The 57,028-nt window shown below is 71.9% G+C and carries 51 protein-coding genes and 1 pseudogene (1 of these 52 only partly in view); 29 read left to right on the top strand and 23 right to left on the bottom strand.

The features are described from left to right. On the bottom strand, positions 1-82 hold the 5' end (the start) of the coding sequence (locus ACFTZC_RS10035; protein ID WP_382888292.1) for an AAA family ATPase. 1,391 nt of this gene lie to the left of the window's left edge; 82 of the gene's 1,473 nt are visible here — the first part of the coding sequence; the start codon lies at positions 80-82; the stop codon falls past the left edge of the window. A 297-nt stretch (positions 83-379) separates the two neighbouring features. On the opposite strand from ACFTZC_RS10035, the gene ACFTZC_RS10030 reads away from it, so the two are divergent. Further along, entirely contained in the window at positions 380-1,078 is a 699-nt protein-coding gene (locus ACFTZC_RS10030) for a helix-turn-helix domain-containing protein (protein ID WP_382888291.1), read from the top strand. Positions 1,079-1,300: 222 nt separating this feature from the next. Here ACFTZC_RS10030 and ACFTZC_RS10025 read toward each other — a convergent pair whose 3' ends face one another. Beyond that, positions 1,301-1,882: a TetR/AcrR family transcriptional regulator gene (locus tag ACFTZC_RS10025; protein ID WP_382888290.1), complete on the bottom strand. Its 582-nt coding sequence runs from the start codon at positions 1,880-1,882 to the stop codon at positions 1,301-1,303. A 50-nt stretch (positions 1,883-1,932) separates the two neighbouring features. Between ACFTZC_RS10025 and ACFTZC_RS10020 the strand changes: the two genes are divergently transcribed. Beyond that, entirely contained in the window at positions 1,933-2,889 is a 957-nt protein-coding gene (locus ACFTZC_RS10020) for a quinone oxidoreductase family protein (protein ID WP_382888289.1), read from the top strand. A gap of 40 nt (positions 2,890-2,929) precedes the next feature. Here ACFTZC_RS10020 and ACFTZC_RS10015 read toward each other — a convergent pair whose 3' ends face one another. Further along, a complete protein-coding gene (locus tag ACFTZC_RS10015; protein WP_382888288.1) occupies positions 2,930-3,517 on the bottom strand; it encodes an HD domain-containing protein in 588 nt (195 codons plus the stop codon). Positions 3,518-3,764: 247 nt separating this feature from the next. Between ACFTZC_RS10015 and ACFTZC_RS10010 the strand changes: the two genes are divergently transcribed. Next, positions 3,765-4,394: an NAD(P)-dependent oxidoreductase gene (locus tag ACFTZC_RS10010; protein WP_382888287.1), complete on the top strand. Its 630-nt coding sequence runs from the start codon at positions 3,765-3,767 to the stop codon at positions 4,392-4,394. A 7-nt stretch (positions 4,395-4,401) separates the two neighbouring features. Here the strand turns inward: ACFTZC_RS10010 and ACFTZC_RS10005 are convergent, their stop codons facing one another. Further along, positions 4,402-5,982 (bottom strand): FAD-dependent oxidoreductase, encoded by a 1,581-nt coding sequence (locus ACFTZC_RS10005; RefSeq protein ID WP_382888286.1) that lies wholly within the window; start codon positions 5,980-5,982, stop codon positions 4,402-4,404. A 655-nt stretch (positions 5,983-6,637) separates the two neighbouring features. Here ACFTZC_RS10005 and ACFTZC_RS10000 point away from each other — a divergent pair. Continuing rightward, positions 6,638-7,615 (top strand): GlxA family transcriptional regulator, encoded by a 978-nt coding sequence (locus ACFTZC_RS10000; RefSeq protein ID WP_382888285.1) that lies wholly within the window; start codon positions 6,638-6,640, stop codon positions 7,613-7,615. A gap of 31 nt (positions 7,616-7,646) precedes the next feature. Here ACFTZC_RS10000 and ACFTZC_RS09995 read toward each other — a convergent pair whose 3' ends face one another. Continuing rightward, on the bottom strand, positions 7,647-8,492 hold the full coding sequence (locus ACFTZC_RS09995) for an alpha/beta hydrolase (RefSeq protein ID WP_382888284.1): 846 nt from the start codon (positions 8,490-8,492) through the stop codon (positions 7,647-7,649). A gap of 183 nt (positions 8,493-8,675) precedes the next feature. Continuing rightward, complete coding sequence (locus ACFTZC_RS09990) at positions 8,676-9,821, bottom strand: DUF5937 family protein (protein WP_382888283.1); 1,146 nt, start codon at positions 9,819-9,821, stop codon at positions 8,676-8,678. Between the two features lie 296 nt (positions 9,822-10,117). Between ACFTZC_RS09990 and ACFTZC_RS09985 the strand changes: the two genes are divergently transcribed. Genes ACFTZC_RS09985 through ACFTZC_RS09975 form a run of 3 tightly spaced genes read left to right on the top strand, consistent with a single transcriptional unit; the run spans position 10,118 to position 13,210 of the window. Next, positions 10,118-11,131: a Bug family tripartite tricarboxylate transporter substrate binding protein gene (locus ACFTZC_RS09985; RefSeq protein WP_382888282.1), complete on the top strand. Its 1,014-nt coding sequence runs from the start codon at positions 10,118-10,120 to the stop codon at positions 11,129-11,131. Beyond that, the gene (locus ACFTZC_RS09980; RefSeq protein ID WP_382888281.1) at positions 11,128-11,667 is read left to right on the top strand and encodes a tripartite tricarboxylate transporter TctB family protein; all 540 of its coding nucleotides are present in this window, start codon (positions 11,128-11,130) and stop codon (positions 11,665-11,667) included. Before ACFTZC_RS09985 ends, ACFTZC_RS09980 begins: the two co-directional genes overlap by 4 nt. A gap of 1 nt (position 11,668) precedes the next feature. After that, entirely contained in the window at positions 11,669-13,210 is a 1,542-nt protein-coding gene (locus ACFTZC_RS09975) for a tripartite tricarboxylate transporter permease (RefSeq protein ID WP_382888280.1), read from the top strand. Here ACFTZC_RS09975 and ACFTZC_RS09970 read toward each other — a convergent pair. Further along, the gene (locus tag ACFTZC_RS09970) at positions 13,203-14,606 is read right to left on the bottom strand and encodes a 2-oxoadipate dioxygenase/decarboxylase family protein (RefSeq protein WP_382888376.1); all 1,404 of its coding nucleotides are present in this window, start codon (positions 14,604-14,606) and stop codon (positions 13,203-13,205) included. The genes ACFTZC_RS09975 and ACFTZC_RS09970 overlap by 8 nt on opposite strands. 178 nt (positions 14,607-14,784) lie before the next feature. Between ACFTZC_RS09970 and ACFTZC_RS09965 the strand changes: the two genes are divergently transcribed. Next, on the top strand, positions 14,785-16,260 hold the full coding sequence (locus ACFTZC_RS09965) for a glycoside hydrolase family 76 protein (protein ID WP_382888279.1): 1,476 nt from the start codon (positions 14,785-14,787) through the stop codon (positions 16,258-16,260). Between the two features lie 37 nt (positions 16,261-16,297). On the opposite strand, the gene ACFTZC_RS09960 is transcribed toward ACFTZC_RS09965, so the two are convergent. Further along, complete coding sequence (locus tag ACFTZC_RS09960; protein WP_382888278.1) at positions 16,298-16,996, bottom strand: TetR/AcrR family transcriptional regulator; 699 nt, start codon at positions 16,994-16,996, stop codon at positions 16,298-16,300. A gap of 144 nt (positions 16,997-17,140) precedes the next feature. On the opposite strand from ACFTZC_RS09960, the gene ACFTZC_RS09955 reads away from it, so the two are divergent. The 8 genes from ACFTZC_RS09955 to ACFTZC_RS09920 all read left to right on the top strand — a co-directional run bounded on the left by ACFTZC_RS09955 (position 17,141) and on the right by ACFTZC_RS09920 (position 25,976). Next, positions 17,141-17,818 carry an SDR family NAD(P)-dependent oxidoreductase gene (locus tag ACFTZC_RS09955; RefSeq protein WP_382888277.1) on the top strand — a complete coding sequence of 226 codons (678 nt, stop codon included), beginning with the start codon at positions 17,141-17,143 and terminating at the stop codon, positions 17,816-17,818. A gap of 133 nt (positions 17,819-17,951) precedes the next feature. Next, on the top strand, positions 17,952-18,212 hold the full coding sequence (locus ACFTZC_RS09950; RefSeq protein WP_382888276.1) for a hypothetical protein: 261 nt from the start codon (positions 17,952-17,954) through the stop codon (positions 18,210-18,212). Positions 18,213-18,462: 250 nt separating this feature from the next. Next, complete coding sequence (locus tag ACFTZC_RS09945; RefSeq protein ID WP_382888275.1) at positions 18,463-19,104, top strand: hypothetical protein; 642 nt, start codon at positions 18,463-18,465, stop codon at positions 19,102-19,104. A 441-nt stretch (positions 19,105-19,545) separates the two neighbouring features. Continuing rightward, positions 19,546-20,568, top strand: coding sequence for a zinc-dependent alcohol dehydrogenase family protein (locus tag ACFTZC_RS09940; RefSeq protein WP_382888274.1), 1,023 nt, complete (start codon positions 19,546-19,548; stop codon positions 20,566-20,568). A gap of 316 nt (positions 20,569-20,884) precedes the next feature. Then, a complete protein-coding gene (locus ACFTZC_RS09935; protein ID WP_382888273.1) occupies positions 20,885-21,535 on the top strand; it encodes a (2Fe-2S)-binding protein in 651 nt (216 codons plus the stop codon). A gap of 10 nt (positions 21,536-21,545) precedes the next feature. After that, entirely contained in the window at positions 21,546-22,526 is a 981-nt protein-coding gene (locus tag ACFTZC_RS09930) for an FAD binding domain-containing protein (protein ID WP_382888272.1), read from the top strand. Then, positions 22,523-24,718 carry a xanthine dehydrogenase family protein molybdopterin-binding subunit gene (locus tag ACFTZC_RS09925; protein ID WP_382888271.1) on the top strand — a complete coding sequence of 732 codons (2,196 nt, stop codon included), beginning with the start codon at positions 22,523-22,525 and terminating at the stop codon, positions 24,716-24,718. The genes ACFTZC_RS09930 and ACFTZC_RS09925 overlap by 4 nt, the downstream gene beginning before the upstream one ends. Before the next feature lie 43 nt (positions 24,719-24,761). Further along, positions 24,762-25,976, top strand: a complete 1,215-nt coding sequence (locus ACFTZC_RS09920) for an XdhC family protein (RefSeq protein WP_382888270.1) — start codon at positions 24,762-24,764, stop codon at positions 25,974-25,976. Here the strand turns inward: ACFTZC_RS09920 and ACFTZC_RS09915 are convergent. Then, a complete protein-coding gene (locus tag ACFTZC_RS09915) occupies positions 25,887-26,777 on the bottom strand; it encodes a helix-turn-helix transcriptional regulator (RefSeq protein WP_382888269.1) in 891 nt (296 codons plus the stop codon). The genes ACFTZC_RS09920 and ACFTZC_RS09915 overlap by 90 nt on opposite strands. Positions 26,778-27,087: 310 nt before the next feature. Here ACFTZC_RS09915 and ACFTZC_RS09910 point away from each other — a divergent pair. Continuing rightward, positions 27,088-28,164 (top strand): annotated as a pseudogene (locus ACFTZC_RS09910) (MFS transporter); the annotation flags it as partial. A 181-nt stretch (positions 28,165-28,345) separates the two neighbouring features. Here ACFTZC_RS09910 and dgoD read toward each other — a convergent pair. The 6 genes from dgoD to ACFTZC_RS09880 form a co-directional block, all read right to left on the bottom strand. Next, entirely contained in the window at positions 28,346-29,497 is a 1,152-nt protein-coding gene (dgoD, locus tag ACFTZC_RS09905) for a galactonate dehydratase (protein ID WP_382888268.1), read from the bottom strand. Further along, a complete protein-coding gene (locus ACFTZC_RS09900) occupies positions 29,494-30,072 on the bottom strand; it encodes a bifunctional 4-hydroxy-2-oxoglutarate aldolase/2-dehydro-3-deoxy-phosphogluconate aldolase (protein WP_382888267.1) in 579 nt (192 codons plus the stop codon). The genes dgoD and ACFTZC_RS09900 overlap by 4 nt, the downstream gene beginning before the upstream one ends. A gap of 77 nt (positions 30,073-30,149) precedes the next feature. Next, a complete protein-coding gene (locus tag ACFTZC_RS09895; protein ID WP_382888266.1) occupies positions 30,150-30,893 on the bottom strand; it encodes an IclR family transcriptional regulator in 744 nt (247 codons plus the stop codon). Further along, complete coding sequence (locus tag ACFTZC_RS09890) at positions 30,890-31,834, bottom strand: sugar kinase (protein WP_382888265.1); 945 nt, start codon at positions 31,832-31,834, stop codon at positions 30,890-30,892. The genes ACFTZC_RS09895 and ACFTZC_RS09890 overlap by 4 nt, the downstream gene beginning before the upstream one ends. Positions 31,835-31,839: 5 nt before the next feature. Beyond that, positions 31,840-33,222 (bottom strand): MFS transporter, encoded by a 1,383-nt coding sequence (locus ACFTZC_RS09885; protein ID WP_382888264.1) that lies wholly within the window; start codon positions 33,220-33,222, stop codon positions 31,840-31,842. Positions 33,223-33,486: 264 nt separating this feature from the next. Further along, on the bottom strand, positions 33,487-34,197 hold the full coding sequence (locus ACFTZC_RS09880) for a FadR/GntR family transcriptional regulator (RefSeq protein ID WP_382888375.1): 711 nt from the start codon (positions 34,195-34,197) through the stop codon (positions 33,487-33,489). A gap of 119 nt (positions 34,198-34,316) precedes the next feature. On the opposite strand from ACFTZC_RS09880, the gene ACFTZC_RS09875 reads away from it, so the two are divergent. The 5 genes from ACFTZC_RS09875 (at position 34,317) to ACFTZC_RS09855 (ending at position 40,498) form a co-directional block, all read left to right on the top strand. Further along, positions 34,317-36,356: a beta-galactosidase gene (locus tag ACFTZC_RS09875; protein ID WP_382888374.1), complete on the top strand. Its 2,040-nt coding sequence runs from the start codon at positions 34,317-34,319 to the stop codon at positions 36,354-36,356. A 250-nt stretch (positions 36,357-36,606) separates the two neighbouring features. Continuing rightward, positions 36,607-37,599 (top strand): dihydroxyacetone kinase subunit DhaK, encoded by a 993-nt coding sequence (gene dhaK / locus ACFTZC_RS09870; protein ID WP_382888263.1) that lies wholly within the window; start codon positions 36,607-36,609, stop codon positions 37,597-37,599. A gap of 97 nt (positions 37,600-37,696) precedes the next feature. Next, positions 37,697-38,347 carry a dihydroxyacetone kinase subunit DhaL gene (dhaL, locus tag ACFTZC_RS09865; protein ID WP_382888262.1) on the top strand — a complete coding sequence of 217 codons (651 nt, stop codon included), beginning with the start codon at positions 37,697-37,699 and terminating at the stop codon, positions 38,345-38,347. Positions 38,348-38,373: 26 nt separating this feature from the next. Then, positions 38,374-38,784 carry a PTS-dependent dihydroxyacetone kinase phosphotransferase subunit DhaM gene (locus ACFTZC_RS09860; RefSeq protein WP_382888373.1) on the top strand — a complete coding sequence of 137 codons (411 nt, stop codon included), beginning with the start codon at positions 38,374-38,376 and terminating at the stop codon, positions 38,782-38,784. 169 nt (positions 38,785-38,953) lie between these two features. Continuing rightward, a complete protein-coding gene (locus ACFTZC_RS09855) occupies positions 38,954-40,498 on the top strand; it encodes an FAD-dependent oxidoreductase (protein WP_382888261.1) in 1,545 nt (514 codons plus the stop codon). Positions 40,499-40,539: 41 nt separating this feature from the next. Here ACFTZC_RS09855 and ACFTZC_RS09850 read toward each other — a convergent pair whose 3' ends face one another. After that, the gene (locus ACFTZC_RS09850; protein WP_382888260.1) at positions 40,540-41,535 is read right to left on the bottom strand and encodes a M56 family metallopeptidase; all 996 of its coding nucleotides are present in this window, start codon (positions 41,533-41,535) and stop codon (positions 40,540-40,542) included. A gap of 5 nt (positions 41,536-41,540) precedes the next feature. Beyond that, positions 41,541-42,029 (bottom strand): BlaI/MecI/CopY family transcriptional regulator, encoded by a 489-nt coding sequence (locus tag ACFTZC_RS09845; protein ID WP_382888259.1) that lies wholly within the window; start codon positions 42,027-42,029, stop codon positions 41,541-41,543. Between the two features lie 206 nt (positions 42,030-42,235). Here ACFTZC_RS09845 and ACFTZC_RS09840 point away from each other — a divergent pair, with 206 nt between their 5' ends. Further along, the gene (locus tag ACFTZC_RS09840) at positions 42,236-42,811 is read left to right on the top strand and encodes a TerD family protein (RefSeq protein ID WP_382888258.1); all 576 of its coding nucleotides are present in this window, start codon (positions 42,236-42,238) and stop codon (positions 42,809-42,811) included. Between the two features lie 197 nt (positions 42,812-43,008). Here ACFTZC_RS09840 and ACFTZC_RS09835 read toward each other — a convergent pair whose 3' ends face one another. The 3 genes from ACFTZC_RS09835 to ACFTZC_RS09825 form a co-directional block, all read right to left on the bottom strand. Next, positions 43,009-44,310: a cation:proton antiporter gene (locus tag ACFTZC_RS09835; RefSeq protein ID WP_382888257.1), complete on the bottom strand. Its 1,302-nt coding sequence runs from the start codon at positions 44,308-44,310 to the stop codon at positions 43,009-43,011. A gap of 7 nt (positions 44,311-44,317) precedes the next feature. Next, positions 44,318-44,803 (bottom strand): cation:proton antiporter regulatory subunit, encoded by a 486-nt coding sequence (locus tag ACFTZC_RS09830; protein WP_382888256.1) that lies wholly within the window; start codon positions 44,801-44,803, stop codon positions 44,318-44,320. Between the two features lie 458 nt (positions 44,804-45,261). After that, a complete protein-coding gene (locus tag ACFTZC_RS09825; protein WP_382888255.1) occupies positions 45,262-45,555 on the bottom strand; it encodes a DUF3040 domain-containing protein in 294 nt (97 codons plus the stop codon). Positions 45,556-45,889: 334 nt separating this feature from the next. Between ACFTZC_RS09825 and ACFTZC_RS09820 the strand changes: the two genes are divergently transcribed. The 4 genes from ACFTZC_RS09820 to ACFTZC_RS09805 all read left to right on the top strand — a co-directional run bounded on the left by ACFTZC_RS09820 (position 45,890) and on the right by ACFTZC_RS09805 (position 49,716). Further along, the gene (locus ACFTZC_RS09820) at positions 45,890-46,939 is read left to right on the top strand and encodes a histidine kinase (RefSeq protein WP_382888254.1); all 1,050 of its coding nucleotides are present in this window, start codon (positions 45,890-45,892) and stop codon (positions 46,937-46,939) included. Positions 46,940-46,941: 2 nt separating this feature from the next. After that, a complete protein-coding gene (locus ACFTZC_RS09815) occupies positions 46,942-47,601 on the top strand; it encodes a response regulator transcription factor (protein WP_365820445.1) in 660 nt (219 codons plus the stop codon). 194 nt (positions 47,602-47,795) lie between these two features. Further along, positions 47,796-48,689: an ABC transporter substrate-binding protein gene (locus ACFTZC_RS09810; protein WP_382888253.1), complete on the top strand. Its 894-nt coding sequence runs from the start codon at positions 47,796-47,798 to the stop codon at positions 48,687-48,689. Positions 48,690-48,813: 124 nt separating this feature from the next. Continuing rightward, positions 48,814-49,716 carry a siderophore-interacting protein gene (locus tag ACFTZC_RS09805; protein WP_382888372.1) on the top strand — a complete coding sequence of 301 codons (903 nt, stop codon included), beginning with the start codon at positions 48,814-48,816 and terminating at the stop codon, positions 49,714-49,716. 88 nt (positions 49,717-49,804) lie between these two features. On the opposite strand, the gene ACFTZC_RS09800 is transcribed toward ACFTZC_RS09805, so the two are convergent. The 3 genes from ACFTZC_RS09800 to ACFTZC_RS09790 form a co-directional block, all read right to left on the bottom strand. Beyond that, on the bottom strand, positions 49,805-53,146 hold the full coding sequence (locus ACFTZC_RS09800) for a BTAD domain-containing putative transcriptional regulator (protein WP_382888252.1): 3,342 nt from the start codon (positions 53,144-53,146) through the stop codon (positions 49,805-49,807). Positions 53,147-53,257: 111 nt separating this feature from the next. Continuing rightward, the gene (locus tag ACFTZC_RS09795; RefSeq protein ID WP_382888251.1) at positions 53,258-54,112 is read right to left on the bottom strand and encodes a hypothetical protein; all 855 of its coding nucleotides are present in this window, start codon (positions 54,110-54,112) and stop codon (positions 53,258-53,260) included. Positions 54,113-54,165: 53 nt separating this feature from the next. Then, complete coding sequence (locus ACFTZC_RS09790; RefSeq protein ID WP_382888250.1) at positions 54,166-54,816, bottom strand: GntR family transcriptional regulator; 651 nt, start codon at positions 54,814-54,816, stop codon at positions 54,166-54,168. A 461-nt stretch (positions 54,817-55,277) separates the two neighbouring features. On the opposite strand from ACFTZC_RS09790, the gene ACFTZC_RS09785 reads away from it, so the two are divergent. Both ACFTZC_RS09785 and ACFTZC_RS09780 read left to right on the top strand, forming a co-directional pair. Then, a complete protein-coding gene (locus ACFTZC_RS09785) occupies positions 55,278-55,772 on the top strand; it encodes an NUDIX domain-containing protein (RefSeq protein WP_382888249.1) in 495 nt (164 codons plus the stop codon). 176 nt (positions 55,773-55,948) lie between these two features. Continuing rightward, positions 55,949-56,893: a glycoside hydrolase family 75 protein gene (locus tag ACFTZC_RS09780; protein WP_382888248.1), complete on the top strand. Its 945-nt coding sequence runs from the start codon at positions 55,949-55,951 to the stop codon at positions 56,891-56,893. The last annotated feature ends 135 nt before the right edge of the window (positions 56,894-57,028 follow it).

Below are 57,028 nucleotides of genomic sequence, written 5' to 3'. Positions count from 1 at the left end.
GGAAGCCGAGGTCGACGGGTTTCTTCACCTTGTAGGCGTGGTGTCCGACGAACACCACGACCGCGGTGTGCGTCTCGGCCACCGCGGCGGCCCTCGAGATGTCCGCGCCGCTCGGCCTTTCTCCGGAATTCGATGACATCACCGGCTCCTCCGTGCAGCGACCGGCCCCACGCCGAGGCCGGGGTCCCAGCATCTTCATGGTGCGCGGCCACCGCCCCGGTCGCGTAGGGCCGAGTAGTCCTTCCACGGACCCGTGGGGCCGGTCAGCCCTTTCGGGGAACCGTCCGGCCCACGCGCCGGACCCGGCCCGGCGCACAGTGTGGCAGGGAGGAGTGACCGGAGGGGGCTCGTTCCCGAACCCGAAGGATGTGCGTTCACCATGCCGGATCACGGGCGAGGGGAATCGCGCGGGCGCACCGTCCACGCACCCCGCAGCGACCTGGGCAGGCGTGTCACGGCCCGCCGGGAACAGCTGGGACTGAGCCGGGAGGAGGTGGCCGCGCGAGCGGGATCCGTTCCCGGCTACATCGAGTTCGTCGAGGAACGGCAGTCGACCCCGGGCATCGGATTCCTGCTGCGGCTCGCCGACGCCCTGGAGACAACGGTCGACACACTGACCGGATGCACGACGGAACTGCCTCCGGGCACAGGGTCGGCCGCCTACCATCCGTCGCTGACGACTCTCAGCACCGAGGAATGCCGTGAGCTGCTGTCCACCCACGGGGTCGGCAGAGTGGCGGTCTCCACGTGGGACGGCCCGGCCGTCGTTCCCGTCAACTACGTCGTCGTCGGCGACGATGTCGCGTACCGCACCGCTCCTGGAACAGCGGCGGCCGAGGCCGTCGGCCAGGAGGTGGCCTTCGAAGCCGATCACATCGACGACGCGATGAGCAGGGGCTGGAGCGTCAACGTCGTCGGGACCGCGCGGGCCGTCACCGGCGACAACGACGTGCGGCGTCTGGACCGGCACGCACGCACCACGCCGTGGGCGGGCGGCGAGCGCCGGCTGTGGGTGTCGATCGCCCCCACCCGCACGACGGGGCGCCGTATCGACATCCTGCCCCCGGCGGGCGGTTGACCCCGACGGGACGTGCCCGGGCGCTCCGGACTCCACCGGTACCAGTCGGGCCGAAGCGCCCGAGAACGGCCCTTCCGGGGCGAGGGCCTGTCCGGCCACCGTCTCCCATGGCCCGGAAGAAACGAGGAGAGGGCTCTGGGGCAGCACGGGAGGACTCATGTCCTGTCGGCTCACTTCCTGGTCCGGCCGTCAGGGGGATGTGAGTGCGAGCGCGGCGGGCGTTCACAGCAGCAGGTGGTCGAGACAGAGGTTCAGCCCGGCCTCCAGGTGTTCCGCGGAGCCGGTGGAGAGCAGGACGGTGACACCGCCCTGGACCGTGGCGATCACCGCCGCGGCCGTACGCTCGGCGTCGAGGGCCGGGTCGGCCTCGCCGCTCGCCTGCGTGGCCTCGATACCGGCCCGGACACACTCCTGCCACCGTCGCACCAGGTGTGCCGACACGGCCTGCGCGGCCGGGCTGTACCGGCCCACGTCGGCGATCAGCACGCCGAGCGGGCAGTGCAGCCCCTGGTCGCGGTAGCGCTCGACGATGAGGTCGCGCCATGCCTCCCAGGCCGCGCGCGAGGTGAGTTCGCTCAGGTACGGCTGCTGGTCGTCGAAGACCCGCTCGGCTTCGAGTTCGGCGACCGCGAGCAGGAGCTGTTCCCGGCCTTCCGGGAAGTAGTGGAACATCTGCCCCTTGCCGGTGCCGCTGCGTCGGCCCACGTCGTCGAGCGTGGTGGCGTTCGTGCCGCGTTCCCGGATCTCGGCCGCGGCGGCTTCGACGATGCGCAGGCGGGTCGCGGTGCCTTTCCTCGTGGTCACCGCCCGAAGTGTACTTGCAGGTACATTTTTTGGAACCTACCTTCGGCCGCATGAAAGCGATAGTCGTCAACGAAGCAGGGGGACCGGAAGTGCTGCGGCTGCGCGAGCGGCCGGCACCTCGTCCGGGCCCGGGAGAAGTCCTGGTGGACGTCCGCGTGGCGGGGGTGAACTTCTTCGACACCGCCGTCCGCAGAGGTGCCATGGCCGAGGTGCCGGGCGCGGAAGGCGTCGGCGTGGTGGCGGGGACGGGCGAGGGCGTACACGGGTTCACCCCGGGTGACCGTGTCGCGTGGCTGACCGTCAACAGCCACGGAAGTTACGCCGAGCAGCTCGTGCTCCCGGCGGGCGTTGTCGTCCCGGTGCCCGACGCCGTCGACGACGAGACGGCCGCCGCCCTGCTCCTGCAAGGCCTGACCGCCCACCACTTCGCCACCGTGTCCCACCCGGTACAACCGGGGGACGTCGCGCTCGTGCACGCCGCCGCCGGCGGGGTGGGGATGCTGCTCACCCAGATCGTCAAGGCCCGTGGCGGCACCGTGATCGGCCTGGTGTCACGACCGGAGAAGGCGAGGTACGCCACCGACGCGGGCGCCGACCACGTCCTGGTCTCCTCCGGTGGGGCGTTCGTCGAGCCGGTGCGCGAACTGACCGGCGGCGAGGGGGTGCACGTGGTCTTCGACGGTGCGGGCGCGACCACGTTCGCCGCTTCGCTCCAGGTGCTGCGCACGCACGGCACGATGGTGTTCTACGGGCCGTTGATCGGTGACGTACCGACCATCGCCGTGAACGACATCCCCCGCAGCACCCGCCTCACCTACCCCGTGACCGGGGACCATGTCCGTACCCCCGAGGAACTCGCGGCGCGCGCGGCCGAGTTGTTCGCGCTCGTCGAAAGGGGCGAGCTGGTCGTCCGGATCGGCGGCCGCTACCCGCTGGCCGAGGCGGCAAGGGCCCACGCGGACATCGAGTCGCGTACGACCACCGGGAAACTGCTGCTCATCCCGTGACGGCCGTGCGGGTGATCGCGAGGCGCCCGAGCACCGGAGGTCACTCGCCGGCCCGGCTCCGGCGCAGCAGATCGGCCGCGATCGAGTACGGCGGTGCCGCGGCCCGGGAGCGGGCGGCATGCGCGACGATCGCGTCCTGGACGAAGTGGTCGTCGGCGGGCCGGGGGTAGGTGGCGTAGACCGGCCGGAGCACCGCGGCGTCGAGGTCGGTGAAGTGGCCGGCGTCGATGAAGACACCCTTGTGGGTCAGGTAGGTGAGCAGTCCGCGCCGGTCGGCGATGCCCAGGGACGAGTGCAGGGCGATCGCTTCCCACACCCGGTCTACGTCCGCCGCCGCCACGCCGTGCTCGGTCAGCACGGTTGCCGCCAGATCGGCGCCTTCCACTTCGAACCGGGCCCGGCCGGCCGCGAGGGTGCCCAGCCCCAGATCGTGCATGACGCAGGCGGCGAAGAGCAGGTCCTCGTTGTAGGCCGCGTCGCGCAGACAGCCTTCCCGCTCGGCCAGCAGACGGGCGAACAGGAAGCTGCGGATGCTGTGGTCGGCGATCGGTGTGCTCTCCGACTTCTGTACGAGGGCGAGGCTCGCGTCGGCCAGCGGCCCCGTGGGCAGGGCGAATATGTCGTTCATGCCCCGACCGTACGAGGGCGGTGCATGCGCGAGAAGAGGCCCGGGTGCCGTGCATCGCCAGGATCGGGCCAGGCCGTCGACGCACTCCGCCGGTGTGAGGGAGGGTGCGCCGGCGGCTTGGGCCGGCGGCTTCAGTGGGCGGGCCGGGCCGGGCGGTACCGGCCGCGGAAGGCGGCCGGTGTGGTGCCGGTGCGCTGGGAGAAGTGCTTGTCACCACGCCGAGACCTCACCGTACCTGGGCGGAACCTTGCGCGGCGGCACCATCGGCTCCGCCGTCGTCCGCGAGGCCCTCGACCGTGGCCACACCGTCACCGCCGTCGTCCGCGACCGCGCCAAGGTCACCGAGCGCCACGCGAACCTGACCGTCACCACCGGCGACGTCCTCGACGGCCGGTCGGTCGCCGCTGCCGCCGAGGGCCAGGACGTCGTCGTCAGCGCGGTCGGCGGCAGTGACGGCCCCGGCCACCTCGCCACCATCAAGCCTGCCGCCGTCGCCCTCACCGAAGGACTGCGGCCCCTCGGCGCGCAGGCACCCCGCCTGATCACCGTCGGCGGCGCCGGCTCTCTGCGCACCCCCGACGGCAAGCAGGTGTGGGACGCCCCGGACCTGCCCGACTTCCTGCTGCAGATCATGCACGCCCACGGCGACGCCCTCGACCACTACCGGACCGTCACCGACGTCGACTGGACCAGCATCAGCCCCGCGGCCATGATCGAGCCCGGCACGCGCACCGGCGTCTACCGCACCGCCCTGGACGACCTCGTCACCGACGACGACGGCAACAGCACCATCTCCGTGGAGGACTACGCGGTCGCCCTCCTCGACGAGATCGAGCAGCCGCGCCACCGCCGGCAGCGCTTCGCCGTCGGCTACTGACCGGACGCTACAACCGCGCACCGACCACCTGATGGACCGAGGATATGGCGCTCGCCCCTTCCCCGACCGCGGCGGCGACGCGCTTGGTGGACCCGTACCGCACGTCCCCGACCGCGAAGACGCCCGGCATGCTCGTCTCGAACGGGAGGGGATCGCGCCCGAGAATCTTCCACTGCGGCCCCAGATCCTCGTCAGGGATGTGGATTCCGGTGTATATGAACCCTTTCCCGTCGGTTGAACAACAGCCGTTCAGCCAGCCGGAAGCCGGGTACGCACCGATAAAACAGAACAGTCCGCAGCACGGCACAACGGCTTCCTCGTGATGCGAGGAGTTCGCCAGCCGTACCGCTTCGAGGGAAGTCCCACCCCGAAGCTCGGTGACTTCTGTCGACGTATGCACGGAGATCCGAGGGTGGACGGAAATTCTGTTCACCAGATAGGAGGACATCCGAGCGGAAAGATCTTCCGCACGGACCACCAGATGCACCATGCACCCTCGGCCGGCCAGGAAAACAGCCGCCTGGCCGGCCGAGTTGGCGCCGCCCACGACGGCCACTTCCTTGCGGGCGCACGAGCGCGCCTCCATCTCTGTCGCCGCGTAGTAGATGCCAGCGTGCTCGAACTCCTTCCACCGGTCGATGGGGAGCGACCTGTACCGCGCCCCCGTGGCGACAATGGCGGCCCTGGTGGGAATCTCCGTACCGTCGGAGAGGAGAACGGCCAGCCGATCGGCACCCGTGCCGAGAGCTACGACCGTGCTGGGACTGTAGATGTTGGCGCCGAATTTGAGCACCTGCACCGATGCGAGCCGGGTCAGCTCCGCCCCGCTGAGTCCGTGGGGAAATCCGAGGTAGTTCTCGATGCGTGAGCTGGCCGCCGCCTGTCCGCCGGGGCCGACCGCGTCCAGCATGACGGTCGCGAGCCCCTCGGAGGAACCGTTGACGGTGGCCGCCAGCCCCGCGGGACCACCTCCGACGACCACGAGATCCACATCCGCGCTCCGCCCCTTGCGATAGGAGAGGCCAAGGCTTCTGGCCAGTTGGGCCGGAGTGGCCTTCAGCAATTTCTCGCCGGGCAGCAGCACGGCCGGCAGGTCGTCGACGGAGAGCGCCGACACATCCATCAGAAATTTCGCTTCGGGAGTGTCGATGTCCAGCCAGGAGTGAGGGAGTTCGAGGCGTGCGGCATACGTGCGCAGCGACATCGACTCCGCGGAGAAGGAGCTTCCGATAATTTCGATGGTCTGGGCTGCCGCGTATTTCAGGATGTGACGCCGAGCCCTGAAGGCTGCCAATATGATGTCCGCGATGTCCGCCTCGGTCGCCATGAGGCGGCGAAAATTCTCTGTGGAGAGCCGGTAGATCCGACTGTTCCGAACGGCCCGCGCGGACAGATAAACGGTCTGCCCCGTCAGCAGACCGAGTTCACCCAGGAACGCACCCGGGCCGAAGGTCGCGATCACCTCTTCGGGCGCGTCGGCGGTCGCCTCGCGCACCACCTCCACCTCGCCGTCGGCGATGACGACAAGATCGTACGTCTCGTCGCCGATGCGGTGTATCACTTGACCGACGGTGACGTCTTCGACCACTCCGAGATCGAACAAATAATCCAGCTGTCGCCGACTGAGGGTCGGGTATGCCAGGTCCTCGGAGATTCCGGGACCTGTTTCCGCACTGCTCATCGTGTCCCCCGGTAACCATCCGGTTCGGGAACCCGGTCGCGTACCCCACGTACCAGACTATGTCCCGAGGCCCTGGCTCGCCCCTCCGAGCAGCCCGCGATCACCTTCGCCTGGTCGCTCTCCTCGATGGGGGCGTGGCGTCCGGCGGAGAACGGCAGGCGCAGTTCGCCGGTGCCGTCGGCCCAGGTGTCGATCAGCCAATATGTGCTTCGGGGTGCCCGGGCTGTTGCTGATCAGGCTCACGTCGTAGGTGAGCGACTTTTCGAAGTCGGCGATGGAGATGCCGTCCCATGCTTGACTCCGATTCTCGCGGAACAGTCCGGGCTTTTCGTGCGGAAACCGGAAGCCCGGGGCGTTCGGCAGTGTCCCGGGCCGGAAGTCCGGGACCGGTCAGTACCGCGGCGGCGAGATCGGCGCCTTCCATCTCGAACCGGAGCCGGCCGGGTGCGTCCGGGCCTGTTCCCAGGTCGTGCATCAGGGTTTGGCCATGGCTCGACGCCATGAGTGCGGCTCTCCCACCAAAAGTGGCACGGATGCCATCCAGCGCTACGATCGTGCCACTATGACCAACAGGACGAACAAACACCCCGTCGCGGTGCTCGTACTGCCCGGTGCGCTCCCGCTCGAATTCGGTACCGCGACGCAGATCTTCGCGATGGACCCCCACTACGACCTGACCGTGTGCGGTACCACCGACACCGGCCTGGTACCCGGGTACGGCTTCGCGATCACCGTCGCGGCCGGTCTCGAAGCACTGGACGACGCCCGTACCGTGATCATTCCGGGGTACGACGACATCGACGCGCCCCTGTCGACCGAGCTTCTGGCGGCGCTGCGAGCGGCTCACGCCCGAGGCGCCCGGCTCGTCTCCATCTGCACCGCGGCCTTCGCCCTCGCCGCGGCCGGGCTGCTCGACGGGCGCCCCGCGACCACCCACTGGCGGCACGCCGAGCAGTTGCGTCAGCGCTATCCACACGTCGATGTGCTGCCGAATCAGCTGTACGTCGACGACGGCGACATCCTCACGTCCGCCGGCGTGACCGCGGGAATCGACCTGTGCCTGCACCTGATCCGCACCGACCGCGGCGCCGCGGCGGCGAATACACACGCACGCGATCTCGTCGCGCCGCCACGGCGGCGGGGAGGCCAGGCACAGTTCATCGACCGGTTCCGCCCCGAAGCGAGCGGAGAGGAACTCGCGCCTCTGCGGGAGTGGATGCTCGACAGCCTCGCGGAGCCCCTGACCATCGGCCGCCTGGCGGAACGCGCCAACATGTCACGGCGGACACTGATCCGCCGCTTCCGCGAGGAGACCGGCACCCCGCCCATGACCTGGCTGACCGACGCGCGCATCGACCGGGCACGCGAACTGCTGGAGGCGACCACCGTGCCCATCGAGCAGATCGGCCGCCTGACCGGTCTCGGCGCTCCCGCTTCCCTGCGGGCCACATTCCATCGGCGCCTCGGCGCCTCCCCTCAGGAATACCGGACCCTGTTCCGTCACAAGGACGGGACGAAGGACGAGACGGCGGACGCGTAACCGTCGGAACTGCGGCGCGAGAGGCCCGGCTTCAGGACCCCGACGCCGGTGTACGGGCGGACAGCACACCGGCGGCGAACGCGCGGACCGCGTCCAGTACGCCCATGCCGTGGTGCGCGACGCCCGGCACGATGTCGAGGGTGACGCCGATCCCCAGCGCGGTGTAGTTGTCACGCAGGGCCGTGATCCGCTCGACGCGGGTCCGGCCCACGGCGTCGGCGCCGTCCATCCAGTTGGAGTCGCCCGGGTTGTTGATCTCCCAGGTCTCGGTGTCCTCGGAGCCGACCACCATGTGCACCGGCACCTTGCGGATCTCCTCCAGCCGCACCGGCGTGCCGAAACGCTCCTCGAAGCCCGCCGTGCCCAGCCACCACTCGCGCTCCGGGTCGATCAGGGTGACACGGCCGGGCGCGCCGATCGACACACCGCTGAGCCGCTCGGGATGGAGGTACAGGAAGCGGTGCGCGAACTGTCCGCCGCCGGAGAAGCCGTGCAGTATGAACCGGTCGGTGTCGATCGTGAAGCGCGTCCCCGCCTCCTCGACGATGGCCAGCAACTCCTCGTCGTAGCGGATGCCTTCGTACTCGATGAACTTGAAGTTGTGCAGGTCGTCCGGGTCCCCGATGCCCGCGGGGAACAGCGGGGCGAGCACCACGCAGCCGTGCCGTTCGGAGAAGTCCGCCATCGCGTCCCGGTACTGGACGGCGGTACGGCCGGTGCCGTGCTGCATCACCAGCAGCGGGAGCGGGGTGTCGGTGGTCTCGTGCGCGGAGGGCACGTGCAAGCAGTAGGAGAACCGCTGGTCGTGCTGGGAGGCGAAGACGGTGGTGGAGCCGGTGCGGTAGAACGCCTTGGTGGTCTTGATGCGCGGTGTCACATTTCCTCCTGCGGTGCCCCGCCGCCTGACACGGGGTGGTGTCCGGCCGTCGCCTGACACGGGGTGGTGTCCGCCACGATCACGCCGGAGCGGGCGCCCGCTCAAGGTGATTGCCGCGCGTGCGTCAATGGTGGAGGAGCGCTCGCGTGCCCGGCGGTGCGGTGGGCGTCAGCGGTGCAGGCGTCAGCGGTGCAGGGCGCCGAGCAGGTCGACGCCGAGGGTCCGGACCGCCTCCTCGTCCAGCTGGTAATGCACCCGCGCGCCCTGCCGGTGCGTGTGCACCATGCCGGCCTCCCGGAGCCTGCGCAGGTGCCGGGACATCTGCGGCGGCGTCATGTCGAACTGGTGGGCCAGTTCGGTGGTCGTCACGGACTGCCGCAGGAGGGCGCGGCACAGCCGGACGCGGATGGGATCGTCCAGCGCCCGGACCCTGCGGAGCACCTCGTCCATGCCCGGCGGTTCCCCGTCGCCCTCACCGCGCACCGGGTACTGCACCACCACCGGATATCCGGGGTAGTGCTTGATGGCCAGGTGAGGGTTGGTGTGGAGCGAGGGCACCAGCAGGCACGGCGCGTCCGTCAGGCTCACCCGCGCGTTGTACAGCTTCTCGAAGACGACCCGCGGCGGGTCGTCCTCCAGGCGCGCGGTGGGGAAGTCCGCCAGGATCCGGCCTCCGCGCAGCCGGCGCTCGTGGATGCGTACGCGCACGTCCGACGTGAGCACACCGCGCAGCCGGATCCACTCCGCCTCGAAGAGCTCCTCGGCCGCGGCGGACAGGAAGGCCGTGAGGTCCGCCCGGAACGCGGCGGGGTCGGCGAGCAGCCGCACCCCCAGCGCGAACCGGCGTTCGGACAGCTGCCGCAGCCGGCCGAGGAAGTCCTCCGGGGACCAGGAGCGGCCACGGAGGTGCCGCGCGCTCCCGGAACCGGAACGCGGTCCGGGGCGTGGTCCGAAGTACGGCGCCCGGTCGGGCTCCTCCGGCTGGTGGCTGTTCTTTCCGATCAGTGCCTGCTCGGTCATGGCCGTGAACACTCCTTCGGCCAGCCCGCCGATGTCGGCCAGCTCCTCCTCCAGGGTGCGTTCCGGCCCCGGTGCGAGGGGAAGCAGGTAGCGGGCCCGGAACGCCCCCCACAGCGGTGCCCACTGCGCGGCCCGCGCCAGCAGCCCCTCGTCCGCGCCCTGCCGCACCGCGCCGACCCAGCGCCGGCTGACCGGATGATGCCGGGGTCCGTCCAGCGCGTGCAGGCAGGCGCACAACTCGGCTATCGGGGACAGCCGGGTGCTGATGCGCTCCTCCGGGGAGCTTCCCAGGTCGATCACTACGGGCATGGGTCGACCGTCGGTGATTGACGCCTTCCTGTCAATCGTCTTGTGGTCACGACGCACGGGGCGCAAGCTCCGGACTCATCTCCCCCGCCGCGTCACGTCTCCCCATCGCTTTCCGGCCGCCCGGCCCCACGGTCCCCACGCTCGATTCCGTGATCCTACGATTTCCCCGTCCCGCGCCCGCACTTGAGATCCCCCCAGATCCCGCGACTCCCCTGATCCTGCGATTCCCCTGATCCCGCGACTTCCTGATCCCGCGACTCATCCTCCCCTGCGACTTCCTGCGACGGAGCGTTCCCATGCCCCCTTTCCTCCGGAACGGTCCGCGCGTCGCTCTGACCGTCACCTTGTTGGCCACGGTGAGCAGCGCGTGCACCATCGGCTCCCCCGACGACTCGACCGCGGCCGCCGGCTATCCCTCACGCGGCCTTTCGATCCTCGCCCCCGGCAGTGTCGGCGGCGGCTGGGACGCGCGGGCCCGCGGCATCGGCGCCGCGCTCACCGACTGCGAGATCATCGACAAGGAGGTCACGGTCACCAACAAACCCGGCGCGGGCGGAGCCATCGGACTCGCCCGTATGGTCGGCCGCGGCGGCGATCCCTACCAGCTGATGACCATGGACACGGTCACGATGTCCGGGGGCGCGGTGCAGAACGACTCCCCTGTCCGGCTCTCCTCCCTCACCCCGATCGCCGGGCTGACCATCAGTCCCAGTGCGATCGTGGTGCCGGTGAACTCCCCGTTCCGCGATCTGAAGTCCGTGCTGGCGGCGATGAAGCGGAATCCGAAGGGCATGTCCTGGGTGGGCGGTTCGCTGGGCGGCCCCGATCACATCACGGTAGCCTCGCTCGCCAAGGCCGAGAACATCCCCACCGGCGAGATCACGTACGTACCGACCGGCGGTGGTGGCGAGGTGCTCAACCTGTTGCTCAGCGGGGCCTCCAAGGCCGGCATGTCGACACTGACGGAGATCCGGCCGCAGATCGAGGCCGGCAAGCTCCGGGTCCTCGCGATCAGTGGCAAGGAGTCCCCGAAGGGGATGGACGCCCCCACCCTGACGCAGCTCGGATACGGCGAGGCCAGCGTCGAAAGCATCGGCGGTGTGATGGCCCCGCCCGGACTCAGCGACGACGAACAGCAGGCCGTCGTACGGATGGTGGACCGGATGCGGCGCACGTCGTGCTGGAAGCAGACCTTGGACCAGAACGACTGGAAGGCGGTGTGGCTGCCGGGCGACACGTTCGGGGCCGTCATCGACCGGCAGCAGAAACAGGTCACACAGGTGCTGAAGGAAGTGGGGCTGACCTCATGAGCACACAGCAGGAGGTGTCCCCGGAGACTCCCGAGACCTCCGAGACTCCCGAGGCCCCCGGGACGTTCTGGGGCCCACGCGTCGCGGCGCTGCTCTTCCTCGCGACGGGAGTGATCGTACTGGGCTGGGCGTTCGCCATCCCCGAGCGGGCCACCGACCAGGATGTGGGCCCCCAGGCCTTCCCCCTGCTGGTCGGCGCCGGGCTGTGCGCATCGGCCGTGATCTCCGTGACGCAGGCCTTCCGCGGCGCCGACCGGGAACAGAACGCACAGGCCCACGAGGAGGCCCGGCTCACCGACTGGCGTCCGGTCGCCCTCCTGCTCGCGCTGCTGGTCGGCTACCTCTTCGCGCTCAGCCCCCTCGGCTACTGGCAGTCCACGGCGGTGCTGTTCACCCTGGTCGCCCGCGTCCTGGGCAGCGCCAAGCCGCTGCGCGACGCACTGGCCGGGCTCGTGCTGGCGCTGGCCGTGTACTTCCTCTTCGACCGTCTGCTGGGCATCCATCTGCCGCCCGGCATCATCCGATTGGCGTTCTGACATGGATGTGCTCACCAATCTGGGAGACGGGTTCGCCAGCGCGTTCAGCCCGATGCATCTGCTGCTGGCCTTCGTCGGCTGCACGCTCGGCTCACTCGTCGGCGTACTCCCCGGTCTCGGCCCCGCCACCACCGTCGCGCTGCTGCTCCCGCTGACCTACGTCTTCGACCCGGTCGGCGCGCTGGTGCTGTTCGCCGGGATCTACTACGGAGGGATGTACGGCGGCTCGACCACCGCCATCCTGCTGAACGTCCCCGGCGAGACCGCCTCGGTGCCCACCACCCTCGAAGGCCATCCCATGGCCCGCTCCGGCCGGGCCGGGGCCGCGCTGGCGACCGCCGCCATCGGCTCCTTCGTGGCCGGCACGGTCTCCACCGTCGCGATCACCTTCATCGGTCCGGCCATGTCACGGGTAGCGGAGAGCGTCCAGCCCGCCGAGTACTTCGCCGTGATGGTCCTCGCCTTCGCCACCGTCACCGCGGTCGTCGCCGACGCCCCGGCCCGCGGGCTGTGCAGCCTCTTCCTGGGGCTCGCGATCGGACTCGTCGGCATCGACAGTCTGACCGGCCAGGTCCGCTACGCCTTCGGTGTGCCGGAACTGTACGACGGCGTCCAGGTGGTGGCCGTCGCCGTCGGGCTCTTCGCGATCGGCGAGGGCCTGTACACCGCCGCCCGCATACGACGCGCGCCCCAGGAGGAGATGCTCCCCGTGGGCGGCCGCATAGGCATGAGCCGCGAGGACTGGCGCCGCTCCTGGAAGCCGTGGCTGCGCGGTACGGCCATCGGCCTGCCCATCGGCTCGCTGCCCGCGGGCGGCGCGGAGATCCCCACCTTCCTCAGCTACAACCTGGAGCGCCGGCTCTCCCGCCACAAGAAGCAGTTCGGCAAAGGCGCGATCGAGGGTGTGGCGGGCCCCGAGGCCGCCAACAACGCGGCGTTCTCCGGTGTGCTGATGCCGCTGCTCACCCTCGGCATCCCCACGTCGGCGACGGCCAGTGTGCTGCTGATCGCCTTCCAGATGTACGACGTCCAGCCCGGGCCGCAGTTGTTCCAGACGCAGTCCGCGCTGGTGTGGACGCTGATCGCCAGCCTCTACATCGGCAATGTGATGCTGCTCGTGCTCAACCTCCCGTTGATCCCACTGTGGGTGAAGCTGCTGAGACTGCCCCGGCCGCTGCTCACCGCGGGCATCCTCGTCTTCGCCACGCTGGGCGTGTACGCACTGTCGCAGAACGCCGTCGACCTCGGCATCGCCGTGGTCTTCGGCATCCTGGGCTTTCTCATGCGCCGCACCGGCTACCCCGTGGCCCCGCTGATCCTCGGCGCGGTCCTCGGCCCCATGACCGAAACCCAGTTCCGCCGCGCACTCACCTTCAGCGAGGGTGACTGGACGGTGTTCTTCACCCGCCCCCTGTCCGCGGCCATCCTGTTCCTGGCCCTTGCTGCCCTGGTCGGCCCGGTGGCCGTACGTTCCCTGCGCGGCCGGTCGGGTCGTACGGAAGGCGCGTCCGACGACCGGACGGAGCCGACCTCGGTCACGTAGCCCGCGGCTCTCCCGCGCCGTCGAGTTCCAGGACACGGGCGGCCTGTGCGAGGGAGTCGTTCTGCTGCTGCTCGTAGAGGGCGAACGGGTCGAGGACCTGGCGGCCGATGGCACCGGACAGCCACTCGCTGTCGTAGTCGGTGCCCGCGTACTGGTCGTTCCTTACCCCCTCGCCGGTGAGGTTGGACCGGAAGATACCGGCCGCGGAGCGGGGCAGAAAGTCCTCGTAGACGATGGGGTCGGCCCGCAGCCAGCCCTGCTCCACCAACGCGCCGACGCCGGCGGGCGGCCGGCTTCCGTCCTGCGGCCGGCCGGGCGTCACCTGGTAGGTGAAGTAGGCCAACCGCCGGGCGGCGAGCTGCCGTTCGGTGGCGGGCACGTGTTCCGTCCACAGGGCGCGGGCGAGTTCGCCCCGGTCGGCCGCGGGATGGGCCGCCGCCTGGTGGTCGACGAGGGTGAGCAGCCGGTCGTAGAGGGCACGGCCTTCGCGGGTGAGGGCGATGCCGCGCGCCTCGACCTCGCCGAACCGCACCCGCAGCGCCCCGGTGAACACACTGCCGTCCGGGGCGCGCTGGGCCCGGGGCTCGGCGAGAGCGCGGAAGGAGGTCTGGCGCAGCAGCAGGTCGGGGCCGTCCCAGCGCGGCGGTCCCTGGATGGTGTCGATCATCTCGATGCCGCGTTCCGTCATGCGCCGGTAGAGCTCGTCGATGTCCAGGACGCGCGGGGTGAGGTGGTTGACATGGGTGCTGCGGACGCCGCCGATGTCCGCGGCGACGGCGGAGACCCGCTCCAGGGTCTCGTACCAGGCCTTGTCGACCGGCTCCGAGGACAGCTCGAAGGCCCGCACGGCCAGGTGGAGAAAGCGCTCGGCCTCCGCTTCGGGCAGTTCTCCTTCGGCTTCGGCCCGGTCGGCGAGAGCGAGCAGCTCCGGCGGGAACAGCTCACGGCCGGCGAGGAAGGTCTCCAGGCGGGCGCGCAGGCCGCCGTCGAAGAACCGCGGGTCGTCGGGGGTGAGCATGGAGGTGAAGACGCGGAACGGGTTCCGCGCCAGTTCGTCGCGGGCGATGGGGCGAAAGGCGGTGGAGACGACCGGGACCGCGCCGGCAGCGCCCTCGCGCAGGTCGTAGAAGCCGACCGGGTGCATGCCCAGTGCCCCGAAGACGCGCGCGACCTGCCGCATTTCCTGTGGAGTGCCGACGCGGATCGCGCCGTGCCGCTCGGCGGTCACACGGCTGATGGACCCCAGCCGTTCGGCTCCTGCGCCCTGGGCGCGCAGCACCTCCTCGTTGACCTCGCGGGAGACGTCGACAAGCGTGGTGTAGGCGGGGACCTCCCGCCCGTACATCTCGGAGAGCCGCGCGGCGAACGCGGCACGCAACTGCCACTGGCTGGTCATCGAGAACGCTGCCTTCCCGTTGGTGGGAGTCACACCCCACGGCATGCCTTTTGGAGCAACGTACAAGATGCGGCGCGGCCGGGGGACGGAGAACCTCCGGGGCACATTGACGCGGGCACGTCATTGCCATACGTTCCGGGAGCGCTCTCCGTCACCACCGCCGATCCCGGAGCCGCCCATGTGGATAACGTTGTCAGCCCGGATACGTCATCTGGTGGCGCCGCTCGCCGTGGCACTCCTCGCCGCCCTGACCCCGCAAGCCGCAGCCCCGGCGGCGGCCGCGGCCGCCGCTCCCGCCGCGGCCGTCTGCAACACGTACTGCGACGCCCGTGACCCCGCGCTCTCACCGCAGGACCGTACCCCCGTCTCCACCACGCTCTTCTCCCGCTCGATCGTCCTCCACTTCGACGACCGGGACGCGATGGGCTGGGCCTCGACGGACAACGGCAGCCCCGGCGACGAGGTCTGGCTCGACCGGTCCTTCGACGGCGGGCGCACCTGGAGCTCCGGCAGCCGCCTCGGCGCCACCACGGTGCCCGCCGGACAGCGCGGTTGGCGCACCCTCATGTACAACGTGGACGACTGGAACACCAACGGGGTCGGCGCCCTGCGTGCCTGCGGCAAGGCCGGCGACCGTACGGACATCGCCTGCACCCCCTGGGCGCGTACGACCTGGAACGCGTGGGACCGCCGGACCGCCGCGGCCACGGCGCAGATGCAGTTCTACAACAACGGCACCGGACTGTTCGACACCACCGGCTGGTGGAACTCGGCCAACGCGCTCACCGCGGTCATCGACAACATCCGCGTCTCGGGAATGCCCAGCTACCGCTACGCCATCGCCAACACCTACAACCGCCAACTGAACGCGCAGGGCGGCCAGTTCCGCAACGACTACATCGACGACACCGGCTGGTGGGGGCTGGCCTGGATCGCCGCGTACGACGCGACCGGTGACAGCCGCTATCTGAACACCGCACGCGCGGACGCCGATCACATGGCCTCCTACTGGGACGGTGTCTGCGGCGGCGGTGTGTGGTGGAGCACCGCGAAGACCTACAAGAACGCCATCGCCAACTCCCTCTACATCCAGCTCAACGCGGCACTGCACAACCGCCTCCCCGGCGACACCGTCCACCTGGGCCGGGCCCGCGCCGGCTGGTCGTGGTTCCAGGGGACCGGGATGGTCAACAGTTCGCGCCTGGTGAACGACGGCATCGATCTGTCCACCTGCCGCAACAACGGCGCCGCCGTCTGGTCGTACAACCAGGGTGTGCTGCTCGGCGCGCTCACCGAGCTGAACCGGGCCACCCAGGACGCCGCACTCCTCACCACGGCGCGGCAGATCGCCGACGCGGCCACCACCTCCTCGTCCCTGAACACCGGCGGCATCCTGCGCGACCCGTGCGAGGGCGGTGACTGCGGGGCCGACGGCCCGTCCTTCAAGGGCGCCCACGTACGCGGGCTCGGCAAGCTCAACGCGGCGCTCACCGACCACCCCTACACGGCGTATCTGTCCAGGCAGGCAGAGGCCGCGTACGCCCGTGACCGCAATCCGCTCGGCCAGTACGGGCTGCGCTGGAACGGCCCGCTCGACACGACGGACGCGGCACGCCAGCACAGCGCGCTCGACCTGCTGAACGCGGCGCCCTGACCTCAGCGTGCCCTGACGGTCGGTCACAGGTCCAGGGTCAGCCGGTCGCGTCCGGATCCGCCCCTGTGAGGCCGGCCAGGCTGGCGCGGAGCGTGGCCTGGTGGATGGCGTCATGCTCGGGCGAGGGGGGCAGGGCGCCACGGGCCGGGGCCTCCAGGGACTGGATGAACAGGGCGACGATGCGCCGCCAGGCGTCGGGGGCGGCGTCACCGCAGGCGTTCACGACGCCGAGGTTGGCCATGTGGATCAGCACCAGGTCCGAGGGGTCGAAGTCCTCCCGCAGGCGCCCCGCGGCCTTGGCCCGGCCGATGAGCCGCACCATGCCCGCGTACGCCTCGGCACGGCGTTCCTCCATGGCCTTGGCGGTGGGAAAGGTCATGGTCAGCACGTCGGCGAAACCCTGGTCCGCGGCCTGCATCCCGCACGCGGTCTCGATGTAGCCGGTGAAGCCGTGCCAGGGGTCGGGGTCGTCGAGGCCGACGGCGACCGCGTCGGCGTAGGCGTCCATACGGTCGGCGAACACGGCGGCGACCAACTCCTCCTTGGTGGGGAAGCGGCGGAACATGGTGGCGATGCCAACACCTGCCTCGCGGGCCACGGACGCCATGGACGCGCCGAGGCCGTCACGGGCGAACACCCTGCGCGCGGCAGCGATGATCCGCCCTCGGTTGCGCTCGGCGTCACTGCGCAGAGGCTGAGCGGCGGCGTCGTCGGAGTGCGGGGAGCCAGGAGTCATACCGGCCAGTCTAGCAATCGGACTGACCTATCCATTTTTGGTGCTATGGTGGCCACAGCAAGCCGGAAAGACCTATCCGTTTCTTGATTCGGATAGGCCTATCCGAATTAGCCGCTACTCTCACCGATTTTCGAAAGGATCGCTGTGACCAGCATCGCCATTGTCGGAGCCGGCCCCCAGATGGGTCTGGCCATCGCCCGCACCTTCGGCAAGCAGGGCTTCGACGTCGCCCTGATCTCCCGCAACCGCGAGAACCTCGACGGTCTCGTCGGCAAGCTCACCGCCGAGGGCATCACCGCCGCCGGGTTCCCCGGGGACGTCCTCGACCGGGACTCGCTCACCCGGGCACTCAAGGACGCCGCCGACCGGTTCGGCGGGATCGACGTCCTGGAGTACTCCCCCCTCGCCGTCGAATCCACCACGCTGGCCACCCCCGCCGAGGGCGACCCCTCCCACTACCAGGACCAGATCGAGTTCCAGCTCTACGGGGCGATCGCCGCCACCAAGGCCGTGCTGCCCGCGATGCGCGAGGCCGGTACGGGCACCCTGCTCTACACCACCGGCGCCGGCTCCCTCGACCCGCTGCCGATGGTCGGCAACGTCAACGCCGCCGCCGCGGCACTTCGCAACTGGGTCGTCAACCTGCACAAGGAACTGGACGGCACCGGCATCCAGGCCGCCCATATCGCCATCGACGTCGCGCTCGGAGGCACCTCCATCGACCCCACGCTCAAGGCGGCCACAGCAGAGGACGTCGTCCCCGCCTACTGGGAACTGCACACCACCAAGCGCGACCAAGCCGAAATCGTCGTCAGGGGCTGAGATCGCGTCGCCTCCCGCATTGTCTTGATCGCGCCGCCGTGGCATTCCCACCGCGGCGCGATCAGGCGCGAAGGATTCCGCCTCTTCGGTACCCCGTCGGCTGATGCCCCATCACCGTTCCACGCCCCACTCCATGGAGCAGACCCCCATGACACCGTCCATCGACCCGCCCTTCAAGGACTCGGCAATGTCCGACCCTCGCGTGGCCCGCACCGTCGAAGCGTTCAGGAGCGCTCTGATCCGCATGCGTGACGGAGAAGACCTGACCGTCGAAGATCTCCACGCGACCACCGAGTTGCTGCGGATGGTGCAGGCGACGAACGGCACCTCGCTGGCGGCAATGGCCATGCCTCTGTTCAAGGAGGTCTTCCAGGGCGGCGACGACCGACGGTGAAGACACGCCGGCCGCCGTCGGTGAGCTCGTGACCGCGCCGCGGACCGCCCGGATCCGCGACCGTCGTGACCGCCTCGGGCGGGGCCCTCAAAAATTGGCGTGTTCACGGCGATACGAGCGGAGTGTCAGCGCCCATACTGCGGTCTGGACCAGCCGGGCGTACCGGCCGGTCGGCACACGACAGCGGCGCGGCGGGTCCAGCCGTCGCGCCCACGGATTTCGAGGAGACGCTCGTATGAGTGGATTACGGATGACCGGACGTCTGAGATCGCTGGCCCGCGTCTTGGCCGCAGGCGTTTTCATGGTCGCCGGCCTGTCCAGTACGGCGGCGTACGCGACGGAAACTGCCCCGCTCAGCGCCGAACCGCAGCTCGGCATCCAGTTCAACGCCGACGGCGACGCGGGCCAGTGCGGCGGGAGGACCGGGGAGCAGTGGGCCGCCTCGCCGGACTGGACACAGGCCATCCGCTTCGACACCGACAGCCGTCCCGGCGGCTGCCAGCTGGCGTTCGGCGTCTACGACCCGGACCGCACCCTCGCGGGCTCCACCATCAGCTACTCGCTCCGGCCCAGCCCCGGCGGTGAAGCCAGTCAGTGCGGGTCCTACCAGGACACCTACTCGATGCCGATCCTGCCGATCCCGGTGTTCGGGCAGGCCGTCAGGGTCGACACCGACGGCCAGCCGGGCTGGTGCAACCTCACCTTCACCGTGACGGGCAACATCGTCCTCGACGTCCAGTTCTACCCGGACGGCGACGCGGGCCAGTGCCCGGACGCTCTGCCCCCGGGCCAGTTCCGCTCGGCCTTCGTCGGCACTCCGGCCACGGTGAAGATCGACGCCGACGGCCGCTCCGGCGGCTGCCAGTTCCTGCTGCGTCTGCGGCACTTCTAGCACCTCCAGCATCCCCGCACACCCGGTTCCGTGCCGCGTCCGCGGTGCGGTGCCCCTCCGCGACCCGGCGCCGGCGAACCAGGACAGCATGCGGTTGACCGCCTGGTCGATGTTCCGGAGATAGAACTTTCCGGCAGAGAGAGCCGGTACGTGGTGCCCTTCGGGCCGAGGCCGCGCGTGACAGGAGCGGCGGAGGCGTCAGGGGCACCGCGTGCCGGTGCGGCCCGCTGCCCTTGAGTACTGCCGAGGTCGTCAGGCGAAGCCGCCGTCCGCGTTCACGGCGCCGACCGGGCGCCGCCCGCCCCTCTGCGAGGGATGTATTGGCAGTACACCCCTCGACAGTGACTGGATGCCCGTACGAGGTGCCGATTTGCTGAACGACGTGGCACCCAGCCCGCCCGGCCGACGCGGCCGGTCCCCGTCTGCAAGGAGCAACTCACCATGCGCGGTGTCGTCATGCACGCACCCGGCGACTTCCGGGTGGAGGAGCGGGAGGACCCGAAGGTCCTTCACCCTTCGGACGCGGTCATCCGGCTGTCGGCGACCTGCGTGTGCGGTTCCGATCTGTGGCCGTACCGGGGGATCGAGCCGATCGAGGGTCCCTCACCGATCGGCCATGAGTACGTGGGCGTCGTGGAGGAGGTCGGCAGCTCCGTGACCACGGTCAGACCGGGACAGTTCGTGGTCGGCGCCTTCTCCACCTCGGACAACACCTGCGAGAACTGCCGCGCCGGGTACCAGACCTCCTGCGTTCAGCGCGAATGGGTGAACGCGATGGGCGCTCAGGCGGAACGGCTGCGTGTCCCACTGGCCGACGGCACGCTGGTGGCCACTCCCGGTATGCCGGACGAGGATCTGATCCCGAGTCTGCTGACCGCCTCCGACGTGCTCGGCACCGGCTGGTTCGCCGCGACCGCCGCGCAGGCGGGGCCGGGCAGGACGGTCGTGGTGGTGGGTGACGGCGCGGTCGGCCTGCTCGCCGTACTCTCCGCCCGGCAACTCGGCGCGGAGCGGATCATCGTCATGAGCCGCCACGCGTCACGGCAGAAGCTCGCTCTGGAATTCGGCGCCACCGACATCGTCACCGAACGCGGTGACGACGGCGTCGCCCGCATCAAGGAACTCACCGGCGGCTACGGCGCGCACTCGGTCATCGAGGCGGTGGGCACCCAGGAGTCCGTACTCCAGGCGATCCGCTCCACCCGCCCCGGCGGCCACGTCGGATACGTCGGCGTCGCCCACGACGTGACACTGAGCGGCGCGGAGGTCTTCTTCACCCACGCCCACCTGCACGGCGGCCCGGCCCCCGTCCGCCGGTACCTGCCGCAGCTGATCGACCTGATCTGGAACCGGCGGATCGACCCCGGCAAGGTCTTCGACCTCACCCTTCCGCTCGACCAGGCCGCCGAGGCATACCGGGCGATGGACGAACGCCGGGCCATCAAGGTCCTGCTGAAGCCCTGACTCCCTGAAGACCGGACGGCCCGGACGGCCCCATTGGTTCGGCCCCGAAGCAGTCGCCGCGTTCCCCCACGGAACCGGGCTCCCCGCCACCGCCGCTCCGATGGCGGCCGGAACGGGCGCGGGGAGATCATCGCCTCAGGGCCGGCGGAAGGAGACTCCCGCCAGGTACCCGACGTTCCCGGCAACGCACCACTCATCGCACGACGGCGAGGTCGGCCACGGTCCGACCGCCCCGTATTCCTCTGCAGACGACGATCCGCCCCCCCTGCCGTGCTGCTGTGTGCGGCCGGTCCGTCCGCGACACGAGAGCCTCCGTATGTCCACTGATGCGCACGACTCCGCAGCTCCGTCCCCCGTCGGAACCAACGAGCCCTTTCCGCCGCCCACGCGGCGCACCTTCATCGCCGCCGGCACCGCGGTCGGCGGCGGCGTGATGGTGGCCGGAGTGATCGGGGGGTCGTCCGTTCTCGCGGCGGACGAAGCCGACTCCTCCGAAGCGGCGCCCACCAGCCGCGTTTCCCTGACCGTCAACGGCACCCGTCGCACCGTGACGGTCGACAACCGGACCTCGCTGCTGGACCTGCTGCGCGAGCACCTCGGCCTGACCGGCTCCAAGAAGGGCTGCAACGCCGGCGCCTGCGGAGCATGCACGGTACTGGTCGACGGGCGTCGGCAGAACGCCTGCCTGATCCTCGCGGTGCGTCTGGAGGGCGCCCGCGTCACCACGATCGAGGGCCTGGCCGACGGCGACCGGCTGCACCCGTTGCAGCAGGCGTTCATCGAACAGGACGCCTTCCAGTGCGGCTACTGCACCCCCGGCCAGATCATGTCCGGCGTCGGCTGCCTCCAGGAGGGCCACACCGGCTCGCCGGAGGAGATCCGGGAATGGATGAGCGGCAACATCTGCCGGTGCGGCTGCTACGTCAAGATCGTGCGCGCGGTCCAGCAGACCGCGGACCGGAAGTGAGGGCACCGTCATGTACCCCTTCTCCTACACCCGTGTCTCCGACACCCGTGAGGCCGTCACCGCGGGCCGCCGCGGCGGGCGCTACATCGCCGGGGGCACCACGCTGGTCGACCTGATGCGGGAGACCGTCGAACGCCCCGGGGAAGTCGTCGACATCAGCGGTCTGCCCCTGCGCGAGATCACCGCCACCGAGCGGGGCGGACTGCGCCTCGGCGCGCTGGTGACCATGGCCGAAGCCGCCGCCCACCCCACGGTACGCACCCTCTACCCGGTGGTCTCCCAGGCGCTGGAGCTGAGCGCGTCGGCGCAGCTGCGCAACATGGCCACCATCGGCGGCAACATCATGCAGCGCACCCGCTGCAGCTACTTCCGTGACGTGACCGCCGCCTGCAACAAACGCGAGCCCGGCTCCGGCTGCTCCGCCCGGGAGGGCTTCAACCGCACCCACGCCATCCTCGGTACCTCGGACGACTGTGTGGCGACCCACCCCTCCGATGTCGCCGTGGCATTCGCCGCGCTGGAGGCACAGGTGCATCTGCTGGGCCCCGACGGGGCACGGCAGATCCCCTTCGCCGACTTCCTGTTGCGGCCCGGCCGGACCCCCGACCGGGAACAGCACCTGGACAGAGGCGAGTTGATCACCGCGGTGGAGATCCCGGCGCACTCCCGCCCGCTGCGGTCCGGCTATCTGAAGGTGCGTGACCGGCAGTCCTACGAGTTCGCTCTGACCTCCGCCGCCGTCGCCCTGCACATCAGGGGCGGGGTGATCCGTGCGGCGAAGGTCGCGGCCGGCGGGGTGGGCACGGTGCCCTGGAAGCTGCCCGTCGTCGAACAGCACCTCGTCGGCGAACGCCCCTCCGCGTCCTTGTGGGAGTCCGCCGCCGCGCGGGCGGCGGACGGGGCCCGCCCACTGCGCCACAACCGGTTCAAGGTCGAGCTGCTGCAACGGACCGTCGCACGCCAGTTGCGCGTCGTAGGAGGTACGAAGTGAGTCCCCAACCGCAGGCGGCCGTCGGTGCCCCGCTGTCCCGCGTCGACGGCCGGCTCAAGGTCACGGGCACGGCGCGCTACGCCGCCGAGCACGACGTCGACGGCGCCGTCCACGCCGTCATCGTCGACGCGAGCGTCGGCCGCGGCCGCATCGTCTCCGTCGACACCCGCGCCGCGCTGGCCCACCCGGGCGTCCTGACGGTGATCAGTTGCCGTAACGCACCGAAGCTCCCCTACCGTGACAACGCGGCGTCGAACAACCCGGCCGGTCGACGGCTCCGGGTCTTCCAGGACGAGAAGGTCCTCTTCCACGGACAGCCGGTCGCCGTGGTGGTCGCCACCACCCTGGAGGCCGCTCAACACGCCGCCGGCCTGGTCGCCGTACGGTACGCCGCCGGGCGGCCCGTCACCGATCTGGACAAGGCCGAGCCGGACGAGCCGACCACCTATGCGCGTGGCGACGCGGAGGGCGGGCTGGGGTCCTCGCCCGTACGGATGGACCTGACGTACCGGATGGCACGCAACCACCACAATGCGATGGAGCCGCACGCGACCATCGCCCGGTGGGACGGCGACAAGCTCACCGTGTGGGACAAGACCCAGTGGGTGGTCGGTACGCAGACCGAACTCGCCGCCGTCTTCGGCCTGCCCCCGGAGTCCGTGCGGGTGATCTCGCCCTTCGTCGGCGGCGGCTTCGGAAGCGGACTGCGCTGCTGGCCGCACGTCGTCGTGGCGGCCCTGGCCGCGCGGGAGACCGGGCGACCGGTCAAGCTGGTGCTGACCCGCAAGCAGCAGTATTTCGGCACCGGGTTCCGCCCCGCCTACCGCTACCGGCTGCGTCTGGGCAGCGACCGGAGCGGCCGGCTGCGCGCCATGGCCCATCAGATCGACGCGGAGACCTCGTCGTACGAGACGTTCACGGAGTCGGTCCTGGCGCCGGGCCAAATGCTCTACAGCATGCCGGACGTGAGCCAGGCGTACCGCACGGTGCCACTGGACGTAAACACACCGCTCTACATGCGCGGGCCGGGTTACGCCACGGCGTCCTTCGCCATCGAATCGGCCATGGACGAGCTCGCCCACCAGCTCGGAATCGATCCGATCGAGCTGCGACAGCGGAACGAACCGGCCCAGGACGAATCGACGAACCTGCCGTTCTCCACCCGCCGGCTGCGCGAGTGCTACACCGTCGGCGCCCGCGAGTTCGGCTGGCAGCGCCGCCGCCCCGAGCCTCGCTCACGGCGCGAGGGCGACTGGCTGATCGGCATGGGTATGGCCGCCGGCGTGTACGACACCGCCCGCAACACCGCTCAGGCCCGGGTCCGGCTGAACGCCGACGGCACCGCGGTGGTCGACGCCGCCGCGAGCGACATGGGCCCGGGCACCTACACCGCCCAGACCCAGGTCGCCGCCGACGCCCTCGGCCTGACCATGCGCACCGTCACCTTCCGCCTCGGCGACTCCCGCTATCCGCCGACCCCGCCGCACGGCGGCTCCATGACCATGGCCAGCGTCGGCTCCGCCGTCCTCGACGGCTGCGACCAGGTACGCCGCCGAGCGATCGAGCTGGCCGTCGGGGACCGCGAGTCGCCGCTGTACGGGGCGGACGCGAGCGACGTCGTCGTGCGCGGCGGCCGGCTGCACACCGTGGACAGCCCGGCCCGGGGCGAGACGTACACGAGCCTGCTGACCCGCAACGGTCACTCCCGCCTGGAAGCACTCGGCACGTTCACCGGACCGTCGGGCCAGGAGCGGCATTCCTTCTACGCCTACAACGCCACCTTCGCCGAAGTCGCCGTCGACGCGGCATTCGGGCTGGTGCGGGTGCGGCGCATGCTCGGTGTGTACGACGCGGGCCGCATCATCAGCCCCAAGCTCGCCGAGAGCCAGGCGATCGGCGGCATCACCGGCGGTATCGGTACCGCCCTGCTCGAACACACCGTCACCGACCATCGCGACGGACGGATCGTCAACGCCGGCCTGGCCGACTACCTGGTCCCCGTCAACGCCGACGTCCCCGACATCCGGGCCGTCTATCTGGACGGCGAGGACCGTGAGGCGGACCCGCTCGGCGTCAAGGGCCTCGGCGAGGTGGTCCATATCGGCGTGGCATCCGCCATCGCCAACGCGGTCTTCAACGCGACCGGCCGCCGCGTCCGCGAACTGCCCATCACCGCCGAGTCACTGATGTGACCTGTCACCGTCTCGGTGACGGCGCCTCCTGGAGACCTCTCTGATGTTGAACATAGCGGACACACTGCACCGCTGGTGCAGTGTGTCACGTCCCTTCGCCCTGGCCACGATCGTCGACATCACCGGGAGCGCACCGCTGCCCGTCGGTACGTCGGTCGCGGTGGACGGCGACGGCAACGCGGTCGGCAGCATCTCCGGGGGATGTGTCGAGGGTGCCGTGTACGAACTGTGCCGACAGGTGCTGCGCGAGGCCGGCGGCCCGCAACGGGCCCGGTTCGGCTACTCCGACGACGACGCCTTCGCCGTCGGCCTGACCTGTGGTGGTGAACTCGACGTCCTCGTCCAGTACATCGATCCCGCCACACCCGCCCATGGCCACCTGGCCGCCGCCCTCGCCGAGGTGGCTGAAGGCCGGCCGGTCGCCGTGGCACAGCTCGTGGAGGGACCCGAGCCCCTCCTCGGCGCGACGCTGAGCGTCTTCGGAAACGATCACGCCTCCTTCGGCGGCAGGGCAGAGGGGGCGGTGGACCGGGCGGTGGCGGAACAGGCCAGGGCGCTGCTCCGGACGGGCCGTGGCGGACGCGCCACCGTGAGCGGGGACGCGGCGGGCTGCCCCGACCGGCTGACCGCCCTCGTCCACGTCCACGCGCCCCGGCCCCGCATGCTGATCTTCGGCGCCGTCGACTTCGCCGCCGCCCTCAGCCAGGCGGGCCGCTTCCTCGGCTACCGGGTCACCGTCTGCGACGCCCGCCCGGTCTTCGCCACGACCGCACGGTTTCCCCACGCGGACGAGGTCGTGGTCGACTGGCCCCATCGCTACTTGCGGCACACCGCGGTGGACGAGCGCACCGTTGTCTGCGTCCTCACCCATGACGCCAAGTTCGACATTCCGCTCCTGTCCCTCGCACTCGGCCTGCCCGTCGGCTACGTCGGCGCGATGGGCTCCCGGCGCACTCACACCGAGCGTCTGGACCTGCTCAGGGAGTCAGGACTGTCCGAGGAGCAGTTGACCCGGCTGGATTCCCCCATCGGCCTCGATCTGGGCGCCCGCACCCCCCAGGAGACGGCCGTGTCCATCACGGCGGGGATCCTCGCCCGCACGAACCACGCCACGGGCCTGCCCCTGTCCCGGATCACCGGCCCGATCCACCGGCCGGCGCCGGCGCGCTCAGTGGGACGTCTCCTGCCCGGCGGGGGAGGCGGCGCGCCGGGTGGCGGCCCAGGAAGCGAGCAGTCGAAGGCCCTCCTCGGACGGTGAGCCGGGTTCGGCCGTGTAGATCGTCAGAACGAGCCCGGGTTCGGCGGCCATCTCCAAGCCCTCGTAGGCGAGGGTGAGTTCACCGACAGCGGCGTGGTGGAAGCGTTTGGTTCCCGTGCCGTGAAGGCGCACGTCGTGGGCGCCCCAGCGCGTACGGAAGGCGTCACTGCGGGTGGACAGCTCGCCGACCAGGTCGATCAGCTCCTTGTCGTGCGGGTTGCGGCCGGCTTCGGTGCGCAGGATGGCGACGGCGATGTCCGAGGCAAGATCCCAGTCGGGATAGAACCGCCGGGAGGCGGGGTCCAGGAAGTTGAAGCGTGCGAGGTTCGCCCGGTTGTGACGGTCGGCGTAAACGTCGTGGTAGAAGGCGCGGGCGAGTGGGTTGACGGCGAGCAGGTCCATGCGGCCGTTACGGACGAAGGCGGGACCGGCGGTGACGGCGTCCAGAGCCCACTGCAGGCTGCGGTGCGGCGTCCACTGCCGGGTGGCGCGACGCCGCGGCCTGACCAAGGCGTCGGAGCCGTCAGCGGCCTGCGCCAGATGGAGGAAGTGCGCACGCTCCGCGTCGTCGAGCCGCAGGGCACGCGCGACGGCGTCCAGGACCGTCGGCGAGACACCGGCGAGATTGCCGCGCTCCAGTTTGGCGTAGTACTCCACGCTCATGTCGGCCAAAGCCGCGACCTCACTTCTGCGCAGCCCGGGAACACGGCGCCGGCTGCCGGCGGGCAGCCCGGCCTGCTCCGGCCTGATCTTGGCACGCCGCGAGGTGAGGAACTCGCGGACCTCTTCACGATTGTCCACACCTCGACGGTACGTCCCGCGTGCCGTGGAAGGGATGTACCGGCGGTACACCCCTCGGTGGTGACTGGCCGGCCGGGCGGAACAACGGTTACCTGAAGGGCGTGGCACTCCTCCCGGCCGCCGCAACGGCCAGGGGAACGGGTTCCGCGCCCTGTACGGGCGGCACCGGGCACGGTCGCTTCCCCGTGACCGTATTCGCCCTCATCGGGGCCGGCCGCATCACCGTCGAAGCCGGCTCCTGATCCGCCCTCCCCCGTTTCCACCGGTCACCGGTCCGCCGCTGTTCCCGCTCAAAGAGAGAAGTACACCCATGCCCTCGCCGTCCGGGCCCACCCACGGCAAGCTCCCCTTCGTCGTCTGGGTACTCGCCGCCGGTACGTTCCTGATGGGGACCACCGAGTTCGTGATCGCCGGCCTGCTGCCGGAGATGGCCGGCGACTTCGGTGTGAGCGTCTCCCACGCCGGACTGCTGATCACCGCTTTCGCGATCGGCATGATCGTCGGTGGGCCGGTCATGGCCATGGCCACCCTGCGGCTGCCCCGGCGCCACACCGTGGTCCTGGCTCTGGCCGTCTTCGCGCTGGGGCATGTCGTCGCGGCGCTGAGCAGCTCCTTCACGGTCGTCCTGGCCGCCCGTGTCGTCACCGCCCTCGCCACCGGCGCATTCTGGGCCGTGGGATTCGTCATCGCCACCTCGGCGGCGGGCCCCGGCAACTCGACCCGGGCCGTCGGCGCGATGATGGGCGGCCTGACCCTGGCCAACGTCGTCGGCGTTCCGATCGGCTCCCTCGTCGGCCAGTTCACCGGCTGGCGCGGCCCCTTCTGGGCGCTGGCCGTCCTCGCCGCCCTCGCGGCCGCGTTCGTCGGCCGCTTCATACCCAGGACGGAGCAGCACACGGACGTGTCCGTGCGGGATGAGGTGCGTGCTCTGCGGCAGGGCCGGCTGTGGCTGGCGCTCGCCGCCGCCGTACTGATCATGGGTGGCGTCCTGGCGACCTACACGTACATCACCCCGCTGCTGACCGGCCGTACCGGCATCGCGGAAGGCGCGGTGCCACTGGTCCTGATCGTCTTCGGCGCCGGGGCCCTCGGCGGCACGGCCATCGGCGGACGTCTGGGCGACCGCCGCCCCATGGCCACGACCCTCACCGCCGCGGCGGCCACCGCCGTCACACTGTGCCTGCTGGTCCCGCTGTCGAACAGGCCGGTCACGGCCGTCGTCCTGGTCTTTCTCGTCGCGCTGAGCGGGTTCACCGTCAACCCGGTCGTCACCTCTCTCGCCGTCCGCTTCGCCGGTGACGCACCCACCCTCACCTCCGCGCTGACGACCTCCGCCTACAACACCGGCATCGCCGCCGGATCGGTCATCGCCGGCCGGGCCCTGGACTCCTCCCTGGGCCTGACCGGACCCGCCCTGGTCGGCGCCAACTTCGCGGCGCTGACGCTGCTCCCGCTCACCGCGCTCGCCGTCGGCCGCGCATCCCGCGCAGGGCGGACCGTCGGCCTGAAGGCACGTCGACGGTTCACCGGCTCCGGAGGGGACTGCCGGCCCGCCGACCGCCCGGCTCCTACCACTCGGTCAGTGATCCGTCGGCGTTGCGCCACACCGGGTTGCGCCAGCGCTGGCCCACCTCGGCGGCCTTGCGTACGGCGGTCTCGTCGATCTCGATACCGAGCCCCGGCGCGGTCGGCCGGCTGATGTGGCTTTCGGCGAAGTCGAAGACACTTCTGTCGACCAGGTAGTCGAGCAGATCGGAGCCTCCCCCCGTGTTGTAGTGGATGCCCAGACTGGTCTCCTGGATCAGCGCGTTGGGACTGGCGAAGTCGATCTGGAGACTGGCGGCGAACGCGATCGGGCCGAGCGGGCAGTGCGGGGCGAGCGCCACACCGTACGCCTCCGCCATCGCGGCGATCCGGCGGACCTCGGAGATACCACCGGCGTGGGACAGGTCCGGTTGCGCGACCGCGATCCCCGATCCGAGAAGGTCGCGGAAGTCCCAGCGCGAGTACAGCCGCTCCCCCGTGGCGATCGGCACGGTCGTGGTCGAGCAGATGCGCCCGAAGTCCGCGGTCAGTTCGGGCACGATCGGCTCTTCGACGAACAGCGGGTGCAGGGGCTCCAGCAGGCGCAACGCCTCGCGGGCGACCGCGGGGGAGACCCGCCCGTGGAAGTCGACGGCGATGTCGGCCGAGTCGCCGATGGCCTCGCGTACGGCGGCCACCCGCCCCACCAGCAGGTCGAGTTCGGTCTTGGACTCCAGCGCCCGTGCCTTGCCGGTCCCGTTCATCTTGACCGCGTCGAAGCCCTGCTCCATACGTTCCAGCGCGTGCTCGGCGACCCTGTCCGGTTCGTCACCGGCGATCCACGAGTACGTACGGACCCGGTCGCGCACCGCGCCGCCGAGCAGCTCGTACACCGGCACACCGAGCGCCTTGCCCTTGATGTCCCACAGCGCCTGGTCGATCCCGGCCACCGCGCTGGAGAGGATGGGGCCGCCCCGGTAGAAGCCGCCCTTCGTCATCACCTGCCAGTGGTCCTCGATACGGAAGGGGTCCTGGCCGATGAGGTAGTCGGAGAGTTCCTCGACGGCCGCGGCAACGGTCGCCGTACGCCCTTCGACGACGGGCTCGCCCCATCCGGTGATGCCCTCGTCGGTGCGTACGGCCAGGAACAGCCAGCGGGGCGCTACGGAGAAGGTCTCCAGTGCCACGATCTTCATCGGTCCGCCTTTTCTGTGATCGAGGTGATGAGTGCGGGCAGTTGTGCGAACTGGTCGGGGTCGGCCAGCGCGGACCCGAGTGACACCGCCGCGGCTCCGGCGGCGAGGAATTCCCCGGTGTTGGAGAGATTCATGCCGCCGGTCGCGACGAAGCGCGCCTCGGGGAACGGGCCGTGCATCGAGGCGATCCAGCCCGCGCCGAGGTCGGCCGCGGGGAACGCCTTGAGCCAGGTGAGCCCGAGAGCCTGGGCCTGCTGGATCTCGGTCGCGGTCGCGACGCCCGGCAGGTGGGGCAGGCCCGCGGCGAGTGATGCCTCGGCGACTTCGCGGGAGAAGCCGGGAGCCACGGTGAAGCCCGCGCCCGCCGCCACCGCTCGCTCGACCCGCTCGACGGTGGTCACCGTACCGGCACCCACGACGGCTCCGCGCTCCGCTCCGGCCTCCACCGCGGCACGCAGCGCGGCCACCGCGGTCTCGTTCTGCACGGGCACCTCGACGAGCCGGATGCCCACGTCCCAGGCCCGTCGGCTCACCTCCACCGTGCGTGCGATGTCGAAGCCGCGGAGGATGGCCATCAGCGGCAGCGTGTCGAATGCGTCCTGGAACAACTGTCCGGATGGGGTGCTCGTTGGGTTCATTGGGTTCGTTGGGTTCATTGGGTCCACCCGAGTGTGCGTGAGACGGTCTGTGCGGTGTGTCTGATGGCCGGCAGATGTGTGTGCAGGGCGGTGAGGTCGGTCTGGGCTTTCAGCGCCGTCACCGAGATGGCCGTGCGTACGGTTCCGGTGCCGTCCCGGACCGGGACGGCCACACAGTTGACGAACGACTCGTACTCCCCGTCGTCCTCGGCCCAGCCGCGTGCCCTGACCTCGCGCAGCCGGGCGGCGAACGCGCCGGCGGAGGTCACCGTGGTGTCGGTGAACCGCTCGTAGACGTAACCGGCCAGTAGCGAAACGCGTTCGGGCTCGGGCAGGAACGCCAGGATCGCCTTGCCGACACCGGAGCTGTGCAGCACGACCGGCTTTCCGATCTCCGAGTACAGCCGTACGGTGCCCTGCGGTTCGACCTTGTCGACATAGATGACGCGCCCGTTCTCGACGGTGGCGATGTGCACCGTGAGCCGGAGCTTGCGGCCGAGCTCGGCGAGGAACGGGTGCGCGCTCGCCCGCAGATCGAACTGTTCCAGGGCGGCCGCCGCCAGCCCGGCCAGGCGGTATCCCACGGCGAAGGTGCCGTCTTCCCGTCTGCGGGCGAGACCGCCCTGGCAGAGGTCCTGGAGCAGGCGCAGCGCGGTGGTCCGGTGCACGCCGAACCGTTCGGCGACCGCCACCGGGTGCTGTGGGCCTCTGCTGAGCATCTCCAGGATCTGGATGGCCCGCTCGACCGTCTGGCTCACCGGGTCGTTCCGCCCGGGCCGGGTGCCGGCCGGCGCAGGGACGTGGCGTCGGCGTGGTCCTCGACCGAGCCGAGCGCGAACGCGGCGACGCGGTGCCCCAGGCGCAGCCGCTCGGCCGGTGTGCCGTTCCGCAGCCACGCCGACAGGTAGCCCGCCGCGAAAGCGTCCCCCGCTCCGACCGGCTCGACCACGTCGACCGGCTCGGCGGGCACGAAGGTGCCCTGGTCCGTGCCCGGCTCGAACACCACGGCGCCGACGTCCGCGTTCTTCACCACCACGCTCACCGCGGGACCGATCAGGTCCCGTACGTCCTCGGCGGTCGTGGTGCCCCAGACCTCCGCCGCCTCGTCGAGCCCGACGAACACGACGTCGGCCTGCCGGGCCAGGGCGAGCAGCGGCGCATGGGCGTCCTCGGTACTCCATAGCGCGGGACGGTAGTTCACGTCGAACGAGCGGAGAACCCCGGCCGCGCGCGCACGGTCGAACAGTTCCGTGGCGGTACGGGCGCAGCCGGCCGACAGCGCCGCGGTGATTCCCGACAGGTGGACCAGACGCGTCCCGGCGATCGGGAGTGTGTCCAGGTACGCCGGGGTGAGCAGCGAGGCCGCGGACCCAGTCCGGTAATAGTGCACCCGGGTGCCGTTCTCGGGGGACGGGTCCTTGAAGTAGACGGCCGTGGGAGCGGACGGATCCCGCTCGACATGGCGCACGTCCACCCCGGGCCGGGCGACCGCCGTGAGCACCCGGTCGCCGAGGGGGTCGCCGCCCACCCGGCTCGCCCATGCCACCCGGTGGCCCAGATCGGCGAGGTACTGTGCGACGTTCGACTCGGCACCCGCGACCGAGAGGGCCGCGTCCCGGGCCGTGGCGAGCGGCTCCCCGTGCCGGGGTGCCACCAGGACCATGGCTTCGCCCAGGCACAGCACTTCGTGGTCCGACACTTCTTCTACACCTCCGCGTATTCGACATCGATCGGCGTACTGCCGTCACTGGCCCCGGACTTGATCGCCTTGCGGCGCAGCGCTCGGGGGGCGGTCTCCGGCAGCAGCAGCACCGAAACCGCGGTGATGATCCCCGAGAGCGCCATGTAGCCGACGAGCAGCCATGGGCGGTCTCCTCCGGCATGGACCAGGAGGGTGGCGATGAACGGCGCGGTGCCGGAGAACAGCACGGCCGTGGTTTCGCGGGCGAGCACGAGGCCGCTGAACCGCACTTCGGTCGGCAGCAGTTCGGAGTAGAAGGAGCCCGCGGGACCGAAGATCATCGAATTGAGCATCACCGCGAACCCGAGGCTGACGGCCAGGGAGATCACCGGCAACGACTTCGTTCCGACGAGCAGCCAGAACGGCGCCGCGAACAGGGCTATCGCGATGGCACCACCGATCATCAGCGGCCGTCGCCCGACGCGGTCGGAGAGCCAGCCGCCGATCGGCACGCCGAAGACCGACACGGCCGCGGCGATGGTGATCGCGATGACCGCCACATTCGCCGGCAGCCCCAACTGCTGTGTGGTGTACGCCGGGAGATAGCCCTGGATGGAGTACGAGGCGACAGCCGTCGCGCAGCCCGCGCCGATCATCAGCAGAATGGTCCTGCCATGGCCGCGGACGGCGGCGGCCAGCGGCGCCTTCTCCTTCTTGCCCTCCGCGACGGCGTCCTTGAACGTCTCGCTCTCCTCTGCCATGTGCCGCAGGACGAAGCCGGCGATCACCACGAGGATCGAGGCGAGGTACGGGATGCGCCAGCCCCAGCTGAGGAACTTCTCCTCGTCCATCGACGACACGATCGCCATCGCACCGGACGCGCACACCACCCCGAGGAATTCGCCACCGCCGGGCAGCGCCGCGTAGAAACCGCGCTGGGTGGGTTTGGCGCTCTCGGTGGTCCACACGTACGCGCCGCCGAGTTCCGCGCCGACGCCCAGCCCCTGGAGGATGCGGCAGAACACCAGCAGGACGGGTGCCCACACGCCGATCTGTTCGTACGTCGGCAGCAGCCCGATGGCGAGCGTGCCCACCCCCATCAGCACCAGGGTGATCTGGAGGACGGGCTTACGGCCCCACCGGTCGCCCAGGTGGGCAAGGATCAGCCCACCGATCGGGCGGGCCGCGAAACCCACCGCGAACGTGGCGAACGACGCCAGCGTCGCCACGTACTCCGACTCACCGGAGAAGAAGATCTTGTTGAAGACCAGCGCCGCGGACGTACTGAAGAGGAAGAAGTCGTACCACTCCAGTACGGATCCCACGACGGCCGCCAGGGCGTTGCGCTTACGGGAGGCCGCCTGGGGATCGGCGTCGGGTGCCGGGGTTGGTCGGAGGTCTGCCATGTGTGCTCCTTCGCACGGGGCGGGGCGTTGTCGCTCGTACGGCGCTACGGCGCCGCGAGGGCCTGTGCCGCCCAAGGTGTTTCGGTCACACTAGCCACGCCCAAAGCACACCATGCACACCGTGTGCGCATAGTGCACACATATTTCCTGACACACTGTCAGCCGTCCGTCCCGCTGCCGGACCGCCGCGAGCCGAGTCGGCCCGGCCACGGATGACCGATCCCCGAAACGGCTGAACCGGCGGCCCGGACACGGAAGTTGCCGTCATGGCGTCGGCAGGGACGTCCGTACGGCCGCCAGGTCCTGGGACGCCTGCACATGGAGCGACTCGACAGCAGCCACCGCGGCATCGGGGTCGCCGGCCTCGACCGCTCGCAGCAGTTCCCGGTGCACCGGGATGGAGTCGGAGAAGCGCTGGGCGCCGTGCACGATCCGGTCGCGTATGCGCAGACCGGCCTCGATGACGACCTCCATCCGGCTCAGGAGTTCGTTGTGCGCGGCGTCCAGCAGAGCGCGGTGGAAGGCCAGATCGGCCTCCACCATCGCGTCCATGTCCGACCCCGCCGCGGCCATCGCGTCGAGGGCCAGCCGCATCGCGTCGAGGTCGGATCCGGTGCGACGGACCGCGGCGAGCCGGGCTCCGGCGGGCTCCACTATGGCGCGCACCTCGGCGAGGTCCTCCAGGAAACCGTCGGTCGGAGCGCTGCTGCCCTGCCAGCGCAACAGATCGCTGTCGAGCAGATTCCAGTCGGCGCGGGGACGGATCGTCGTGCCGCGCTTCTGCCGTGACTCGATCAGCCCTTTGGAGGCCAGCACCCGCAGCGCCTCGCGCACCACGGTCTTGCTGACACCCAGCTCCGCTTCGAGCCCGACCGGGTCGATCACGGAGCCGGGTGGGTAGTCGCCGCGGATGATGCGCCGCCCCAGCTCCTCCACGGCCTGACCGTGCAGCCCCTTACCTGGCAGGGTCACCACGTCCTCCTTGTCCGGTACCGAAGCCACACTAGCTCTTTCAATTAATAATGCATATATCTTGACGGGCCTGTGGTCGGGCTCCAAAACTGACCGGCATGCGACCTTCAGATCTGACCGGCATGCGACCTTCAGATGCGGTGGCGACCGATGCCCGGCGGCGTCTGCGCCCGGCCGGAATCGCCTTCGGCGGCGACTACAACCCTGAACAGTGGCCCGAGGAGGTGTGGGCCGAGGACGTCGCGCTGATGAAGGAGGCGGGCGTCTCCATGGTGACGGCCGGGATCTTCTCGTGGGCCGAGGTGGAGCCGAGGCCGGGCGCATTCGACTTCGCCTGGTTCGACCGGGTCATGGACAACCTCGCCGGGGCCGGTGTGGCCGTCTGCCTGGCCACCATGACGGCGTCCCCGCCGCCGTGGCTGTCCCGGCTGCACCCCGAGATCCTTCCCGAGACCGCCGACGGCCGCCGGATGTGGCCGGGCGGGAGGCAGCACTACTGCCCCTCCAGTCGCGTCTACCGGGAGCACGCCACGCGCCTGGTCGAGCGGCTGGCCGACCGGTACGCCGACCACCCCGCGCTGGAGATGTGGCACATCGGGAACGAGTACGGCTGCCACACCCCGATGTGCTGGTGCGACGAGTCGGCCGCCGACTTCAGGCGCTGGCTGTCCGAGCGGTACGGCGACATCGGGACGCTCAACGAGGCCTGGTCGACGGCCTTCTGGGCCCAGCGATACGACACCTTCGGCGAGGTGCTGCCGCCACGGCTGGCACCCACCTTCCCCAACCCCGCCCAGCAGCTGGACTTCGCCCGGTTCTCCGACGACGCACTCCTGCGGTGCTGTCTCGCGGAGAAGGAGGTACTGAGGCGCATCACCCCGGACGTCCCCGTGACGACGAACTTCATCGGTGTGTACAAGCACGTCGACACCTTCGGCTGGGCCGCCCACCAGGATGTCGCCTCCGTCGACTTCTACCAGGACCCCTACGACCAGGACACGCACATCTCGGCGGGGTTCGTCTTCGACGTCACCCGGTCCGCTCGCGAGGGCCGGCCGTGGATGCTGATGGAGCAGGCGCCCGGCGCGGTGAACTGGCGTGAGCGCAACGGGCCCAAGCCGCCGGGGCGGATGCGGCTGTGGAGCTGGCAGGCGGTCGCCCAGGGCGCCGACGCGGTCCTGTACTTCCAGTGGCGCCAGTCCCGAGGGGGCGCCGAGAAGTACCACTCGGCGATGGTCCCGCACGGCGGCACCGACACCCGCGTCTTCCGCGAAGTGCGCGCCCTGGGGCGCGAGTTCGCCTCCGTGCCGCAGATCGCCGGCACACGGTCGACCGCCGAGGCGGCCCTGGTGCTGGACTGGAACAGCTGGTGGGCCCTGGAGCTGGACTCGCACCCGTCCACCGCGCTGGACCAGATGAAGATCGCCCTCGCCCACTACCGGCCGCTGTTCGAAGCCGGGATCGCCTGCGACGTCGTACCGCCCGACCGGGACCTTTCCGGCTACCGTCTCGTCGTCGTACCCAACCTGTACCTGCTCAAGGAACCGGACGCCGAACGCCTCACCGCGTTCGTGCGCCGCGGCGGCCATCTGCTCGTGTCGTTCTTCTCCGGCATCGTCGACGACTGCGACCGGGTACACCTGGGCGGATACCCCGCGCCGCTGCGCGAGGTACTGGGCCTGCGCATCGAGGAGTTCTGGCCGCTGGCGGAAAAGGAGACGCTCGACGTCCGGCACGCGGACGGCACGATCAGCCGCGCCGACCTGTGGTCGGAGGCCGTCGTACCCGAAGGGGCCGGGACCGTGGCCGAGTTCGGCTCCGGGCCGCTGGCCGGGCAGCCGGCCGTCACCCGCCACTCCTTCGGCTCGGGAACCGCGTGGTACGTCGCCACACGGCTCACTCCGGAGGCCATGCGGGCCCTGACCGACGAGGTGTGCCGTACCGCGGACGTCGGCCCCGTACTCACCGGGCTCCCCGAGCACGTCCAGGCAACCGTCCGCGCGGGCGACGGCGGACACTTCGTCTTCCTGCTGAACCACGGCCAGGAACCGGCCGAGATCACCCTGCCCGAGCCGATGACCGACGTGCTGGCACAGGGCGCGGCCCCCGCACACCGCATCACGCTGCCGGGGGCGGGAGTGGCCGTACTGACCACGCGGTGAACCCCGGCCGGGTGTTCAAGAGACTGGACAGCCGTGCCGGCACCGTCAAGAAAATATGCATAAATAATGCATTTATGCAGCTTAGGGTCGCATGCGACGCCCCGGCCAGGCACCGCAGGCCGTGCCACCTGGCCGGGTTGGATCGATACTGGAAGCGGGCGGCACACCGCCGCGCCGGGCCACCGCGGAGGGGAGCTGACAGCACATCAGGGAAGTCGGCACGAGGTCGGTATCAGCCTGGGAGGTTCCGTTGAAGATGCTCATGAACGTGCCGGAGACCGTGGTCGCGGACGCGCTGCGGGGCATGGCCGCCGCGCACCCGAAGCTCTCCGTCGATGTCGAACGGCGTGTGGTGATACGCGGCGACGCGCCCGTGGCCGGGAAAGTGGGGATCGTCTCCGGGGGCGGGTCCGGGCACGAGCCGTTGCACGGCGGGTTCGTCGGGCCCGGCATGCTGGCTGCCGCCTGCCCCGGTGAGGTCTTCACCTCCCCCGTGCCGGATCAGATGGTCCGGGCCGCCGCCGCGGTGGACAGCGGTGCCGGGGTGCTGTTCGTCGTCAAGAACTACACGGGCGACGTCCTGAACTTCGACATGGCCGCCGAGCTGGCCGAGGACGAAGGCATCCAGATCGCGAAGGTGCTGGTCAACGACGATGTGGCGGTGACCGACAGCACCTACACGGCGGGGCGGCGCGGCACGGGTGCGACGCTGTTCGTGGAGAAGATGGCGGGCGCCGCCGCCGAGGAAGGGGCGCCGCTGGAGCGGGTCGAGGCGATCGGCCGGCGGGTGAACGAGCTGTCCCGGACCTTCGGGGTCGCCCTGAGCGCCGTCACCACGCCCGCGAAGGGCAGCCCCACCTTCGACCTGCCCGATGGCGAGCTGGAGCTGGGCATCGGGATCCACGGCGAGCCCGGGCGCGAGCGGCGCGCGATGATGACCTCGCGGGAGATCGCGGACTTCGCGGTGCACACCGTACTGGACGATTTGCGCCCCTCCGGGCCGGTGATCGCCCTGGTGAACGGCATGGGCGGTACGCCGCTGCTGGAGCTGTACGGGTTCAACGCCGAGGTCCAGCGGGTGCTGGGCGAGCGCGGTGTGGCGGTGGCCCGTACCCTCGTCGGCAACTATGTGACCTCGCTCGACATGGCGGGCTGCTCGGTGACCCTCTGCCAGGTCGACGAGGAGCTGCTGCGGCTGTGGGACGCGCCGGTCGAGACCCCCGCGCTGCGCTGGGGCCGCTGAGCGCCCGTCAGCACGGCGGCACGGCGGTACGCGCTGGTACGGCGACGCGAGGCAGGACAAGGGACGTGGGGAACGTTCCACGGGGTGAGGAGATCACGTGACCGACGAGACACCGGACCGCACGCTCGACGCGGGTTTCTTCCGCCGCTGGCTGGGGGTGGTCGCGGCGGGCGCCGTGGAGGATGCCGCGGACCGGCTCACCGAACTGGACTCGGCCATCGGGGACGCCGACCACGGCAGCAACCTCCAGCGAGGGTTCCGGGCCGTCACGGCCGCGCTGGAGAAGGACCCGCCCGCCTCTCCGGGCGCCGTGCTGATCCTGGCGGGCGGCCAGCTCATCTCCACCGTGGGCGGCGCGTCCGGACCGCTGTACGGGACGCTGCTGCGCCGTACGGGCAAGGCGCTCGGGGACGCCGCCGAGGTCACGCCCGAGCAGTTCGCCGAGGCGCTGCGGGCCGGTGTCACGGCGGTGACACAGCTCGGCGGGGCCGCGCCCGGGGACAAGACGATGATCGACGCGCTGGAGCCGGCGGTCGAGGCGCTGGCGGCCCCGGCACCGGCCGGCCCGTCCTTCCGGGCGGCCGCCGAGGCCGCCGAGCGGGGCGCCCTGGCGACCGTACCCCTCCGGGCGCGCAAGGGCAGGGCGAGTTATCTGGGCGAGCGCAGCATCGGGCACCAGGACCCGGGCGCCACATCGTCCGCGCTGCTGATCGCCGCCCTCGCCGACACGGCGGAGGCGGCACGGTGAGTGGCGGCACGGTGAGCGGCGGCACGGTGAGCGGCGGAGCGCCGGTCGGCATCGTGCTGGTGTCCCACAGCGCGGCGGTCGCCGCCGCTGTCGCCGCGCTCGCGCGGGGCCTGGCGGGCGGCGGCGCCCCGGCCCCGATCGCGCCCGCGGGCGGCACCGGGGACGGCGGGCTCGGGACCAGCTCCGAGCTGATCTCGGCCGCGGCGGCGGAGGTCGACCGCGGCGCGGGGGTCGCCCTTCTGGTGGATCTCGGCAGCGCCGTGCTGACGGTGAAGGCGTTGCTCGCCGAGGGCGACGAACTGCCGGAGCGGGCCCGGCTGGTGGACGCGCCGTTCGTGGAGGGAGCGGTGGCCGCGTACGTCACCGCCTCGGCGGGCGGGGATCTGGACGCGGTGGTGGCCGCGGCGGCGGAGGCGTACCGGTACCGCAAGGAGTGACCCGTACCCGTACGGCATGCGCCCGGACCCGCCCGGAATCGGCCCCGGACCGGGAAAAAGGCGCGGAGTTGTCGTGATCCGGGCATCGCGCCACCGGAATACTGAGCCGTCACTCAGGCACCGGCGCCCTCCGCGCCGGTGGCGGTCCAGAACTTCCGGAAGGACAGGCATGGCGAACTCGGCGGGCGTGGACACCGGCGCACAGGACGCGCACGGCAGGGGCGAGGGGACGGATGGGGGAACGGGCGCCGGGGCGGCCGAGGAGAGGCCCGGGGAGAGGCCCGAGGAGCGGCCCGGGGGGACGGACCGTTCCCGGGGCCGCCGGGCGCGGCACGCCGTTGTCGTCGGGGGGAGTCTCTCGGCCCTGCTGACGGCCCGGGTGCTGAGCGACCACGCCGACCGGGTGACCGTCGTCGAGCGCGACCGCTTCCCGGACGGTCCCGAGCCCCGGGCGGGGGTCCCGCAGAGCCGTCACCTCCATGTGCTGCTGGCGAGCGGGCAGCGGGCCATGGAGGAGCTGCTGCCCGGGATCCTCGACGAGCTGCGCGAGCACGGCTCGCCCCGGGTCGGCCAGCCCGACGACCTCGTGCAGTGGCAGAGCGGGAGCTTCTACCGGCGCACTCCGGCGTCCACCCATCTCCTCACCGCTTCACGCCCCCTGCTGGAGTGGCTGGTGCGGCGCCGGGTGCTGGCCGATCCCCGGATCACCGTGGTGGAGGGCACGGAGGTGGTCGGGCTGGTCGGGGACGCCACCCGGGTCCGGGGCGTACGCCTGCGTGAGCGCGGGGCGGAGACCCGTCACGACGTGCGCCCGCTCGCGGCCGACCTGGTCGTGGACGCCTCGGGCCGCGGGACGCGCGCCCCGGACTGGCTGGCGGGGATCGGCGCGGAGCCGCCCCACGAGGAGACGCTGGACACGGGTCTCGCCTACGCTTCCCGGCTCTACCGGGCTCCGGAGAACGCCGAAGGGCCGGACTGCCACGGCTACTTCTTCGTCGGGGACAAGGACCACGCCGAGGGCGGGGTCGTCCTGCCCGTCGAGGGCGGTCTCCACATCGTCACGCTCACCGGTCTGCGCGGCGGTGAACCGCCCTCGGACGACGAGGGCTTCGCCGAGTTCGCCACCCGGCTCCCCCATCCGGCGCTGCACGAATGGCTGTTGAAGGCGGAGCCGGCGTCGTCGGTGCACGCGTTCCGTTCGACGGCGAACGTACGGCGGCGGTACGACAGGCCGGGGCGGCGGCCCGCCGGATTCCTCGCCACCGGGGACGCGCTGTGCGCCTTCAACCCGGTGTACGGGCAGGGCATGACGATCGCCGCGATCGGCGCCCTCGCGCTGGGGAACGCGCTCTCGGATCCACGGCGCACCCCCACGACCCGGCGCGTGCAGCGCGCGCTGCTGAAGGCCTCGCGGCAGGCGTGGGACCTCTCGGCCGGGGCCGACCGGCCGCTGCCGGGCGCGCGGGGCAACGCCGCGCGGGTCCGCGCGGCGGACCGGCCGGGGGCCTGGTACCTGGGGCGGGTGGTGGCGCGCGCGGCCGGTGATCCGGTCGTCGGGGACGCGTTCCGGCAGGTGACCCATCTGACCTCGACGGTCGGGGTGCTCTTCACACCGCGGGTCCTGCGCGCGGTGCTCTTCACGCCGGTCGGACCCGAGCTGACGGAGCCGCAGCCGCAGCGGGAACCGGGGTCCGCGCGGCCCGCGACCGGCTGAACCGGCCGCGGCGGGCGGGCGGCCGGGCGCCGATCCCGTGCTCAGAACGGTGTGGCCGCCTGGAGGACGAGGAAGAGCGTGACCGTGGCGTTCGCCGAGGACAGGGCCGAGCCGACCGTGCCGGCCGCCGCCGCCCAGACGGCCAGGCCCACCGCGCTGCGCACCGACGGCCAGTGGACGGCCGACGGCGCGGGCCCCAGCAGCGCGGCGACCCGGCGTGGTACGGGTCCGGGGCTCGGCGCGGCGAACCCGGCCAGCGTCGGCGCCGGGGTGCCCCGGGAGACGAGCGCGGCCTTGCCGATGGCGCGGGCCACGACGGTGCGGTCACCGGTCACCCGGGCGGCCTCCTCGTCGGCCCAGCGCTCGCTGGTGTAGGCGACCGCCGCACGCAGCGGGCGCAGCAGCGGATTGGCGCGGGCGGCGAGCCGTACCGTCAGCAGGAACCGGTGGTGCCGGCCCGCGAGATGGGCGCGTTCGTGGGCGATCAGGGCGTCCCGCTCCGGTTCGTCGAGGCAGGCGAGCATCCCGGTGGAGACCACGATCCGCCCGGGTCCGCGGGGCCCGTCGCCGGGGCCGCCCCCCTCCCCCGTCACGGCGCGGGGCGCGCGGGAGGGGCCGGGCAGCGCGTAGGCGTACGGTGCCTCGTCGGCCAGGACGGCCAGCTCGCCGCCGGGCAGACCGGCCAGCGCCTCCTGCGCGCGGCGGCGTACGCGCCGGTGGCGCCAGGCGGCGCCGGCGCACCCCGCACCGGCCGCGGCGAGGGCCACGATGGCCGCCTTGCCGGCGATCTCGTCGTACGGGACCGCCTCGCGGACCTCGGGGTCCGACCAGGCGTCGGGCAGCGGGTTGCCGGGGAGCTGCGCCGTACCGACGACCACCAGCAGCCCCAGGCAGAGCGTGCTGCACACCGCGAGGACGGCGGCGAGGGCGGAGAGCAGGCGGGTGGCGACCCGGGGGTGCAGATGGAGTGCGGCGAGGCGCGCGACGGGCAGCGCGGTCAGCGGCAGTACGAGCGGCAGAAAGACGAACACCCCCATCGCCGTCAGCCCTCCGCCCCGCCCTCGGGGAAACCGCCCGCCGGGAAACCGCCCGCCGGGAAACCGCCCTTGGGGAGGCTGCCCGCAGGAAGGCTGCTCGCGGGGAAGCCGTCCTCCGGGAGGGCGAGCAGGTCGCGCAGCAGCCGTTCGTCGTCCGCCGAGAGCGTGGTGACGAAGCGGGCGAGCACGGCCTCGCGGTCCGTCTCGCCGTCCAGCACTCTGCGCATCCGCAGAGCGGCGAGCCCCGCCTCGTCCGAGGCCGCGCGCCACTCGAACGAGCGGCCCGCGCGCTCCCGGGTGACCGCCCGCTTGGCCTGGAGCCGGGTCAGGATGGTCATCACCGTCGTGTACGCGAGGTCCCCGCCGAGCCGCTCCTGCACCCAGGCGGCCGTGACGGGCCCGGGTGCCTGCCGCAGCGCGGCCAGCACCTGCGACTCCAGTTCGCCCTGGCCGCGCCTGCGAGGGCGCTCGTCAGGGCTGCCGTGCTCCGTCACCGCTGTCTCCCTCCGGCCTCGCGGACGCACCGCGACGCACGCGCGTCCATGCTACGGAGACGTGGGCGGGCGCCGTCCGGCCGGGTGGCGGGGAAGGGGTCGGACACCGGCCGGAGAGCGGGCCGGAACTCGCTCCCGTTTTACTTCTACACTGCTGTAGATTTTACTTTCGCATGACCGAACCAGTTCAGCTCAGGAGGAGCAGCGTGGGAGTTTCCCTGTCCAAAGGCGGCAATGTCTCGCTCAGCAAGGAGGCACCGGGACTGACCGCGGTCCTTGTCGGCCTCGGCTGGGACGTACGGACGACGACCGGTACGGACTACGACCTCGACGCCAGCGCGCTGCTGGTCGACGAGTCCGGCAAGGTCGCCTCCGACCAGCACTTCGTCTTCTACAACAACCTCAAGAGCCCGGACGGCTCCGTCGAGCACACCGGTGACAACCTGACCGGCGAGGGCGACGGCGACGACGAGACCGTCAAGGTCGACCTGGCCAATGTCCCGGCCCAGGTCTCGAAGATCGTCTTCCCGGTGTCGATCCACGACGCCGAGAACCGCGGTCAGAGCTTCGGTCAGGTGCGCAACGCGTACATCCGGGTGGTCAACCAGGCGGGCGGCGCCGAGCTGGCCCGCTACGACCTGAGCGAGGACGCGGCCACGGAGACGGCGATGGTCTTCGGCGAGCTGTACCGCAACGGCGCGGAGTGGAAGTTCCGCGCGGTCGGCCAGGGGTACGCCTCGGGTCTCTCGGGCATCGCCGCGGACTTCGGCGTCGGGGTCTGACGCGGCGGACGCGGTGCCGGACCCCCACATCCTCGGGGTCCGGCACCGCGTCCGGCACGGGGCCGGCCCACGGCCGGCGCCGTCAGGCAGGGGCACAGGGCGCAGGGCGCGCGTCCTGTGCCCCGTTCGCCTGTGGGGCGGGGGCTGTGGCCGGGCCGGTGAGTGCCGGCCTGTGGGGCCTCGGCCGGGCCGGCGGGTCAGCCGTGGCTGGGCGCCGTGTCGCTCACGTCGGGGACGGGCGGCTCGGCCCGTCCGGACGGCTCCGGCTTCGCGTACGGCTCGGACGTCACCTGCGCCTCGGCACTCGAAGAAGCCGCGGGCGGTACGGCCGCGGCGGCCGGCGCCTTGGTACCACGGGTGAGCCGGCGGGCCAGCGGCTCCGTCCAGCGCGCGGCCAGCGGGCCGAGGATCACCAGGATGAGAACGTACGCGGTGGCCAGCGGGCCGATCCGCGGCTCCACCCCGACGGCCAGCCCGGCGATGACGATGGAGAACTCGCCACGTGCCACCAGCGTGCCGCCGGTGCGCCAGCGGCCCGCCGTCCGGACACCGGCGCGCTTGGCCGCGTACCAGCCGGTGGCGATCTTCGTGAGGACGGTGACGGTCGCCAGGATGAGGGCGGGCACCAGGACCGGCGGGATGGCGGCCGGGTCGGTGTTGAGACCGAAGAAGACGAAGAAGACAGCGGCGAACAGGTCGCGCAGCGGCGCCAGCAGGTTGTGCGCGCCCTCGGCGACCTCTCCGGAGAGCGCGATGCCGACCAGGAACGCGCCGACGGCGGCGGAGACCTGGAGCTCCTGGGCGACCCCGGCGACGAGCACGGTGAGGCCGAGGACGACCAGCAGCAGCATCTCGGGGTTGTCGGAGGAGACCGCGCGGCTGATGAGCCGGCCGTGGCGCAGCGCCAGATAGAGCACCGCGCCGACCGTGCCGAGCGAGATCAGCAGCGTCAGGCTGCCGCCGGCGAGGCTGAGACCGGCGAGCAGGGCCGTGAGCAGCGGCAGGTAGACCGCCATGGCGAGGTCCTCGATGACGAGGACGCCGAGGATCACGGGGGTCTCGCGGTTGCCGAGCCGGCCGAGGTCACCGAGGACCTTGGCGATCACCCCGGAGGAGGAGATCCAGGTGACGCCGGCCAGCGCCACCGCGGCGACCGGACCCCAGCCCAGGATCAGCGCGGCGACGGCGCCCGGCACGGCGTTCAGGACAAAGTCGACGATGCCGGAGGGGTACTGCGTCTTGAGGTTGGAGACGAGTTCGGACGCGCTGTACTCCAGCCCCAGCAGGAGCAGCAGCAGGATCACGCCGATCTCGGCGCCGGTGGCGACGAACTCCTCGCTGGCGTTGAGCGGGAGGAGTCCGCCGTGCCCGAAGGCGAGTCCGGCGAGCAGGTAGAGGGGGATGGCGGAGAAGCCCACGCGGCCGGCGAGCCGGCCGAGTATCCCCAGACCCAGGATGATGGCCCCGAGTTCGATGAGCAGTGCGGTGGTCTCGTGCACGGGCGCTTTATCCTCCGGTGATCAGTTCGGCGACGGCGTCCACGCCTTCCCGGGTGCCGACGACGACGAGCGTGTCCCCCAGGGCGAAGCGGAAGTCCGGGGTGGGCGAGGGGAAGGCGTCGGTGCGGCGCAGGACGGCCACGATGGAGGCGCCGGTACGGCTGCGTACCTGGGTGGCGCCGAGCGTCCGGCCGACATAAGGGGAACGCTTGGTGACCGGGATGTGCTCGGTGAGCAGGTCGATCTCGATGTGCTGGTGGAGATGGGCGACGGGGTCGGGGGTCAGGAGCTTGCAGAGCGCGGTCGCCTCGTGCGGGGCGAGGGTCGCGGCGTCCCGGCAGTTGTCGTCGTCCTCGGGATCGTGGAAGGCCAGGATGCGGCGACCGTCCTGGTGCACGACGACCGAGAGGTGCTTTCCCGCTTCGGTGTTGAGGTCGTAACGGGTGCCGACCCCGGGCAGGGTGGTCTTACTGACGTGAGCGGTGTGCTCCATAGGAAACGGCTCCATGCGGGCGTGGCGTGAGGGTGTGCGGGCATGCTGACCCCTTGGGTCCGCGGCGGCACGGACCAAGGTCCGGCGACGGGGCACGACTGCGCGAGCCGTCCGTCACCGGACAGGGATTCTGCATCATGCGTCGCGGCGAAGCACAGGTAAGGGGACCCGTGACGGGACCCGCGACGCGACGGACACCGTGCCGGCCGGCCGGACACGGCGGGCCGTCAGGGGTGCGCGTCTCATGGAACCGCCCCCTCCGCCCCCGCGAATGCGACCGACCGCCCAGCATCTCAGTAATGGGTGCGCCAAAACTCAAGAGAGCGTTGGTCACCTGAGCGCTATTTTAACGTAAAATAATTTGTGAGGATTATTACGTATGCAACGAAAAGTACCGCCGGAGACTCCGGCGGTACTCGCTCTCCCGGCCGCGGCGGCGGGCCGGGACCGGTGGACATCTACCCGGGTGGCGGCGGGCTGCCCTGTCCGGCCCGGACGCGGTCGGGGTCGAAGAGATGCGCGGCGATCCCCGCCAGTACCAGTCCTCCCGCGATGAGGAGCCCGTGGCCGAGGACGATGCCCAGGGCCAGACCGCCGAGCGCGACGGCCATCATCAGCCAGGCGGTGCCGTGCCGGTACTCGCGCGGACGGCACGGGGTCCCGGCCTCCAGCGCGTGGAAGAACCGGGGATCGTCGTGGCGGAGCCGCTCCGCCAGGTCACTCAGGGTCTGCCGGTCCTCTTCCGTCGCCATGGTCCGCCTCCCCGCTGTCGTACGTCGTTCCGCTTCGCCCTGCCCCGCCGTGCCCGCGTCCGCCTGCCCTGACGCACGCCCCGCCCGCCCGCGTACGTGCTGCCCGTCACGTACGCCCCGCCCGCCGCGTACGTCGCCCACGTCGCGTGTGCCGCCTCTCCCCGGCCGGTGCTCCCCTACGATCGCCCGCCGCGGCACTCCACCACCATCCGTGTCGACACCCACATCGGGGGGTGGGCGACATGTAGACGGGCGGGGGTGGCGGGGCGGTGGTCGGGCCGCTCCCGCCGCGCGGGTGATAGTGGGGACGTCACCTGCGAGGAGGCCCTGCCCCGTGTCCCTGTTCTGGCGGATCTTTCTGCTCAACGCCGCGGTCATGTTCGCGGCCACTGCCCTGCTGCTGCTCGGCCCGGTCACCGTGTCCGCCCCCGTGCTGCTCACGGAAGCCCTGATCATGGCGTTGGGACTGGTGGCCATGCTTGTCGCCAACGCCGCGCTGCTGCGCGTGGGGCTCGCTCCGCTGCAACGGCTCACCCGGGCGATGACCACGACCGATCTGCTGCGCCCCGGCCGCCGGCCCGCGGTGTCGGGCCACGGCGAGATCGCCGAGCTGATCATGACGTTCAACACCATGCTCGACCGGCTGGAGGCCGAACGGGCCGCCAGCAGCGGACTCGCGCTCTCCGCGCAGGAGGCCGAACGCCGCCGGATCGCACAGGAGTTGCACGACGAGGTCGGCCAGACCCTCACCGCGGTGCTGCTCGAACTCAAACGGGTCGCCGACGGGGCGCCCGCGCCGGTGCGCGCCGACCTGCGCCACGTACAGGAGACGACCCGCGGCAGCCTCGACGAGATCCGCCGCATCGCGCGCCGGCTGCGCCCCGGCGTCCTGGAGGAGCTGGGGCTGATCAGCGCGCTCAAGGCGCTGACCACCGAGATCACCACACACACCGGACTGACGGTCCGGCAGCGCTTCGACGGCGAACTGCCGGCGCTGGGCGAGGACGTCGAGCTGGTCGTCTACCGGGTGGCGCAGGAGGGACTCACCAACATCGTCCGCCACGCGGACGCGGACCGGGTCGACCTCGCGCTCCGGCGCACCACCACCGGGGTGGAGCTGCTCATCGCCGACGACGGCCGGGGCATCGGTACGGCCACCGAGGGCGCGGGCATCAGGGGCATGCGGGAGCGGGCCCTGCTCGTCGGCGCCGAGATCACCGTGGGACCGGGCCGGGAACTCCTCCCCGGCCGGGAAGCGGGACGGACGGAGAATCAGGCACAGAATCAAGCACAGGCACAGGCACAGGGACAGGGACAGGGACAGCCGCGGGGCGGCGGCACCGGCGTACGCCTGTGTGTGCCGATCAGGAACGGGAGCAACTGACCATGGCCGAGACGGTACAGACCCGCATCCTGCTGGCGGACGATCACGCGCTGGTCCGCCGCGGGGTCCGGCTGATCCTCGACGGCGAACCGGACCTGACGGTCGTCGGCGAGGCCGGGGACGGGGCCGAGGCCATCGAACTGGCCCGCGCCGAACGTCCCGACCTGGTGATCCTCGACATCGCGATGCCCCGGCTCACCGGGCTCCAGGCGGCGCGCGAGCTCTCCAGGCTCCAGCCGGGGACGCGCATCCTGATGCTGACCATGTACGACAACGAGCAGTATTTCTTCGAGGCGTTGAAGGCCGGGGCGAGCGGCTACGTCCTCAAGTCCGTGGCCGACCGCGATCTGGTGGAGGCGTGCCGTGCCGCGATGCGCGACGAACCCTTCCTCTACCCGGGGGCGGTGACGGCGCTGATCCGCAACTACCTCGACCGGGTGCGGCAGGGCGACAGCATCCCGGACAGCGCCATCACCCCCCGGGAGGAGGAGATCCTCAAGCTCGTGGCCGAGGGGCACACCTCCAAGGAGATCGCCGGCCTGCTGCTCATCAGTGCCAAGACCGTGGAGCGCCACCGCGCCAACCTGCTCCAGAAGCTGGGGCTGCGCGACCGGCTGGAACTGACCCGGTACGCGATCAGGGCCGGTCTCATCGAACCGTAGCCTCTCCTCCGATTCTCTCGGATTCCCTCGGATTCCCCGGTTTTCCTCGGATTCCCCTCCGTCCCGTCTTACCGGCGCACGTGTGGAGTCCGCGCGCCCCGTGCTGGGCAGAGAGTTGAGGGGTGCCCGTACGAACCCGCGTACGGACAGGGCGCCCCGGACACCGCACCAACACGAGCGGAACGAGGCGAGGCATGAACCCGGGCAACAGCTGGGAGTTCACGGACGATCGCGGCAGGCTCACCACGGCACCGAGCCGCCCGACACGGGTGGTGGCCTACATACAGGCCGGCGCGACCCTGTGGGACCACGGACTGCGCCCCCTGGGAATCTTCGGTTCCCACCATGACGGGCAGACGCCGGACCCGGCGAAGGCGGGCGAACTGCCCCTCGCCGAGCTGCGCTCGTTCGGCGCGGGCAGCTCCTTCGACCCGGCGGCCGTCCTCGCCGCGGAGGCGGATCTGGTGGTCGCCGTCGGCTACGGCACGGGGCAGGTGTACGGCATCGACCCGGAGGCCGCCAAGCACCTGGAGGAGCAGGTTCCGGTCGTCGTGATCGAGGTGGGGAAGGACCGCTCGCTCGGCTCCGTCAGGGACCGGTTCTCGGAGCTGGCGGGCTCGCTCCAGGCGCCGCTGCGGCCCGCGGTGCCGGAGCTGGAGCGCGCGGAGGCGCGGCTGACCGCCCAGGCGGCGGGGCCCGCGCGTCCCCGGGTGCTGGCGCTCTCCGCCGCCGGCCCCGAGACCGCGTACCTGGCCCGCCCGGACACCTGGCCGGATCTGCGGGCGCTGATGGAGCAGGGGGTCGGGCTGATCTCCCCGGAGGCGGGCGGCGGGGCCAACTGGCGTACGGCCGACTGGTCCGAGGCCGCCGCGCTGGCCCCGGACATCGTGCTCGCGGACGTACGCGCGAACGCGGCGCCGCGCGAGGCGCTCCAGGACAACCCGCACTGGCGCGCCCTCGGGGAACGGGCGCGGATCGTGCCGTGGAACCCGGAGGTGCCGGCGAGCCATCGCGCGCACGCGCGCTTCCTCGACACGGTCACGGAGGCGCTCGCGGCGGTCGCGCCGGGGACCGGGGAGAGCGTGTAGGCGCGCTGTCGGCCGCGTGGAGGAGCCCGCGGGCAGGGTGTCCCGCATGACGACGACAGAGAACACCCCCGGCGGAGCGGCGGCGTACGGAGCCGGCGCGGCGCCCCTGGCACTGCCGGTGCGGATGGTCGAGGTGACCGGTGTCCGGCGGATCTCCCCGCACATGACCCGGGTCACCTTCGGCGGCCCCGGCCTCGCCGGCTTCTCCCTGGCCGGGCCCGACCAGCAGGTGAAGCTGTACTTCCCACGGCCGGGGCAGCGCGTCCCCCGGCTCCCCGAGCCCGGCGCGGACGGCGATGTGATGCGCTGGTACGGCGCGTTCCAGGCGATTCCCGAGGAGGAGCGGCCGTGGGCCCGGAGTTACACGGTCCGGGCCCACGATCCGCTGAGCGCCACGATCGACATCGATTTTGTCCTGCACGGGAGCGGGGACGACCGAGCCGACCTTGAGCACGGGAAAGCGGCGCGGGGGCCCGGGGAAACGGTGCAGGGGCCCGCCACCGCGTGGGCGCGGTCGGCCGTACCGGGGGCGGTCCTCGGGATGTTCGGCCCGTCCGCGTACTTCGCCACGCCCGTCCCGGTGGGCACGACGGACTGGATGCTGCTGGCGGGCGACGAGACCGCGCTGCCCGCGATCGGCACGCTGATCGAGGCGCTGCCGGAGGGCGCCCGCGCGACCGCCTTCGTCGAGGTGGCGGACGCGGCGGAGGAGCAGCGCTTCACGACGGCCGGGTCGGTGACGGTGCACTGGCTGCACCGCGGTGCGGCCCCGGCCGGGAGCGGTGACGCGCTGCTGTCGGCGGTCCGCGCCGCGGCGTTCCCGGCGGGCTCGGTCCTCGCCTGGCTGGGCGGTGAGGCGGGGGCGGTGCGGGCGCTGCGCCGCCATCTGGTCGACGAGCGCGGCGTCGACAGGCGGTCGGTCCACTTCGCCGGCTACTGGCGGCGCGCCCTGGCCCAGGACGACGCCCCGACGGAGGCGGACCTCGCGGAGGCCCGGGAACGGCTCGCGGACGCGCAGGAGCGGTAAGGCACCCACGCGGGCGCGGGAGGGCGCGTCGTGCCCTGGTCCGGCATACCGGCCGCCGGGACCCGCCCCGGGCGCGGCGGTCGGGGTGTCAGACCAGCGCCGCCGCCTCCTCGACCTGCAGCGCGGCCCCCTCCGCGTGGGCGCGTGCGTAGCTCCGCTCGTCCAATGCGGCGCGTACCGCCGTCTCGGCGCGGTCCAGGAGCTCCGGGTCGGCGGGGGACGTGAAGGGGTCGAACTCGAAACCCTCGGGGCGCTCGTGGTGGTGCCCGTACGCGCCCAGCAGCCGTGCCGCGTCCTCCGGGGCGCCGAGCGCCGCCTTGGCCCAGGCCGCGCAGGGAAACTGCTGGACCATGAGGTGCGGGGCGACCACCGGGGCCAGGCTCTCCAGCGTCCGTACGGCCTCGGCCGCGCGGGCTGCGGCCCGGGCGAACTCCCCGCTCCGGCAGTCGAGCCGGCCGTGGACACCCGCGACGGTGCCGCCGAGGAGGGGCTGGCGGGCGAGGTCGATCTCCCGCTCCAGCAGGTCCAGTTGCTCCCGCGCGGCGGACAGGCGCCCGGTGCTCTCGTAGCGCCGGGCCAGCAGCAGCCGCGCCATGCCGACCGCCTGGCCGGTGCCCTCCCCCGGCCGGCCCGCGGCCTCCAGCAGCAGCTGTTCCGCACGGGCCCGCGCCGCCGGGTCCGCGGCCGACTCCAGCCGTACGGAGGCGAGGCGGGCCTTGAAGAGCGGCACCTGACCGGATGCCCCGACCCGCGCGCAGCTCTCCATCGCCTGCTCGAAATCGGCGGCGGCCTCCTCGAAGCGGCCCTGGCGCGCGTGGGTCTCGCCGCGCACGGAGAGCGCCTCGGACATCGCCACGAGATCGCCCGCGCGGCGGAACAGGGCTACGGCCTCGTCCGCGTCACGGGCCGACCGGGCCGGCCCGTCGGCGCCGCCGCCCAGCAGCCTCGCCCGCTGCATCAGCGCCAGTCCGAGATCCCACTCCCCACCGCTGCCGTGCCGCTGCTCGCGGCAGGCCAGCACGAGCGCGTCCAGGGTCTCCCGGAGTCCGGAGGTCTGTCCCGTCATCAGCCGCAGGAAGAACCACAGGGAGCCCGGTTGCCGGCAGATCTGCGGGAGCCCCGGGCGGTAGGCCTCCGTGATCGCGTGCAACCGGCTCCCGCCACCCGGCTGTTCCGGGAACGCGTTCTCTTCCTCCGCGGTCCACAGCAACAGCAGCCGCACCCCGCGTCTGGCCTCCCACAGCACCTCCGGCGGCCACGGGGGCGCGAGCGCCGTGCACGGCTCGGCGAGGGGTACGGCGGGACGCACGGGCGGTCGGAAGGGATCGGGGCCGAGCGCCGCGGCGGCCCGGACACCGGCCTCGCCGCGGTGGTTGCGCACCTGCCAGAACCAGCTCATGGAGAGCACCAGGCAGAGGGCCTCCTGCTCCTTACCCCGGTCGACGGCCGTGCGCAGCGCGGCCCTCATGTTGTCGTGTTCCCGCTCGAACCGCGCCAGCCAGAAGGCGGAACGGGGGCCCCGCAGCCCGGGGTCGCCGACCCGGGCCAGCTCCCGGTAGGCGGCGAGATGGCGGAGCTCGACGGCCGCGCGCTCCCCCGCCGCGTCCAGCCGCTCCGCCGCGTACTCGGCGACGGTCTCCAGCAGCCGGTAGCGCATGCCGTCCGGGGCACCCCGGTCGCCCGGGTCGGCGAGTACGGCGACGAGGAGCGACTTGTCGACCAGGGAGGCGAGCACGCCGAGGATGTCGCCGCCGGCGTCCGGCCCGCACACGGCCTCCGCCTCGGCGAGCGCACAGCCGCCGGAGAAGGCCGACAGCCCGCGCAGAACGGCCTGTTCGGCTTCGGTGAGCAGATCCCAGGACCAGTCCACGACGGCCCGCAGGGTCCGCTGCCGCGGCAGCGCGGTCCGTGGTCCGCTGCCCGCGCCGAGCAGCCGGAAGCGGTCGTCGAGCCGGTCAGCGAGCCCGCGCGGGGTGAGCATCCGCAGCCGGGCCGCGGCCAGTTCGAGGGCGAGCGGCAGGCCGTCGAGCCGGCGGCAGATCTCGGCGCAGGCGTCCGGGTCGTCCTCGGTCCGGAACCCGGGCAGGGCGTCGGCCCCGCGTTCGGCGAGGAGGCGCAGCGCCATGTCGGCGGGCAGGGGTTCCACCGTACGGACCGACTCGCCCCGTACGCCGAGCGGTTCGCGGCTGGTGGCGAGGACGCTCACCCCCGGGCAGCCGGTGAGGACCGTCTCGGCCAGCGTGGCGGCGGCGTCGAGCAGATGCTCGCAGTTGTCCAGGACGATCAGCAGGCGCCGCCGGGCGCAGTGGCCGGTCAGCTCGGCCAGCGGGTCAGGGGGCGCGGGCTCCCCCGCCGCCGGGCCGCTGGCCGGGCCGCCCAGGGGGTCGCGGGCGCGGAGTGCGGTGAGCACCGTCTCCGGAACGAGGGCCGCGTCGCGTACGGGCGCCAGCTCCACCAGCCAGACGCCGTCCGGCCAGGTGCCGGCGGCCGCTTCGGCGGCTTCCACCGAGAGCCGGGTCTTCCCGGAGCCGCCGGGGCCCGTGAGGGTGATCAGCCGCCGGACCGGGAGTTCGGCGGCGAGCGCGGCCAGCTCGGGCGCACGGCCGACGAAGGAGGTGAGGCGGGCGGGGAGGTTGCCCCGGACGGCGCGCCCCGCGGGGACCGGGGCGGGGCCGGCCGGGGGCGGGCCGTCGTCCCCGGCGAGCAGCTCGGCGTGCAGGGCCCGGAGCTCGCGGCCGGGGTCGGTGCCCAGGCGCTCGGTGAGCCGGGTGCGCACCTCCTCGTACGCCTGAAGCGCCTCGGCGGGGCGTCCGGCCGCCCGCAGGGCCCGGATCCGCAGGGCGTGCAGGGGCTCGTCCAGCGGGTGCCCGACGGCGAGGGCCGCGAGGTCGGGCAGGGCCCGGTCCGCGCGGCCCCGCCCGACCTCGGCGGCGAGCCGGGCCCGGCGGGCCTCCTCGCGGCGCCGCTCGGCGCGGACGGCCCGCGGGTCGGTGGCGCCGCCGGGGAGGTCGGCGAGCGCGCGGCCGTCCCACAGGGCCAGGGCTTCGTCCAGCAGTGCGGCGGCCTGGTCGGGGTCGCCGCCGGTGAGGGCGACGGCGCCCTCGTCGGCGAGCCGTTCGAAGCGGAACAGGTCGATGTCGTCGCGCTCGGCCGCCAGCCGGTACCCCCCGGGCACCGAGGCCACCGCGGCTCCCCCGAGCACCCGGCGGGCCCGCCCGACCAGGGCCTGGAGCGCGGCGGTCTCGTCGGCGGGCGCCTCCTCGCCGGGCGGCCACACCTGGGCGATGAGGCGTCCGGCGCTCGTCCCCCGGCCCCCGGCGGCGGCGAGCGCGGTGAGCAGTGCCCGCAGCCGGGCACCGCTCAGCGGCACGTCCGTCCCGTCCGGGCGGAGTGCCTGCGTGGCGCCGAGTACGCGGTAGCGGTAGATCACGGGCCCATTCTCCCCGCCGGGGCCCGCCGGGGTTCCGGCCTGTGGACAACCTCCCTCGCCGGGGGGCTGCGGCGGAAGGCCGCCGTGGGCGCGGCGGCCTCGCCGGGCGCCTCAGCCCTTACCGAAGAGCTGTGCGGGGAAGGCGCCCGCGGCCAGCGCGGTCCGCGTGAAGCCACCGGCCAGCTCGGTGAGGCGCGCGGTGGCGTCCGGGCCGAGGTGGTCGTACGGGGCGGCGTCGAGGCGGTCGGTGAGGGCCTCGGCATCGTCCCGCAGGGCCGCCCCGGCCTCCGTCATGTCCCCCGCCTCGTCCAGCAGACCGCGCTCCCGCAGCCGGTCGCGGGTCGCGTCCCACTGCTCCGGGGACCATCCGCGGGTCTGCCTGAGGACGGCCGCTGACACGGCCTTGCCGGTGGCGTTGTGCAGGACCAGCGCCTCGATCCCGGAGAGGCCCGCCACCGCCAGGGCGGCGAGATGGCCGTCGCCCCGGTGCTCGCGCAGGAGGGTCGCGGCGTGCCACAGGGCCAGGTGCGGCTCCTCGGGCACGGGGAGACCGGCGTTCGCGGCGTACAGCGGCCGCCCCTCGCGGCGACACCCCTCGGTGGCGCGCAGCGCCAGTTCGGCCGTCTCGGCCATCTCCTTCGACGTGAGCGCTTCCTCCCCGAGCAGCCGCCGCAGCGTCCGGTCCGCGCCGCGCAGCCGCGCGGCGAGCACGGCCTCCGGCGTGGTGACCGCCCACGCGGCCGGTATCTTCCGGGCCACGAGGTCATGGTTGAAGTTGTAGAACGTCGCCGTGACCGTGCCGGCGCCGACCGCTCCGAGCGGCGCCGCGCGGCCCGCGAAGTACGCCATGGCTCCCTGCTCCAGCCCGACCGAGGCGAATTCCTCCGCCGGTTCCGGTGCGAAGTACGAGGCGGAGTGCAGGGGGTTGAGGACGTCGTGACAGCGGCGGCCGGCGGTCATGTCCATGTGGGTCTCCTGAATTCGTCATGGGTGTCACGTGGTTCGGTCAGTGCGTACGGTCAGGTTCCGCGCGGTGCGCCGGGTGCAGTGTGCCGGACGTGCCGGGCGAGCAGGCCGGCGGCGCGTTCGGCGTCCCGGCTCAGGGCGGCTTCCTCCAGAGCGCCGTGCTCCGTCACACCGTCCCGCTCCGGGACGACGGCGCCGGACCAGCGCCGGGCCAGCTCGCTCGCCGTCCACAGGCGGTCGAAGCCGTCCAGGAGCACCGGGTTGCCGCAGCCTTCGAGGAGCGCGCGGTGGAACCGGCGGTGCGCCTCGGACCACGCGTCGGAGGCGCACGTACCGCCCGGTTCCCGCGAGGGTGTGCGGGCGAGGTGGTGGTGGGCGGCCCGGACCCGTACCTCCCAGTCGACGCCGCCCCGCTCGATCGACAGCCGGAGCATCTCCGGCTCGGTGACGACCCGCGCCTCCGCGATCTGCTGCGGGCGCCCGGCGTCGACCGCCGGGACGGCGAACCCCCGGTTCGACAGCCGGGTCGCCAGGCCCTCGCCCACCAGGCGGAGCAGGGCCTCGCGTGCGACGGCGAGGCTGACCTCCCCCGCGTTCGCCAGTTCCTGCGGCTTGAGCGCCTGCTCCGGCGCGAACTCGCCGTGGAGGATGGCCGCGCGCAGCGAGGCGTACAGCCGCTCCGAGGGTGATCCGCGTTCCGTCACGGCCAACACCCTAACAAATAATCGATTATTCACTTCATAATCGATTATGGGCCGATCGCGTCACGTGAGCACCGACAGGCCTTCCCGGGTGAGCCTTCGCCTATTCGTTCCATTTCCTGGAGTAAGAAGGAGGTATGCCGACCGGGAAACCCGGTCTTCGGCTGATCCGATCCGCGGGGGATGGGAAGGGGGGAGGAGGGAGCCGTCCCGTAGCACCGACCGCCACATCTCCCCCGCAGGGCGCGGCCCACTGCGACCCCGTACGGCGCAACTGTTCATACGATCGGCCCGGTGATGTCGTCCCGGGACCGGAGCACTCTCTCCCGTACCGCCGACCCCTCCCCCACCGCGTCACGCCTGGGACACGCACTCGACACGCCCGAGCCAAGGGCGCCGACGCATGCGCTCTCGGCGTGGTGTTCGCATGGCGACCTGGTTTGCGCATGCACAGACTTGACGGCATGTCGGGCAAACGAAGCGCGGGACTGCTGCTGCACCGGGTCACGGACTCCGGTGCCGCCGTGCTTCTCGGACACATGGGCGGGCCGTTCTGGTCCGGCCGTGACACCGCCGCCTGGTCGATCCCCAAGGGGGAGTACGAGGCCGGTGAGGCGCCCGAGGCGGCGGCGCGCCGGGAGTTCCAGGAGGAGCTGGGGCTGCCGGTGCCCGAGGGCCCCTGGACCCCGCTCGGCGAGTCCCGGCAGCGGGGCGGAAAGACCGTCACCGTCTGGGCCGTCGAGGGCGATCTCGACCCCGGTCGGGCCGTGCCCGGCACCTTCACCATGGAATGGCCGCGCGGCTCCGGCGTCCTGCGGGAATTCCCCGAGATCGACCGCTTCGCCTGGTTCCTCCTGGCGGACGCCGTGGAGCCGCTGGTGACGGGCCAGCGTGTCTTCCTCGACCGGCTGCGCCGGTACATAGCCGACGGCCGCCCGCCGTCCCGGCCCGGTGGCTGAGACGCGTCCCTGAGCGGGCCACCGGGCCCGCGCCGGCCTGAGCCCCGCCCACCCGGGGCCCGTACGGCCGCCACGCGCCCCACGCGCCGCCCACGGCGTGCCGCGCCCGGAGCGCCGGTGCGTCGTCACCGCCCGCCCCTCGCCCTCCCCGGACATCCAGGAAAGGGAACCTCTCCGTGCACTCACGCACGCATGTCCTCATCACGGCCGGCACCGCGCTGCTGGCCGCCGCCGTGGTCCCCGCCACGGTGCTGCCCGCTCTCGCCGTCCCCACGGCCCCGCTCCCCGCCCCGCCCCGCACGGCGGAAGCGCCCACCGCCGCACCGTCCGCCAAGGAGCCGTCCACCGCCGTACGCCCCGGCGCCGTACCGTCCGCCCCGACGCCGCTCGCCGCACCACCCCCCGCCGCGCGGTCCGCCACGCCGCCGGCCGCCGCGCGGTCCGCCACGAGGGCGCCCGCCCCGCAGGGCGCGGCCGGCCCGTCCGCCGAGAACATGGGGAGCGCCGAGAGCGCCGAGAGCACCGAGAGCACCGAGAGCACGGTGAGCGCGGCGGCGCTGATGGCCCGGGCCGAGCGCTGCGACCAGGTCTCGAACGGCCTCTACCGCACCCGTGAGGACACGCCGCCCACGGTCGCCGTCTGCGACACCCGGGGCGCGGTGTTCTGGAAGGCCGACATGGACATCGACTGCGACGGCCAGCTCACGGCGCGGTGCAACCACGAGACCGACCCGTACTACCAGGAGCAGACCGCCTTCACGCAGAGCGACGGCAGGCATCTCAACGCGGAGAAACTGCCGTACATCGTCGTGCCGATGACGAGTTCGATCTGGGACCACGCCTCGTCGGGGATCCACGGCGGATCGCTCGCGGCCGTCATCCACGGCGACACGGTGCAGTACGCCGTTGTCGGGGACGTCGGGCCGCCCGGGATCATCGGGGAGGCGTCGCACGCCGCCGCGCGCGGTCTCGGCATCCTGACCGACCCGGCCAGGGGCGGTGTCGCCTCGGGGGTCACGTACATCGTCTTCAAGCACTCCCAGGTCGCCCCCATCGAGGACCACGACGCCGCCGTCCGGCTCGGCGACGAGCTGGCGAGGAAGTTCCTCCGGGACAACTGAGAACGGCTGAGCGGCGAAAAAAAAGGGGGTGGTGGGGGGGCGGCGGGCGGCCCCCCCCCCCCCCGCGCGCCCGGCGGGACAAAGCCGCCCCACAGAAAAGACACGAGGAAAACACAAGACAGCCGGCTCGGCGCG

It is taken from the genome of Streptomyces sp. NPDC056987 (assembly GCF_042673865.1).
GTDB lineage: Bacteria > Actinomycetota > Actinomycetes > Streptomycetales > Streptomycetaceae > Streptomyces.
This window is presented reverse-complemented; position numbering and strand designations above follow the sequence as displayed.

Excerpts from the sequence above, each read along its gene's own strand:
- ACFTZC_RS09930 (WP_382888272.1), top strand. The coding sequence starts at position 21,546 with ATGTACCCCTTCTCCTACACCCGTGTCTCCGACACCCGTGAGGCCGTC.
- ACFTZC_RS09795 (WP_382888251.1), bottom strand. The coding sequence starts at position 54,112 with ATGGACATGACCGCCGGCCGCCGCTGTCACGACGTCCTCAACCCCCTG.
- ACFTZC_RS09990 (WP_382888283.1), bottom strand. The coding sequence starts at position 9,821 with ATGCCCGTAGTGATCGACCTGGGAAGCTCCCCGGAGGAGCGCATCAGC.
- ACFTZC_RS09940 (WP_382888274.1), top strand. The coding sequence starts at position 19,546 with ATGCGCGGTGTCGTCATGCACGCACCCGGCGACTTCCGGGTGGAGGAG.
- ACFTZC_RS09885 (WP_382888264.1), bottom strand. The coding sequence starts at position 33,222 with ATGGCAGACCTCCGACCAACCCCGGCACCCGACGCCGATCCCCAGGCG.
- ACFTZC_RS09935 (WP_382888273.1), top strand. The coding sequence starts at position 20,885 with ATGTCCACTGATGCGCACGACTCCGCAGCTCCGTCCCCCGTCGGAACC.
- ACFTZC_RS09855 (WP_382888261.1), top strand. The coding sequence starts at position 38,954 with ATGGCGAACTCGGCGGGCGTGGACACCGGCGCACAGGACGCGCACGGC.
- ACFTZC_RS10020 (WP_382888289.1), top strand. The coding sequence starts at position 1,933 with ATGAAAGCGATAGTCGTCAACGAAGCAGGGGGACCGGAAGTGCTGCGG.
- ACFTZC_RS10015 (WP_382888288.1), bottom strand. The coding sequence starts at position 3,517 with ATGAACGACATATTCGCCCTGCCCACGGGGCCGCTGGCCGACGCGAGC.
- ACFTZC_RS09810 (WP_382888253.1), top strand. The coding sequence starts at position 47,796 with ATGAACCCGGGCAACAGCTGGGAGTTCACGGACGATCGCGGCAGGCTC.
- ACFTZC_RS09900 (WP_382888267.1), bottom strand. The coding sequence starts at position 30,072 with ATGGCCATCCTCCGCGGCTTCGACATCGCACGCACGGTGGAGGTGAGC.
- ACFTZC_RS09825 (WP_382888255.1), bottom strand. The coding sequence starts at position 45,555 with ATGGCGACGGAAGAGGACCGGCAGACCCTGAGTGACCTGGCGGAGCGG.
- ACFTZC_RS09950 (WP_382888276.1), top strand. The coding sequence starts at position 17,952 with ATGGAGCAGACCCCCATGACACCGTCCATCGACCCGCCCTTCAAGGAC.
- ACFTZC_RS09805 (WP_382888372.1), top strand. The coding sequence starts at position 48,814 with ATGGTCGAGGTGACCGGTGTCCGGCGGATCTCCCCGCACATGACCCGG.
- ACFTZC_RS09980 (WP_382888281.1), top strand. The coding sequence starts at position 11,128 with ATGAGCACACAGCAGGAGGTGTCCCCGGAGACTCCCGAGACCTCCGAG.
- ACFTZC_RS09975 (WP_382888280.1), top strand. The coding sequence starts at position 11,669 with ATGGATGTGCTCACCAATCTGGGAGACGGGTTCGCCAGCGCGTTCAGC.
- ACFTZC_RS10000 (WP_382888285.1), top strand. The coding sequence starts at position 6,638 with ATGACCAACAGGACGAACAAACACCCCGTCGCGGTGCTCGTACTGCCC.
- ACFTZC_RS09850 (WP_382888260.1), bottom strand. The coding sequence starts at position 41,535 with ATGGGGGTGTTCGTCTTTCTGCCGCTCGTACTGCCGCTGACCGCGCTG.
- ACFTZC_RS09815 (WP_365820445.1), top strand. The coding sequence starts at position 46,942 with ATGGCCGAGACGGTACAGACCCGCATCCTGCTGGCGGACGATCACGCG.
- ACFTZC_RS09985 (WP_382888282.1), top strand. The coding sequence starts at position 10,118 with ATGCCCCCTTTCCTCCGGAACGGTCCGCGCGTCGCTCTGACCGTCACC.
- ACFTZC_RS09785 (WP_382888249.1), top strand. The coding sequence starts at position 55,278 with ATGTCGGGCAAACGAAGCGCGGGACTGCTGCTGCACCGGGTCACGGAC.
- ACFTZC_RS09960 (WP_382888278.1), bottom strand. The coding sequence starts at position 16,996 with ATGACTCCTGGCTCCCCGCACTCCGACGACGCCGCCGCTCAGCCTCTG.
- ACFTZC_RS09920 (WP_382888270.1), top strand. The coding sequence starts at position 24,762 with ATGTTGAACATAGCGGACACACTGCACCGCTGGTGCAGTGTGTCACGT.
- ACFTZC_RS09970 (WP_382888376.1), bottom strand. The coding sequence starts at position 14,606 with ATGACCAGCCAGTGGCAGTTGCGTGCCGCGTTCGCCGCGCGGCTCTCC.
- dgoD (WP_382888268.1), bottom strand. The coding sequence starts at position 29,497 with ATGAAGATCGTGGCACTGGAGACCTTCTCCGTAGCGCCCCGCTGGCTG.
- ACFTZC_RS09875 (WP_382888374.1), top strand. The coding sequence starts at position 34,317 with ATGCGACCTTCAGATGCGGTGGCGACCGATGCCCGGCGGCGTCTGCGC.
- ACFTZC_RS09830 (WP_382888256.1), bottom strand. The coding sequence starts at position 44,803 with ATGGAGCACACCGCTCACGTCAGTAAGACCACCCTGCCCGGGGTCGGC.
- ACFTZC_RS09965 (WP_382888279.1), top strand. The coding sequence starts at position 14,785 with ATGTGGATAACGTTGTCAGCCCGGATACGTCATCTGGTGGCGCCGCTC.
- ACFTZC_RS09945 (WP_382888275.1), top strand. The coding sequence starts at position 18,463 with ATGACCGGACGTCTGAGATCGCTGGCCCGCGTCTTGGCCGCAGGCGTT.
- ACFTZC_RS10030 (WP_382888291.1), top strand. The coding sequence starts at position 380 with ATGCCGGATCACGGGCGAGGGGAATCGCGCGGGCGCACCGTCCACGCA.